Below are 55,818 nucleotides of genomic sequence, written 5' to 3' on the forward strand. Positions count from 1 at the left end.
CACCAGTGCCCACCCGGGTGCCACCCGGTTGTACGACAGACCGGCCCGCCTCGGTGTGCGCTTGAATCGGTCGCCCGACGCCCCACTTGAGGACTACCCCGGCCGTTGCTGCTGTCGTGGTCATGCAGCACGTAGCCGCGAACGGTCCGGACAATTCGACGCTGTTGTCCGTGTCCGTCCTTCCGCCGATGGGGTGCCGGTGGCCACCTGCATCACGGCTGTTTCCGGCAAGCGGTTCACACACCTGGACAGGCGCTCCGGCGAACCGGCTACGGTTAAGGCGATGACGACGACCTACTCAGGCCCTGCCAGACTGTTCCTCGCCGACGGCGCGTGTGTAACCGGCATGGCCTCACTCAGTACCAACCAGCGCGGGGGCCTCAACGGCTGGGGCGGCACGTTCCGCCCGGACGAGGTCACCCCGGACCTCAGCAACGCGGGCGAGGGGTTGCAACTCGAACTGCCCTACGACCGGATGGGCACGGTGGCCGTGACCCGTGTCCGCAAACTGCTCGCCACGCAGTTGTTGATGTCGTTCGTCGGAAGCGGGCCCGCACCGTTCTGACGGTGACGCGACGGGAAATCCCCTCGACAGCAGCCTCGTTGCACCCGTTCTGCTAGCTCGGGGGGCCATCCTGGGAGTCATGGCAGAGAAGGCGCCGCGCCGCGCCGTGACCGCCCGGGTCGCGGCCTGCCTCGGCGCAGGGTGGCTGCTGCTCTATGCCGTTCTGGTGGGCGTGGCGCACGGCTCGCCCGCCCTCGAACGGTTCGTGACCGACGGCCTCTACCTGGTGCCCATCGTCAGCTCCGCCGTGCTGAGCGTGGTGGCGGCTCGGCGCCTGCGGGGCCGCGGGGCGCGGATGTGGGGTCTGCTGGCCGCCTCGTACGCGGCCCAGCTGGTCGGCGAGCTGATCTGGAGCGGCAACTCGTATTTCGGCGACGGTCAGCTTCCCCCGCCGTCCGCCGCCGACGCGTTCTACCTCATCGCGTCCGCGCTGGCCGTACCCGCGATCCTCGTCGGTTTCGGCGGTGCGGGGCTGCTGCGGCAGCTGCGCGGACTGCTGGACGCCCTGCTGATCATGCTGGGTGCCGGCGCGCTGGGCTGGACGTTCCTCATCAGCCCGCGGCTGACCGGCTCCCCGGATGCCGCGGTGCTGGTCAGCGCCGCGTACCCGCTGCTCGATCTGGTCCTGCTGACCTGCCTGGTGGTGGTCGGCTTCGCGGGCCACCGAGGCCTGCCGCGCTCGACGGCCCTCGTCGGTTGGTCCGTCGGCGCGATCGTGCTCAGTGACATCGGGTACAACTACCTGGTCGTCATCCGCGGCTACGAGGTGTACCACTGGCTCACGGTCGGCTGGCAGGCCGGCACCGTCCTGGCGAGCCTTGCCGGGCTGACCGCGATGCGCAGCCGGGAGAGCGACGCCCGTCCGCAGGCGCTGGATCGCAACCTCACCCTGCTCCCGGCGTGGTTCGCAGCGCTGGCCACGTTCACCTGCCTGGTCGTGGACAAGGTTCGCACGGACAGCGTCGGTCTCCCGGCGCTGGTGACGACCGGCGGCATGGTGCTCGCCGTGCTGGTGCGGCAGTACCTGTTCGCCGCCGACCGCACCCGGCTGGCGCGGCAGCTGCAGGCCGCCGTGGCCGAGCAGCAGCGCCTGGCCGTGACCGACGGCCTGACCGGGCTGCACAACCGCCGCCATCTCACCGAGATGCTCACGGTGGAAGCCGACCGCGCCGGCCGCACGGGCAGCCCGCTCAGCGTCGTCGTGATCGACCTGGACCACTTCAAACAGATCAATGACACGTACGGTCACCAGGCCGGGGACGCGGTGCTGGTGGAAGCCGCCTCACGCATCCGCGGCGCGATCCGGGCCACGGACGTTCTCGCGCGCTACGGCGGCGAGGAGTTCGTCGTCCTGCTGCCCGGCACCGGCGGACCCGAGGCGATGGAGATCTCCGAGCGGATCCGTACGGTCCTGGCCGCCGGCCCGATCCCCCTGCCGCGGCACGACAGCATCACCGTGACCGCCTCCCTCGGCGCGGCGGTGTCGCACTGGGGCTCCGGCACCGGTCCCGGCGACGCGCTGGACCTTGTGGCCGAGGCGGACCGGGCGCTGTACAAGGCGAAGTCCGCGGGCCGGAACCTCACCGTGCTCGCCGCCCAGGTGCCGGTAGTGCACTAGGTCACCGGCCCGTCAGCTCATGCCGGGCGCTGCGCGTGCCGATGGTCGGGTTCACCCGCCCCCGGAGATCGGATCCTCGTGCTCGCTCGTGCCCTGCGCCGGCTGCTGGCCGCCGCCCTCAGCGTGCCCATGCTGTGGCAACCGGGCACCGCGCACCCGGCCGGCAACGCCGACGCCTACGCGTTCCTCAGCCGGCGTAGCGGCCACCATCTCATCGCGCGCTGGAACCCCTGCGAGGAGATCAATTACCGGGTCAACCTGGCCCGTGCGCCGCGGGGCTCGCTCGTCCAGGTCGAGACGGCCGTTGCCCGGATCGCCCGCGCCACCGGACTGAGGTTCAGCTACGCCGGCACCACGGGCGTCGTGCCGGGTCGCACCCCCGGTGACTATCCACCCGACACGCAGCTCATCATCGCCTGGGCCGTACCGGGTGAGGGCAACCCGTCGTTGTCCGGGGGCGCTGATGTCGCGGGCGTCGGCGGGGCGACGTACCTTCCCGGCCGCACCGAATCGGGGGAGGACGCCCTGATCATCGACCGGGGCATGGTCCTGCTGGATGCCACGAGCAGCGGGGCAGGCGGCGCCGCCACCGGCCGGCTCCTGCTGCATGAGCTCGGGCACGCCGTCGGCCTGGCCCACCCGCTGATCGACGGCCCCAACGAGATCATGTATCCGCTCCTGACGGCCGGGGCCGCCGACTGGGGCGCAGGCGACCTTGCCGGGTTGCACGCAGTCGGCGCATCCGGCGGGTGCCTCCAGCCCTCCGCTTCGGTGCGCTCGTGACGGCCGGAGGATGACAAAGCGGCGGGCCAACGTGTAAGTTTCGGCTTACATGTTGGGAGGTGGGCGGTGGTCGACCTGGCCGCGGTGCTCGGCGCCCTGGCCGATCCGTCGCGGCGGGTGCTGCTGCAGCGGCTCGCGCACGGGCCGGCCACCTCCGGGCAGCTCGCCGAGCTGCTCAGCGTCAGCCGGCCGGCCACCTCGCAGCACCTGCAGGTGCTGCAGGCCACCGGCCTGGTCCGCGCGACGGCGCTGGGCCGGCACCGGTGGTACGAGCTGGCGCCGGGCCCGCTCTACCTGGTGGAGCAGTGGGTCCGCGGCCTCGCCGACACCTGGGCCGCCGCCCCGTCCTTGGACGATCGTGCCGGGGCGCCGCAACGAACCGCCGCACGCCGCGAGGAGAACAAGCCGTGACCCAGCCCGTTACCTACGTCGAGCTGAACTCACCCGACCTGCCCGCGTCCACCGCGTTCTTCCGCGCGGTGTTCGGCTGGGAGCCCCAACCGTTCGCCGCCCCGGACTACCTGGTGGCCCCGCACGGCGACGGGCCCGGCGTCGACTCCGCCCTGCTGGCCTCCCGCGACGGGCAACCCCGGGCGGTCCCGGTCATCCGGGTCCCGGACCTGGACGCGGCCACCGCCGCGGTCGCCGCGCACGGCGGCACGGTCGTCGTGCCGCCGTTCGAGCTGGCCGGCGTCGGCCGCGGCTGCTACGTCGTCGACCCGGCCGGGCTGCTGCTCGGGCTGCACGCCTACGACCGACGCTGAACCCGCACCCACTCAGGAAGCGCAACACGCGGCATGGCCGTAGTGTGGAATCCATCGATGCTGATTGCTGCGCTGAAGAGTCGCGGGGGACCTCCGGCGACGCGGACGGCCGGAGGAGGCCGCACATGGGTCAGCCGGAATTCCGTCCCGGGCCCCGGCGTACGGCCGGGACTCTCCTCGCGGTGCTGGCCGTGGCCCTGGCGGCGTGCACCGGCCGGGAGGCACCCACCGCGCCGCGGCCGTCGAGCTCGGCCCCCGCCTGGCATCTCGTGTGGAGCGACGACTTCGACGGGGGCGCGGGGAGTCTCCCCTCCGGCAAGAACTGGATCCTGAGTACCGGCGTCGGCTATCCCGGCGGCGCGAGGCAGTGGGGGACCGGCGAGGTCGAGACGATGACCGGCGATGCGGCCAATGTGCATCTCGACGGCTCCGGCCATCTGGCCATCGTTGCGCTGCGGACCGGTGCGGGTGTCGGCCGGTGGACCTCCGGGCGGGTGGAGACGCGGCGGACGGACTTCGCCGCGCCGGCCGGCGGTGCGGTGCGGATCGAGGCCTCGTTGCGCATGCCGGACGTGACCGGTCCGGAGGCGGCGGGGTACTGGGCCGCGTTCTGGGCGCTCGGTGCGCCGGCGCGGCCGGTGGGTGCGACCAACTGGCCGCACATCGGGGAGTGGGACATCATGGAGAACGTCAACGGGCGCGACTCCGTCTGGCACACGCTGCACTGTGGTACGCCCGTCGGCGGCCCGTGCCAGGAGACCACCGGGATCAGCAGCGGCGAGCTGCCGTGTTCCGGGTGCCGGGCCGCTTTCCACACGTACGCAATCGTGCATGACCGCAGTGTCAGCCCCGAGGAGCTGCGCTGGTACGTGGACGACAAGAACACCTTCACCGCCCGGGCGGACCGCGTCGATCAGGCGACCTGGTCGGCGGCCAACGACCACGGGTTCTTCGTGATCCTGAACGTCGCCATGGGCGGGTCCTTCCCCGCGCCTTTCGGGGGTGGGCCCACGCCGGCAACCAGACCGGGCGTGCCGATGCTGGTCGACCGGGTCGCCGTGTTCAGCACCGCGGGTTCCGACTGATCATAGATCGACAGTTACCTATGAACGAACGGGGGAACGCAACCGTATCTGCATGACCGAGGAAGGTGGCGCCGATGGCCATCGATTCTGCGATGCCTCAGGCCCGGACCCCCGACGACATGGACTGGCGGCCGATGCAACGGTCCACCAGGGTCGCCGTGTTCCTGGCCCTGGGCGTGACGCTCTTCTACATGGTCTTCCTGCTCAACCCGGCGTACCGCGGGACCACCTGGGTGTGGATCCTGGTGCTCTTCGCCGAGGGCATCACGATCTTCAACGCGCTGGCGATGTGGTGGACGGTGCTGGTCCACACGCCCCAACCCGACCCGCCCGAGGTGTACGCCTGGCGCCGCCGCCTGCTGTCCGGCGAGTTGAAGCCGGCGATCGACGTGTTCATCACCGTGTACGGCGAACCCCTGGACATCGTGCTGGTGACCATCCGCGCCGCCCGCGACATGGCGGTCGAGCATCGCACCTGGGTGCTCGACGACGGTGACAGCGACGAGGTGCGTGACGCCGCCGCCCGCGAGGGGGTCGGCTACCTGCGTCGCAAGGAGCACCTGCACGCCAAGGCCGGCAACATCAACTCTGCTCTCCGCCGTACCGATGGGGAGTTTGTAGTGATCTTGGACGCCGACCATGTGCCCAGCCCCGACTTCCTGGTGCGGGCGTTGCCCCACATGCAGGACCGGGGTGTCGCCTTCGTGCAGACGCCCCAGGCCTTCCCGAGCGCTCGCGGGCTGGTCGCGGAGGGTTCCGCGGAATCCCAGAAGATCTTCTACGAGCTGGTGCTGCCGGGGCGGAACTACTTCAATGCCGTGTTCTGCGTGGGCACCAACGTCATCTTCCGGCGGGCCGCCCTCGAGCAGATCGGCGGCATGTACGTCGCCAGCAACTCCGAGGACATCTGGACCTCCATCGAGCTGCATCGCCGCGGCTGGCGCTCGTGGTTCATCCCCGAAGTGCTCGCGCGCGGACTCGCCCCGGACAGCCTGCTGTCGTACTTCAAGCAGCAGTTCCGGTGGGCGTACGGTGCCTTCGAGGTCCTCCTGCGCGGCGGGCTGTTCCGCCGCAAGGGCCTGACCGTCGACCAGCGGTTCCAATATCTGCTCGCCGGGGTGAACTACATGCTCTCGCTGGCGGCGCTGATCCTGATGTGCCTGCCGGCCGTCTACCTGCTGTTCGGCCTGAGCCCGATCCGGTCCGACATCAGCACCTGGATCGTCCACTACGCCCCGTTCTACCTGCTCATCATGCTGGTCACGGTGATGCAGCTCGGCGGGTTCAAGCCCGCCGCGATCGTGACCAGCATCGGCGCCGCGCCGGTGCACGTGAAGGCCCTGATCATGGCCATCTTCAAGCGCAAGGTGCGCTGGAGCGTCACCAACGCCGGTCCCACCGGCCTGCCGGGCGTCGAGCTCGTCCTGCCGCACGTCGCGTTGCTGCTGCTCAACGCGGTGGCGGTCGCCGTCGGCCTCAGCATGCTGCCGCTGCGCGGTACCGATGTCGCGGCCGTGGGCCTGTCCATCGGCTGGGCCGTGATCTACGTGGTGGTGCTGGGCCGGGTCGTCGCCGAAGCGGTCATCGCCCCGCACGTCATCCGGCAACGGCTCGAGCGCCGCAAGGCGGGGGCGAAGCTGGCCCGCGCCCTGCCGTGGCCCGCCCGGTCGGACGCCAACGACGAGATCGTCAACGCGGCCGTGGAGTCCACCACGCCGGCCCCGCCGTCCCGATCCGCCTGAAGGGAGTCGTCATGGTGCAACCGACGGGAACCAGTTCACAGGACAGCGCCGACCCCATCGAGGCGCCCCGCGTGCCTGCCCCGCCGGCGACCCGGCCGGCTCGCGGCGGGCTGCGCAAATGGCGCGCGCGCCTCATCGTGCTCGTGCTGCTCGCCGCCGCCGTCACGCTCTTCCTGCGGCTCAGTACGGCCCGTGCCACCGACGCGGCGCACATCGACCTCGGGACGGTGACGCTCACCGCGCAGCCGATCCCCGTGGAGGTGTCCCAGACCGGTCAGGTGACCGCGGTGTCGGTCACGGCGCAGCAGCGGGTGTCGGCCAAGCAGAAGCTGGGCACGATCGCGGTGATCACCACGGACTCGGACGGCGACCCGAAAACGACCTCGGTGGACGTGACGGCTCCCCGCGCCGGGATGGTCGTCGATCTGCCGGTCACGGTCGGCAGCTCGATCGGACCCGGCCAGCCGTTCGTGCAGCTCTACGACCCGGCGCAGCTGCGATTCGAGACCAAGGTGCCGCTCGAGGACCTGCCCGAGATCGCCCCGGGCATGCGGGCCACGCTCGAGACCGACGGCATCAACCGCAAGGTGCACGCCGTCATCCAGCGGGTCGTCCCCCGCATCGGCACTCCCGGGACGACGACGAACGACAACCCGCGCGCGATGACCGTGGTGCTGGTGCCCGCCACCGACGAGGACGTCCGGGGGCTGGTGCCGGGGCTCCGCTTCACCGGCTACGTCGACACCCGTACCGGGGTTCCGGGAACCGCGCGACTGGTGTCTCTGGGGAGATGAGGACCATGGACTTCGACGTCACGGTGGAGATTCCCCGGGGGACCCGCAACAAGTACGAGGTGGACGTGCGTACGCACCGGATCTACCTGGACCGTACGCTGTTCACCGCCACCCAGTACCCGGCCGACTACGGCTTCATCGAGGACACCCTCGGCGGCGACGGCACCCCGCTGGATGCCATGGTGCTCGTCCAGGAGCCCACGTTCCCCGGCTGCCTCGTCCTGAGCCGGGCAATCGGCATGTTCCTGATGCACGACGAGCAGGGCCCGACGCCCAAGGTGCTGTGTGTGCCGGCCGCCGACCATCGGCTTGCCCACCTGCGGGACATCATGGACCTGGACCGTTTCCTGCGGCTCGAGATCGCCCACTTCTTCGAGGTGTACAAGGCGGTGGAGCCCGGCAAGAGCGTGCACATCGACGACGAGCCGTGGGCCGGGCGGGAGGAGGCGGAGGCGGAGATCGTCCGCTCCTTCGAACGGGCGCGGGCCGGGTCCGCCACCGCGGTGGTCGACGCCGCCGGGGTGGTCGATCTCGACCCGGCGTGGGGCGAAACGCCATGACTCTTGACGACTTTCCGCCAGGCGTTGTTCACTGGCCCTAACAATCGACGCGCGCTGATGACGAGCCTCACGGCCGGCTCGTCCACAGCATGGGTGATCAGCGTTGACGACAACGCGAGCGATCTCGATCACCGGTGCCGCCGGAACAGCATTCTCGTTGCGGCTGCACGATCATGCGTACTCCCGATCTGGAATTCTCTCCCACGCTTGCTGGGAAGGGGCCGAACATGTTTCTTGCGGCGGACGGTGGCGGCGCGCTGAGTCTGGATCTGAGCCCGGTCGATCTGGTGCTGATGGTGATCTATTTCTCCTTCGTGCTGGGCATCGGTTTCGCGCTCAAACGCGCGGTCAAGTCGTCGCTGGACTTCTTCCTGTCCGGCCGGTCGCTGCCCGCGTGGGTCACCGGGATCGGCTTCATCTCGGCCAACATCGGGGCGGTCGAGCTCCTCGGGCAGTCGGCCAGCGGTGCCCAGTACGGCGCGGCGATGGTGCATTACTTCTGGATCGGCGCCATTCCCGCCATGGTGTTCCTGGGCATCGTCATGATGCCCTTCTACTACGGCTCCAAGGTGCGCAGCGTCCCCGAGTACCTGCGGTTGCGGTTCGACCCGAAGGCGCACCTGATCAACGCGATCACCTTCGTCGTGGGGAGCATGCTGATCGCCGGCGTGAACCTCTACGCGCTGTCGATCGTGCTGGAGGCGCTGCTCGGCATCCCGCTCATCTTCGCCATCATCCTGTCCGCCACGTTCGTGCTCTCCTACATCCTGCTGGGCGGCCTGACCAGCGCGATCTACAACGAGGTGATGCAGTTCTTCGTCGTGCTCATCGGCATGATCCCGCTGACGATCATCGCGATCAAGGAGACCGGCGGCCTCAGCCAGCTGTTCGACAAGCTGAGCTCGGAGCACGGGAAGGCGTTCGTGGAGCCGTGGACGGGCACGGGCGTCGGCGGGGCCAACCCCGTGGGCGATTGGATCGGCATCATCCTCGGCCTGGCCTTCTGCCTGTCGTTCGGATACTGGACGACCAACTTCGCCGAGGTCCAGCGCGCGATGGCCGCCAAGGACGGTAACTCGGCCCGGCTCACCCCGATCATCGGTGCCTATCCCAAGTCGTTCGTACCCCTGATCACCATTCTCCCGGGCATGGCGGCTCTCGTCCTGCTGCCCGGGATCGGCACCGCCGGCAGTGGCCTCGAATACAACGACGCGATCCCGGCGCTGATGGACAAATATCTGCCGCCGGGCGTCCTCGGGGTCGCGGTGACGGGCCTGCTGGCCGCGTTCATGGCCGGCATGGCCGCGAACGTGTCGAGCTTCAACGCGGTGTTCACCTACGACCTGTGGCAGGACTACATCCGGCCCGGCCGCCCCGACCATTACTACCTCGTGGTGGGCCGTTGGGTGACCGTCGGCGGGGTCGCGGTGGCCGTTCTCACCGCGCTCATCGCCTCCGGCTTCAGCAATATCTCCAACTATCTGCAGACGCTGTTCTCGTTCTTCAACGTCCCGTTGTTCTGTGCGTTCATCATCGGCATGTTCTGGCGCCGGGCGACCAGGAGCGCCGGCTTCTGGGGCATTCTGGCCGGAACGGTGACGGCCGTCTTCGTGTACGCGCTCTACAAGTTCGACGTGCTGCACTTCCGCAGCGACCTGCACGAGACGATGTGGGGCTCGATCGCGGCGTTCGCCGCCGGTGCCCTGGCGATGGTGCTCGCCTCGCTGCGAGAGGCACGCAAGACCGACGAGGAATTGCACGGCCTGGTGTACGGGATGGAGATCCGCGACGCCTCCGACACCGCCGCCCGCCCGTGGTATCGATCGCCGATCGTTCTCGGGCTCGGGGTGCTCGTCGTCAACGCGGGGCTCTACGCCGCCGTCTACGCGTTCTGACCTGAGGAGGTTCCCGCCATGACGTCACCGGAGGAAAAAGCAGGCGAGCAAGGCACCGACTTCTTGGCGAAGCTCTTCGACATCCGTTCCTTCACCGGGGCGCTGTTCCTGATCTTCGGAGTGATCGTCACCATCGTCGGGCTGACCGCCAGCGACGCCGACATCGCCAAGTCCGCCGGATTGAACCTCGCGCTGTTCCTCGGGCTGATCATGCTCGCCATGGGTGCGGTCTTCATCATCTGGCTGCTGCTCAGGCCGCCGGAGCTGTTGCACAGTCACGAGGTCACCGAGGAGGACCTGCCCGAGCAACTCCGTCACCAGGGCCTCGAAGCCGTTCCCGAACACCCCGGCGAACCCGGCACCGAGCCGCCGCCTCCGCCCCGCCGGCGCCGGCCGGGTGGGCACTGACCGGGAGGAGGGGACATGAGGTACGGCACGATCATCGTCGGCACGGACGGTTCGGAGTCCGCGCTCAAGGCGGTCGAACAGGCCGCCGAGATCGCCGGAGCCCGCTCCGCGCGGCTTCTCGTGGTGTGCGCCTATCACCCGTTGACGGCGAAGGAGCAGAGCATCCTCGCCGCGGTGGTCGGCCCCACCAGCATGTACCAGGTGGCCGGGACCGACGCCGCCAAGCAGGCACTGGAGGCCGCCAAGGAGCGTGCGGTCGCGTCCGGCGCCTCCGACGTGACCGCGACGCTGGTGAAGGGCGACCCCGGTCAGGCCCTGCTGACTACGGCGAAGGAGCAGGCCGCGGACCTCATCGTCGTGGGCAGCCGCGGCATCAACACCCTGTCCGGGCGGCTTCTCGGCTCGGTGCCGTCGGACGTGTCCCAGCGGGCATCGTGCGACGTCCTCATCGTGCACACGACGGAGGGCGGGTCCCGCAACCAGGGGAGCGGCGATGAGACCGGCGGTTGACGAACAGCGCACCACGGCGCGGGGAGGACCGGCACGGCGGCATCGATTGCTTGCCCGGATCCGGGTGTTCGAGCGGCCCGCGCCGGAGGCCCGGCCGTGGCAGGGCCGGCCCGAAGAGGCGTACCGCGTGCTGGAGGATGCCCGCGCGGTGATCGCGCAGGGTTGGGTCCAGGAACGGTGGTTCGTCCGCCGGCCCACCCCTGCCGCCTGTCTGGTCGGCGCCGTGGTCCACGCGGCCCGGCAGGGCGGATCGGGCGACCCGGTGGTCTCGGCGGGGCCGGCGCTGGACTACCTCTGGGATGCCTGGCAGGAGTCCCGCGGCCTGGGCGGCTCCGGCATCGCCGCCTGGGCGGCTCCCCGGGAGCTTCGCCTGGCCCGGGTACGCGACCTGACGCGCTGGAACGACCAACCCGGCCGCACCCGCGACGAGGTGCTGGGTCTCGTCGACTTGGCGGCCAGCCGCGCGGTCATGGCGGCGGTGAGCGGACCGAGGCTCTCATGACGACTGATGGGCGTACCGGTGGCAGCCGCAAGGTGGCCGTGCTGGGCCCGATCCCCCGCGACCAGATCGTGACGCACGCCGGCGAACGGTTCGAGAAGTACGGCTGCGCGTTGTACACGGCGGTGGCGCTCTCGGCGCTGCTCGATCCCGGCGACACGATCGTGCCGATCACCCATGTCCGGCGGCGGGACGAGGACGCGATCAAGAAGATTCTGAGCGCCTACCGGAACATCGACACCTCGGGGATCACGTCGGCGCACGACCAGGGTGACGTCGTCGAGCTGCGCTACATCGAGCACAACCGCCGGGCCGAGCGGCAGACGAGTTTCATGAATCCGATCCTGCCTGGTGACCTCGACGGGGTACTCGACGCCGACGCGTTCGTCTGCGTCCCGATCACCGACTACGAGGTGAGCCAGCCGACGCTGCGCCACATCAAGGAGCACAACAGCGACGCGATCATCGTCCTGGACGGCCACGGTCCCACGACCACCCTCACCCGCAGCGGCGAACGCCACCCGAGGGTGTGGGCGGACCGGGACGTGTGGCTGCCGTACATCGACATCCTCAAGATGAACCTCGAGGAGGCGAGCTCGACGTGGCTGGGCGAATCGCCGGAGCTGATGGCGGACCCACCGAGCCTCAGCCACGAGGAGCTGCGTGATCTGGCGGAGCACTGCCTCGACCGGGGCGTCGGCGCGGTCTGCGTGACCCTGGACGAACGCGGCTGCGTGGTCTTCCATCGCCGGAGCTCGGGCGAGATCGCCTCGGAGGTCGTCGATCGCATCGAGGTCGGCCGCGTCGTCGACGCGACGGGCGCCGGTGACTCGTTCGCGGCCGGGCTGGGCTTCGGCTACCTCGAATTCCGCGACTACGTCGTCGCCTGCCAGTACGGCAACGCCATGGGTGCGCAGCGCTGCACCGGTGCGGAGCTGAACGTCTATCTGCCCCGTGAAGAGACGCAACGGCAGGTCCTCGCGGCGTACGGCCCTCGACCATGAACGCCGACTCCCGCTGGCAGATCGTCGAGGACGGCTTCGATCCCGCGCGGGCGAACACGTACGAGACGCTGTTCACCACCGGCAACGGGTATCTCGGCACGCGCGGCTCGCTCGAGGAGGGTCACGAGGGCGCCCTGCCCGGGACCTTCCTGCGCGGGGTCTTCGACCACCACGACTCCGCGGTCATCGACCTGGTGAAGGCGCCCGACTGGGTGGCGCTCGATATCGTGGTCGACGGCGTCCGGCTCGACGTCACCTCCGCCTCGATCGTCCGCCATCGCCGGGTCCTGGACATGCGGGACGGCAGCCTGTCGCGCGAGACCGTGTTCGAGGACTCCGAGGGCCGGCGGACCCGCATCGAGTCGGTCCGGTTCGCCAGCAGCGCCGACGAGCACCTGTGCTGCCTGCAGGCTCACATCACGCCCGAGAACCACGCTGCCTCGGTCGTCGTCCGCAGCGGTATCGACGCCACCCGGCACAACCTGGACCGGCGGCCGTTCTACGCGGATCCGCCGCCGGCCGATCCGCAGATGAAGTGGCACAAGTGGGCCAGGTCCCGGCACCTCGACGAGGCCGGCCGCGCGGCGTCCGACGACGGCGTCTATCTCGAGACCCGAACCATCGACACCACCATCACCATCGGGTACGCGGCGAGCACGACGGTATCGGTCTCCGAGGAGCCGGAGGTCGCAGAGCGCTACAAGCACATCGAACAGGTGTCGCGCGCTCAGGTCGCCGCCGGCGAGACGATCAGCGTGGAGAAGCTGGTCACGATCTACACCTCCCGCGACGTCGCGGCGGGCGACGTGCGCCGGGCGGCCCAGGACGAGCTCCGCCGCCACCGGGACGCGGGATTCACGGCGTGCCGGGTCCGCAACCGGGAGGCTTGGGCGGCCAAGTGGGCGGACTCCGACGTCACGATCGACGGCGACGACGAGGCCACGCGGGCCGTACGGTTCAGCATCCACGAACTGCTGATCGCGGCGAACGAATCGGACCCGCGCGTCAACATCGGGGCGAACGCGCTCACCGGCGAGCGTTATCGGGGGCACGCCTTCTGGGACACCGAGGTGTTCATGCTCCCGTTCTACATCTACACCCAGCCTGAGACGGCCCGGGGGCTGCTTCTGTACCGCTACCACACCCTGGACGGCGCCCGGCGCAACGCCCGCGAGACAGGCTTCCGCGGCGCCCGCTACGCGTGGGAGTCCGCCGACACCGGCGTCGAGGAGACCCCGAAGTGGACGATCGACGGCGCGCACCGGATCTGGATGGGCGAGGAGGAGATCCACATCACCTCGGCCGTCGCGTACGGTCTCGTCGCGTACGTCGCCGCCACCGGCGACCACGACCTGATGACCCGGTACGGCGCGGAGATCCTCTTCGAGACCAGCCGCTTCTGGGCCGATCGGCTGGAGGCGACGCCGGAGGGGCGTTACGTGCTGAGCAGGGTCGTCGGCCCGGACGAGTTCCACGAGCACGTCGACAACAGCGCGTACACCAATCACCTGGTGCGGTGGCACCTGCAACAAGCCGCCCGCGTCTACGCCGAGCTCTCCGACAGCAGTGCGGACGAGCTGGCGGCACTGTCGAAGCGCATGGGGCTCACGCGTGAGGAGGTGGAGGACTGGCTCGACAAGGCCGAGCAGATCCACCTGCCGAGCGTGACCGATGCCGGGGTGATCGAGCAGTTCGACGGATACTTCGAGCTGGCCACCCTGCCGGTCGAGCACGACGACAACGACATGCCGATGTATCCACCGGGCTACCACCACTACAACCTGGCCGGCACGAGACTGCTCAAGCAGGCGGACGTGGTGATGCTGACCTACGTGCTGCCGGACGAGTTCTCGGACGAGGTCAAGCTCGCCAATTACGAGTTCTACGAGCCGCTGACGCTGCACAAGTCGTCCCTGAGCCCGGCGACCCACTCGATCATGAGCATCGAGGTCGGCGACCCGGGCCGGGCCGTGCAGTACTTCCGCCGGGCGGCGTCCGTCGACCTCGTGGACAACCAGGGCAACACCGAGGAGGGCGTCCACATAGCCTCCGCCGGCGGCACCTGGCAGATGATCGTGAACGGGTTCGGCGGATTCCGGGTGCGCAACGGCCGGATGACCTTCAAGCCGTGGCTGCCCCCGGACTGGGAGGCCGTCGCCTTCCGGCTCAAGTGGCACGGCAATGCGCTGTCGGTGTCCGCGAACCACGCCACGGCGACGTTCGTGCTGTCCGCTCCCGAGGGCTGTCGCGAGACGGTTCTCGTTCATGGACGCGAGGTGGTCCTGCCCGCCGGCACGGAAGTCGTGGTGGGCCTGACCAGGGATGACCCGGCGTAGCCGCCCGCGATCAGGCCGGACCCCGGCCGAGGTAGCGGTCGGCGACCACGGCGGGCTGCTCGACGACGCGGCCGGCCGCCAGGTCCCGGGCCAGCCGCAGGTATTGGGCGTGCGTCCAGGCCAGCGGCGTCGCCGAGAAGGTGGGCGTGCCGGGCGCGAAGCGGCCCCGCCCGGCCGGGGGCGTACGGTCCCAGACCTGCTCCGGAAGCATGCCGCCCGGGCCGGTGGCACGCGCCATCGCCGCGAGCCGTGAGGAGGCCGTGCGCAGGTCGCCGGCGGCGATCTCGTACTCGCCGCGTTCGCCGCTGAGCAGGGGCCACGCCCGGCCGCGGGAGACGAGCGAGCCGTCGGGCTCGTTGTACTCCCACTGGCTGCCGTCGAGCTGCTCGCCGAACCCGTCGAACGAGGCCCGGTGCCAGAAGAACCCGCGGGAAGTGGCCACGCCGAGCTGGGCGTCGACCACGGCCAGAGTGGTGACCACGTCCGCGTCGGAGGGTGGCAGCACGCCGAGGCGTACCAGGTCGAGGAAGCTGGGGTCGACCACCGTCCGCTGGTCCACTCCGGCCGGTCCGCTGTCCCCGATGGTGTAGGTGGTGCCGGCGTTCGGGTTGCCGTCCTTGGTCAGGCGCAGGAAGTAGGGCCTGGTCGAGTACGGGCCGTTGGTCGTGACCGTCCAGGACTTGAGCCGGGCGCGCCACGAGTCGGCCGTCGCGAGATACCGCCGGGCCGAGGACTGATCACCGTGGCCGCGCGCGATCGACGCGGCGCAGACCAGCCCGGCGATCGTGGTGGCGATGGTGTTGGGGGAGTAGCCGGACTGGTTCTCCCAGCGCTCCTGCGGCGTGAACGGGGCCTGCGGGTACGAGACCAGGAAGTCGGCCGCCCGCCTGACCTGCGGCCAAGTGTCCGTACGCCCCAGCTGGTACGCCAGCACGATGGGCAGCGCCACCTCGTCGAGTTGCAGGCCACCCCACACGGGTGTGCCGTCCACCTGGGAGTTCTGGGGGAACGAGCCGTCCGTCTTCTGCTGCACGCCGAACAGGAAGTCGAGGGCTCGGTGGGCGCCGGCGCGGTCACCGGCGGCGATCAGGCCGGTGGCGATCTGGTACAGGTCGCGGGCCCACACCAGGTGGTAGGGGCCCGACGGGTCGTCCGTACCGAATGCCCAGGGTGAGGCCGGCGCCGCGACGTACGCCCCAGGGTGGATCTTGTCCTCCGAGGCCGCGAGGATCATCGCCGAGGTGCGGTAGAGCTGCCGCTGCGCGGCGGTGCGCAGGACCCGGGGTGGGACGGCCAGACCGGCCAGATAGCTTTTCCAGCCGTACGCGTAATGGCGCGAAACGGTCCGGAAGCCGTCCCGGAGCGACTGCCGGGCGGTGGTCAGCGCGTCGGCGGCCGAGCCGGCGAACGCGAGCGCGAGGGTGGTGTGCGGCCCGCGCAACGCCGCCGTCTGCACCAGGTTGCCCGCCGTGGCCGAGGAGTAGCGCCAGTCCATCCGCCCGTCGCGCAGGTCGGTGAGCCCGTCGCTGGTCCCGGCGAACCCGCTGGACGTGGCGGTGAAAGACCCGGCCAGCGCGCTCGACACCCCGCCGTCCGTGGCGAGAAGCGCCCCGCCGGAGGTCCGTCCCGAGTCGCCACCACGGGAGTTGCCCAGCGCCGGGTCGTAGATCGCGAACAAGCCGTAGCCGCGCGGCGCCGCGAAGGTGAGGTCGACCAGGACCGCCGACCGGGCCGGGTCGGTGGCGTAGTCGGCGGTGAGGTGCCAGCCGGCCCCGTCGAAGGTCTGCCGGAAACGCAGACCGTCGAGCTGCTCGGTGCGTACGACCGCCGTGGCGAGGCCGTCGCGGGAGGTCACCGCGAAGGTGAGGGACCGGGCGCTCGGCCCGCCGATGGTCGGATAGAAGATCTCGCCCAGCCCGCCCTCGCGCTGCACGGTCGCCCAGACCCGGCTTTCCCGCGTCCGCGACGTGAGCAGCCCCGACTTGTCGGCCGGCAGATACTGTTGATCAACTCCGGGTGCGCCCGGCGCGGCCCCGGTGGCCGGCGCGGCGGGCGTGAGTCCGAGCGCGACCACCAGGAGCGCGGGCAGAGCCGGCAGGACGGGCGTCATATCGACCTCCTCGGCGTGACCCTCCCGGTCTACACCGGTGGAATCGTGATCGCACCCGCTGCCACTTCGGTGTCCGGTGCAGGACACGATGGAGCGATGATCGGGCCGGTCCTGCTCGACGGTCTCCTCGTCCACCTGGACGTCGCCGGTCCGGATCTGACGTGCCGATAATGGAGGCTCCGTCCGGCGGCACTCAGGAGGATCGATGGCAGAGCTCGAACCGGCGCTGGCCCGTACGGCTTGGCGGACCGCCGAGCCCATCCACGGCATGATCTATTTCGTACCGGAGGCCCACCAGCGGTATGCCGCGCTCGGCTTGCGCGACCGGATGGGCTACTTCGCCTCCCGGGCCGCCGCGTTCGGGCCCGTCGGCGCGGAGGCGGTCATCGCGACGTTCTTCAACTTCAACCCCGCTTTGGTACGGGCGGCCATCCCGGAAGCGTGGCGCATCGCCGCACCGGAGGACATCCTGCGGACCCGTCTGGAGGCGGCCGATGCCGCGCTCCGGAGGGCCTGCGGCCCGGACCTGCTCGCCTCGCCCGAGATGGCCGAGGCGGCGGGTCTGGCCCGGCGGGCGGCCGAGTCGGCGAGCGAGCACCCCGAGGGCCGGCCCCTGTTCGCGGCGACCTCGGCACTGCCGTGGCCCGACGAGCCGCATCTGGTGCTCTGGCATGCGCAGACGCTGCTCCGCGAGTACCGGGGTGACGGCCACGTGGCCGCCCTGCTCCTCGCGGGATTTTCCGGGATCGAGGCCCTCGTCCTGCACGCGGCGACGGGTGTCGTCGGGGCGGAGGTCCTGCGGCGGACCCGGGGCTGGAGCCAGGCCGAGTGGGACGCCGCTGCTGATCGTCTGCGGACAGGCGGACTGCTCGAGACCGGCGACGAGCCGGGGCTGACCGGGACCGGCCGGGCGCAGCGACAGTGGGTCGAGGAGCGGACCGACCTGTCGGCCGTCCCGGCGTACGAGGTGCTCGGCAGTGCCGGCTGCGCGCGGCTGGTGGAACTGGCGGGGCGGATCAGCCGCGCGGTGGTCGAGGCCGGGTTGATCAACGTCCCGAAGGCGGCCTGATCGGCAGCACTGTGCGTGATCATGCGATCGGTCCACGCAACAGTGTCCGTCGGGGTCTGGACATTCGGACCCGGACAACACAACCTTGCTACTGGCAAGTAACAATATGTTGGCAGCATTGAACCGAGCGCTCGTGCCCCACGTTTCCATGGTCAAGGTCAACAGGGGAGTCAAGGATGATCATCGGTGTACCGCGTGACCCCCATCCGGGCGAGCGGCGCGTCGCGGCGACACCCGCCACCGTGGTGGAGCTGGTCAAGCTCGGGTACGACGTGGTGGTGGAGGCCGGTGCCGGTGCGGCCTCCTCGTTCTCCGACGAGGCCTACGCCACCGCCGGGGCGAGCATCGGCGACCCCCTCGCGGCCGACGTCCTCTTCGCGATCAACCCGCCGTCCGCGGAGCAGCTCGACAAGCTCGGCGCGGGCGCCACGCTGATCGGGATGCTGAACCCGCGCCTGGACCAGGACCTCGTGGCGGACCTGGCGCGCCGCCCGATCACGGCGCTGTCGATGGACGCGGTCCCGCGGATCTCCCGGGCCCAGTCCCTCGACGTGTTGTCGTCGATGGCCAACATCGCCGGCTACCGCGCGGTCGTCGAGGCCGCGCACGCCTTCGGCCGGTTCTTCACCGGCCAGGTGACCGCCGCCGGCAAGGTGCCGCCGGCCAGGGTGCTGGTCGCGGGCGCGGGCGTCGCCGGTCTGGCGGCGGTCGGCGCCGCGGGCCGCCTGGGCGCGATCGTCCGGGCGACCGACCCCCGCCCGGAGGTGGCCGACCAGGTCAGATCCCTCGGCGGGGAGTACCTGCCGGTCGAGGCCGCCGACGTCGAGGTCTCGTCGACCGGCTATGCCAAGGAGATGTCCGACGACTACAACGAGCGCGCCGCCCGGCTCTACGCCGCGCAGGCCGGCGAGGTCGACATCATCATCACCACCGCGCTGATCCCCGGCAGGCCGGCGCCGCGGCTGATCACCGGGGCGATGGTGGCGAGCATGAAGCCGGGCAGCGTGATCGTCGACATGGCCGCGGCCAACGGCGGCAACGTCGAGGGCGCCGTCGCGGGCGAGGTGGTGGTCACCGCGAACGGCGTGACCATCATCGGCTACACCGACCTGCCCGGCCGGCTGCCCGCGCAGGCCTCCCAGCTGTACGGCACCAACCTGGTGAACCTCATGAAGCTGCTGACCCCGGAGAAGGACGGGGAACTCGTGCTCGACTTCGAGGACGTCGTCCAGCGCTCGATGACCGTCGTCCGCGACGGCGAACTGACCTGGCCGCCGCCCCCGGTCTCGGTCTCCGCCGCGCCCACCGCCGCTCCGGTCGCCGCCGCGCCCGCGGCACCCGCCCCCGCGCAGCGGCGACCGGGACGACAGCTGGCGATGGTCGGGGCCGGAGCCGCCGCGCTGTTCCTGCTCACGTCCCTGGCGCCGACCGCGTTGCGCGGGCACCTGACCGTTTTCGCCCTGGCGATCGTCATCGGCTATTACGTCATCGGGCACGTGCACCACGCCCTGCACACGCCGCTGATGTCGGTGACCAACGCGATCTCCGGGATCATCGTCGTCGGCGCCCTGCTCCAGCTCGGGCACGGCGGCAGCGTGGTGACCGGACTGGCGTTCGTCGCGATCCTGCTGGCCAGCATCAACGTCGTCGGTGGCTTTGCGGTGACGCGCCGCATGCTCGCCATGTTCTCCAGGAGCTGATCTGATGACCGTCGAGACCGCGGCTCAGGCGGCGTACATCGTCGCCGCCCTGCTCTTCATCCTCGCGCTGGCCGGCCTGTCGAAGCACGAGACCGCCAAGGCCGGCAACACCTTCGGCATCGCCGGGATGGCCGTCGCGCTGGCCGCCACCATCGCCCTCGCGATCGCCCGCGACCTCAGCACCACCGGCCTGATCCTGCTCGTGGTGGCCACCCTCATCGGCGCAGCGATCGGCCTGCACCGCGCCGGCCGGGTCGAGATGACCGGAATGCCGGAACTGATCGCCCTGCTGCACAGCTTCGTCGGTCTCGCCGCGGTGCTGGTCGGCTGGAATGGATACCTGCACGTCGAGGCCCACCCGCACGGCGCCGAGGCCATCCAGTTGAGCGGTCAGCACATGCTCGGCATCCACAGCGCGGAGGTGGTCATCGGTGTCTTCATCGGCGCCGTGACCTTCACCGGCTCGATCGTGGCGTTCCTCAAGCTTTCCGCCCGGATCAAGTCCAGCCCGCTCACCCTGCCCGGCAAGAACGTCATCAACCTCGGCGCCCTGGTCGCCTTCGCGGCGCTCACCGCCGGATTCGTGGTGTCGTCCCAGCTCTGGATGCTGATCGTCGCGACCGTCATCGCTCTGCTGCTGGGCTGGCACCTGGTCGCTTCCATCGGCGGCGGCGACATGCCGGTGGTGGTGTCGATGCTCAACAGCTACTCCGGCTGGGCCGCCGCGGCCGCCGGATTCCTGCTCGAGAACGACCTGCTCATCGTCACCGGCGCGCTCGTCGGCTCGTCCGGCGCCTACCTGTCGTACATCATGTGCAAGGCGATGAACCGGTCCTTCCTGTCCGTGATCGCCGGTGGCTTCGGCATCGAGGCCGGCCCGGCCGGGGACAAGGACTACGGCGACCACCGGGAGATCACCCCCGACGGCGTCGCCGAACTGCTCACCAACGCCGACTCGGTGATCATCACCCCCGGGTACGGGATGGCCGTCGCCCAGGCGCAGCACGGCGTCGCCGAGCTCACCCGGGTGCTGCGCGAGCGCGGCGTGGACGTCCGCTTCGGCATCCACCCGGTGGCGGGCCGCCTGCCCGGCCACATGAACGTGCTGCTCGCCGAGGCGCGGGTGCCGTACGACATCGTGTGCGAGATGGACGAGATCAACGACGACTTCGCGGGCACCTCGGTGGTGCTGGTGATCGGCGCCAACGACACGGTGAACCCGGCGGCGACCGAGGATCCGACCAGCCCCATCGCCGGCATGCCGGTGCTAACCGTGTGGGAGGCGGACGACGTCGTCGTCTTCAAACGGTCGATGGCCTCCGGGTACGCCGGCGTGCAGAACCCGCTGTTCTTCCGGGACAACTGCGCGATGCTCTTCGGCGACGCGAAGGAGCGGGTGGACGACATCCTCAGTGCTGTCACGGCCGCGGCCGTGGCAGGGGCTCGCCGCTGACCCAGCGCGCCGCCGGTCCACGCCGGGCCAAAAATCTATGGTGATCAATGCTTTGATCGGTAGACTCCGTCAATGCGAGTCGTGGTCCTGGTCAAACACGTGCCGTGCACGCTGCGCGGCATGACGTTCGGCGCCGATCACACCCTGGACCGCGCCGCCCGGCCCGGTCAGCTCAACGAGGTCGACGAGTACGCGGTCGACCAGGCTCTGCGGATCGCCCGGCGGCGGCGCGACGTGCACATCACCGCCGTGACGATGGGCCCCCCGGCGGCCGCCGGGGCGCTGCGCAAGGCGTTGATCCTCGGCGCTGACGACGCGGTCCACGTCCTCGACGACCGGCTGCACGGCAGCCACGCCCTCGCCACCGCGAGGGTGCTCGCCGCCGTCGCGGGACGGCTCGAGTTCGACCTCGTGCTCTCCGGCTCGGCGTCGTCGGACGCGGGCATGTCCGCGGTGCCGGCCATGGTCGCAGAGCTGCTCGGGGTCCCGATGCTCGGCTTCGCCGACATCCTGCGGGTCCGGGAACACAAGGTCGAGATCGGGCGGGACGACGGCGCGGGCCTGCAGACGTACGCCGCGGCGCTGCCCGCCGTGGTCTCGGTGACCGAACGCTGCGCCGAGCCCCTGCTGCCCACGCTGACGGCGACCCTCGACGCCCGCCACAAGCTGATCCACACCTGGTCGCTGGCCGACCTCGGCATCGCGGGCAGCGACGCCGCCTCCACGGTCGTCCGCGCCGTCAGGGCGCAGCCGGCCGGCAGGACCCACGTCATGTTCGCCGACGACCCCACGGTCGCGGCCATCCGGCTGGCGGACTTCCTGGCGCTCCACCTGTCCCTGTAGAAGTCGCGTAACCCGTGAAGAGGGGTCATGAGACATGTGCTGGTGCTCGTGGACCGCAACCCGGCCGACGGGAGCGTGTGCCGCTCCACGTGCGCGCTGCTGACCCTCGCCCGCCGGCTCGGTTCGCCGACGGCGGTCCTGTGCGGCCCGCCCGGCGCGGCCGGCGTCGCGCTGCTGGGCCGGTTCGGCGCCGCCACGATCGCGACCATCACCCGGAGCGAACTCGAGGAGCATCCCGCCGCGGCCCGGGTCGAGCTGCTGTCCCACCTCGTCCGCCGGACGGCGCCCGTCGCCGTCCTCGTGGCCTCCCACCGCCTCGGCCAGGAGGTCGCCGCCCGGCTGGCCGCGCGGCTGGGCTCCGGCCTCATCAGTGACGCCGTCGACGTGCGCACGGACGCCGACGGGCCGGTCGGGGTCCAGGCCGCGCTGCTGGGTGCGTACCTTGTGGAGTCCAGCGTGACGCGCGGCGTGCCGGTGTTCACCGTGCGAACCGATGCCGTCGCACCGGAGGCGTCGCCCGTGGAGCCGGCCGTCGAGCGGGTGGACATCAGCTTCCCGCCCACGGTCCGCGCCGTACGCCGGATCGCCCGCCGGCCGGCCGGTGCCGAGCTCCGGCCGGTCCTGGCCACGGCGGCCGTCGTCGTCGCCGGCGGCCGGGGGCTGGGCTCGCGGCAGTCGTTCGGACTGGTCGGCGCGCTCGCCGAGGCCCTGCGCGGCACCGCCGGGGGGTCGCACACTGCGACCGAGCTCGGCTGGTGCCCGCGTCGCGACCAGATCGACCAGGTGGGCACGATCGTCCATCCCCGCCTCTACCTGGCGCTCGGCATCTCCGGCTCGGTCCGCCACCGGGCCGCCATGCAACACGCGGAGACGATCGTGGCGATCGACCGGAATCCGGCCGCGCCCATCTTCGACCTGGCCGACCTCGGCGTGGTCGGCGACGTCCACCGGGTGGTGCCCGAGTTGCTCGCCGAGATCAGCAGACGCAAGGCCACCCGGTGATCAGCCACAGCGAGGAGACGACGTGACGATACGACTGGTGCTCGGGCTTCTGCTGACCGCGGCCGCGTTCGCGCTGGCCGGGCGGCGGATCCTTACCCTGGTCCGGCTGGCCCGCACCGGGCAGCCGGCGGAGCCCGAGCGCACCGGGGACCTCGGCACCCGCCTGGGGGCGATCGTGACCGAGGTGCTCGGCCAGCGGAAGCTGCTGAAGTGGAGCGTGCCCGGCCTCGCGCACTTCGCGGTCTTCTGGGGGTTCGTCATCCTCGGCGCGACCATCGTGGAGGGCTACGGCGCGCTGTTCGACCCGGACTTCCACATCCCGCTCATCGGCACGCAGGCGTGGCTGGGCTTCCTCGAAGACTTCTTCACCGTGGCCGTCCTCGTCTCGCTCGTCGTGTTCGCCGCGATCCGGCTGCGCCACAGCCCGCAGCGCGACGGGCGCCGGTCCCGGTTCTTCGGGTCCCACACGGGCGCCGCCTGGCTGGTGCTCTTCATGATCTTCAACGTGATGTGGACGCTGCTGCTCTACCGCGGCGCCCAGGTCAACACCGGCAACTTCCCCTTCGAGCACGGCGCGTTCGCGTCGGAGGCGGTCGGGCGGCTGCTGCAGCCGGCCGGGGACGCCGCCAACGAGGTCCTGGAGACGGTCGGCATCCTCGCCTCGCTCGGCGCAGTGCTGACCTTCCTCGTCATCGTCGTGCACTCCAAGCATCTGCACATCGGACTCGCGCCGCTCAACGTGCTGTTCTCCCGCCGCCCGCGGGCGCTGGGCCCGCTGCTGCCGGTGCACTCGGGCGGCGTACCGGTGAACTTCGAGGACCCGGACGAGGACGACAAGATCGGCCGGGGCGTGATCGAGGACTTCACCTGGAAGGGCATGCTGGACTTCGGTTCCTGTACGGAGTGCGGCCGGTGCCAGTCGCAGTGCCCGGCCTGGCACACCGACAAGCCCCTCAACCCCAAGCTGGTCATCATGAGCCTTCGCGACCACGCGCTGGCGAAGGCGCCGTACCTGCTCGCCACCTCCGACGCCGAGCGCGCCGCTCTGCCCAAGGACGTGCTCGCGGAGGCGGCGCGGCCCCTCGTCGCGCCGGAGGCGGACGGCGGTGTGATCGACCCCGACGTGCTGTGGTCCTGCGTGACCTGCGGCGCGTGCGTCGAGCAGTGCCCCGTCGACATCGAGCACGTCGACCACATCGTCGACATGCGGCGCTACCAGGTGCTCATCGAGTCCCAGTTCCCGAAGGAAGCCAACGTCATGCTGCGCAACCTCGAGCGGGCCGGAGACCCGTGGGGCCGCGGCGCGAAGGCGCGGCTGGAGTGGACGGCAGGGCTGCCGTTCGAGGTCCGCGTCTTCGGCACCGGCGGCGAGGAACGGCTGCCCGAGGATGTCGAATACCTCTTCTGGGTCGGCTGCGCCGGCGCGCTCGACGAGAACGCCAAGCGCACCACCCGAGCGGTCGCGCAGCTGTTGCACGAGGCCGGCGTCGAGTTCGTCGTGCTCGGCGGCGGCGAGACGTGCACGGGCGACGCCGCCCGCCGCCTCGGCCAGGAGATGCTGTTCCAGGAGCTGGCCACGCAGAACGTGGAGACCCTGAATGCGGCCGGGGCCCGCAAGATCGTGGTGACCTGCGCGCACTGCTTCAACACGATCGGCAACGAGTACCGTCAGCTCGGCGGCGATTTCGAGGTGGTCCACCACACCCAGCTGCTCTCCCGGCTCGTGGCCGACGGCCGCCTGCGCCCGGCGCATCCCGTCGACACCGCGGTCACCTACCACGACCCCTGCTACCTCGGGCGGCACAACCGCGTCTTTGAGCCGCCCCGGGAACTGCTGGGCAGCGTGCCCGGACTGCAGTTCACCGAGATGTCCCGCAGCCGGGAGACGTCGTTCTGCTGCGGGGCGGGCGGCGCCCGGATGTGGATGGAGGAGCCGCTCGGCACCCGCATCAACGAGGCCCGCACCGACCAGGCACTGGAGACCGGGGCGAGCGTGGTCGCCGCGGCGTGCCCGTTCTGCATCAGCATGCTCACCGACGGCGTCGCCACCCGCAAGCAGCAGGGCAAGGCGGCGGAGGACGTACGGGTCACCGACGTGTCCGAACTGCTGCTGCGATCGGTACGCGGCACGGGCACGACGCCCGGGACGCCGCAGTAACGTCCCGCCTGTCAGGTGTCGCTGACCTCGATGACGTCCTCGGCCCGCCGGCGCGGTGCCGGGGGCACGGGTTCGGCGCTGTCGCCGTAGCCCAGACGCACGACGACATACGGCACGCCGACGCCCGCAAGGAGGTCGGTGAGCAGCTGACGCGGCCAGTCGACCTCGATGGTGTCGCTCAGCGGCGCGGTCGCCAGGCCGCTCGTCCGGTGCGTAGTCGCGCACCGGCACGCGGCGCGGCCCCTGCCGTACCGCGGTGGAGACCGGAACCCCGTCGCCGCCGTCCCGCGGGCGGTGGGTCCACTGCCGGAGCTCTTCCCGGTACGCGGGGTCGCGGAGCTCGGCATCCGCGGCCCGGGCGGTGGAAGTGGCCGGCATCGGCATCTGGTCACGCCGCACGACGTGCAGGTACGCACCCTCGGCCTCGACCGCCCGGCGCAGGCCGTTGAGGGTCTGCTCGGCGACTCCGCGTTCCGAGAAGGCGCGGCGGTCGGTGCGCCGCAGGAGGATCGCCGAAGCGAGGCGCTCGGCGTCGCGACTGGGCGGCTGCTGACCGGTCGCGGTCACCAGCGCCAGCAGGTCCGGGTCGGCCCCCTCGGGCAGGCGCACCACGTGCGCGGTCCGGCCGGCCGCGGCCAGCGCTGTCCGGGCGTGGTGCAGCGCGGCGCCGCAGCTGAGCATGAGCAGCCGGCCCTGCGGGTCGGTCGCGGCCAGCGAGCGGGTGCGGTCGGCGTAGAGGGCGAGGGTCTCGCCGTGCAGGCGCCACCGCCACGGCTGGGTGTTGAACACCGACGGGGCGTGCAGGGAGACCCGGGCCGCGGCCTCGAGCGCCTCGTGGGGTGCGGTCATGGTGGAACCTCCCCTCCCCACGGTGCCGAGGGCCGGGGCGGCCCGTCAGGGCCGAAGGTCCCGCAAGGACAGGCACATCGCCGCAGCCTTCCGATCGTGGACGATACGGCGGAGCATGGCGGGGAGGCGCCCAGAAACCATTCAGAAGGGAGACACATGATGTCCGGAACATTGAGCCCCTGGCCGCTGATCCATCAGGGTGCCAAGGAGCATCCCGTTCCCACCCTGCAGTACCTGCTGCGGGCCCGCGGGCACACCGTCGTGGTCGACGGTCTCTTCGGACCCAGGACCGACGCCGCCGTCCGGGCGTTCCAGTCGGAGAAGGGGCTGGCGGTCGACGGCATCGTCGGTCCGCACACCTGGGGTGCGCTGATCATCGAGGTACGCCGGGGGTCCGAGGGCGACGCCGTCCGTGGTGTGCAGGAGGAGTTCCAGTTCCGGAACCTCTCCGGCGACCCGGCGCAGGGCCTCGCGGTCGATGGTCTCTTCGGACCGGAGACCGAAGCGGCGGTCCGCGACTTCCAGCGCGCACTGCACGCCGACATCCCGTCCGTGGCGGTCGACGGCATCGTCGGCCCGATGACCTGGCAGGCCCTGGTCAGCGGAATGCTGTCCTTCTGAACAGGGGCGACGATGCTGGTGGTCCTGCTGTTCATGGTCATGGCGGCGCTGATCGTGGCATCCTCCTGGCTGGCCATCCAGGATTGGACGCGTGCCGCCTCCCGGACGGAGACGAAGGACGGCGCGGACACCCCCACGTGGGCGGCGCTGCCGGAGTCGCTCGAGGGAGTTCTCGCCCGGCAGCTGGTCGATCACGAGATCACCCCGCGGCAGTACGGCAAGGCCATGCACCTGCTCGCTGAACGCGACGCCGACCGGCACCCGCTGCCCGACCTTCCGGGCGACGCCCCGGCGGGCTGAGCCGCCGGGGCCGGGTGCGAGGCAGTTACAGACGGCGGTGACGGACGTTGCGCCTGCGGTATCGCGGTCGTCCTCTGATCATGATGAGTGCGGTGGCCATCCCGCCGAGGACCAGGGTGAGGATCAGCACCGCGGTGAGGGTGGAGGTGCTGTCGCCCGTCACGGCCGCCAGCAGGCGGTTGTCCGGCGCGGGCTTGGCCGGGGTCGTCGGCGGCGGCGCGGTGGGGAGGGCTGCGTAGTCGACGATCCCGCTGCTCTCGAGCAGCGTCATGTGCGTCATGACGAACTGGTTGGCCTGCTGGGCCAGCTTCCGTACGGTGTCGTTGCGGGTGCTCGACCGGATCGTGGCGATCGCCGGGAAGATCTTGCCGTGCGCGGCCCGGAGCCTGGCGATGTAGAGCGTGTCGAAGTTGCTGCCGTCCGCGGCCGCCATCTCGGCGAGCCAACCCCGCTGGTCGTCGTTGGGCTCGTCGGGCAGCTCGACGCCCAGCTTGCTGGCCGCGTCGCGGTCGAACTTGTCGAGGAAGCGGTGCTGTCGCGCGATCTCGCGGCCGATCGCCCGGATCCGGCTGTCGTCCGACTTCCGCTGCGCCATGTCGCCCGCCGGGATCTCCCAGAGTCCCGCGAGGCGGACCTTGACCACGAAATCGCGGTCCGCGTCCGAGACCGCACCCACGTTGCGGTCCGACAGCAGCCCGTTCGGCGGGAGCGGCACCTCGGGGTCGGCCCGCGCCGCCCGGGGCTCGATCAGAATCGTCAGCAGCGCGGCGGTCGCGGTGGCCCACAGGCGGAGGCGCCACCGCAAGGTCGGCTGGGATGGGAACATCGCCACTCCTTTGACGCCGCTGTGTCGCGTCCCGCGCACAGTCCAGGAAGTGGTACGCAATCTTGGCGCCTGCGGATCATTGCCGCCCGGATTAATCGATCTCACGGACCGGTGTTGGCCTGCGAAGAGTCTCCGCCGTAGTGGGCGAGGACCCGGTGGTCCATCACTCGCCGCCACAGGGGCGGGATCAGGGCCAGCAGGAGCATCGTGGCGTAGCCTGCCGGCAGTTGCGGGGAGACGTCGAAGCTGCGCAGGGCCTGATAGCGCCGCAGCGGGTTCGCATGGTGGTCGCTGTGCCGCTGCAGCTGGAAGAGGAAGACGTTGGTGGTCAGCCGGTCGCTGTTCCAGCTGTGCCGGGCGTCGACCTTCTCGTACCGGCCGGCGGCATTGCGGTGCCGCGCCAGGCCGTAGTGCTCGAGGTAGTTGACCGCCTCGAGGACCGAGAAACCGACGACGGCCTGGAGCACCAGGAAGGGCAGCACCCGGGGCCCGAAGGCGAGGGTCAGGACCGCGAACAGCGCGGCCGTCATGGCCCAGGCATGGAGGATCTCATTGTGTACGCCCCAGGGCGTACGCCCGCGCAGCCGGTGCCGCGAGGTCTCCAGCCGCCACGCCGACCGGAGGCTGCCGATCACGGTACGCGGCCAGAACCGGTAGTACGACTCCCCGAGCCGTGAGCTGGCCGGGTCCTCGGGCGTGGCGACCCGTACGTGATGACCGCGATTGTGCTCGACGAAGAAGTGGCCGTAACCGGTCGGCGCGAGGGCGATCTTGGACAGCCACCGCTCCACGCTCTCGCGCTTGTGGCCCAGCTCGTGCGCGGTGTTGATGGCGATGCCGTTGACCAGGCCGGCGGTGAGGACCAGCCCCAGGCCGCCGACAAGGCCGGGCCCGCGGCTCCAGACCGCGCAGGCCATGACCAGCGCGGCGAATTGCGCGGGCAGGAACAGGTAGGTGATCCACCGGTAGTACGGAGACGCCTGGAGGGCGGGGACCACCTCCTCGGGCGGATTCTCGCGGTCGTCGCCGACGAGCAGATCGATGACCGGGATGACGCCCAGGACGAAGACCGGCGTCAGCCACCAGGCCCAGCCCGAGCCGGTGGCGACGGCCAGCCCGAGGGCGGCGAACGGCAGGGCCGGCACCACGAGGGCGAGCGGCCAGAGCGGGCGTTTGGTGTCCCGCCATACGGATGCAGCGACGTCCATGCGGCTATGGTTTACACGAACGCCTCTGGTGTCAAGAGAGGGCTACCTGAGCAGGGGTGATTCGGCTACTCCAGGAGCCGGGCGAACACGTCGGCCAGCATGTCCGCGGACTCCGGGGGCGAGGACCGCGGCAGCATGATGTGGCTGACGGCGAGCCTGACGATCGAGTCCGAGGCGATGTCGAGCGCCGCGGCGTCGGCGTCGTGCCCATGGGCGCCGGCCCACTCGCGGATCACCTCGCCGGCGGCCTGCAGCACGACGTCGGAACGGGTCGTCAGGTAGGGGAGCAGCTCGTCGGCGCCCCCGCGTGCGCTGGTCAGGATCGCCCGGACCAGCGGATTGCGCTCGGCTTCCTCGAGGGCGTAGAGAATGGCGGCTCGCGCGGCCGCGCGAACGTCGGCGCCGTGGGCGAACAGCTGCTCCCGTACGCCGGTCACGAACAGGTGGATCTCGCGGACGGCGACGCCTTCGGCCAGGCCGGCGCGGCTGTCGTACTCGTTGTAGAGGGTCTGGCGGCTGACCCCGGCCTGGCGTGCGACGTCGGCCATGCGCACGTTGTTCCAGCCGTGCGCCACCGTCAACTCGCGGGCGGCGACGATGAGGGACTCCCGCAGCCGGGCACGGCTGGTCTCGCGAAACGACGGCGCAGCAGACATGGTCAGTGCATCGTATGGGCGCGCCCGTCAGTCGATGAGCGCGGAGTACACCAGTTGGCGCAGCTGGGGGCGTACCGGGTGGGTGCCGGAGGGCAGCAGCTGAGTGAACAGCATCGCCGTCAGCTCCTCGGCCGGGTCGACCCAGAAGGCGGTGCTGGCCGCGCCGCCCCAGAAGAACTCGCCCCGGCTGCCGTGCGTCCGGCCGGGGACGGGGTTCTCCACGACGCCGAAGCCCAGCCCGAAACCGACGCCGTCGAGCGTCGTCTCGGCGAACCCGCCGGTCGCCAGGCTCGCCAGATCCCGGCCTCCGGGCAGCTGGTTGGTGGTCATCAACCGCACCGTGCGGCTGCCGAGGATGCGGGCACCGTCCCCTTCGCCGCCGTTCAGCAGCATCTGGGTGAACCGGTGGTAGTCCGCGGCCGTCGAGATCAGGCCGCCGCCACCGGACAGCAGGGCGGGCGGCCTCCGGGCGGCGGCGCCGGCCCGGTCGTCGCGCACGGCCCGGCCGGTCGACGGGTCCGGCACGTAGAGCGCGGCGAGGCGGTCGGCGTCGGCTTCGTCCACCCACCACCGGGTGTCCGTCATTCCGAGGGGCGCCAGGATCCGCTCGCTGACGAACTCGTCGAGGCGCCGGCCGGACACCACCTCCACGAGCCGGCCCAGCACGTCGGTGGCGACCGAGTAGCCCCACCGGGTGCCGGGCTCGTAGAGCAGGGGCAGCCGTGCCCACTGGTCGCAGGCCTGTGCCAGGTCGGTGCCGGGCGGGGCGCCCCATTCGTGGCCGGCGGCCCGGTACAGCGCGTCGACCACGGAGGTGTGCATGAAGCCGTACGTCAGCCCTGCGGTGTGGGTGAGCAGGTGCCACACGCGGACGGGTTCGCTCGCCGGGACGGTGAACGGCTGCCGGGCGCTGCCCCTGTCGTAGACGCGTACGTCGGCGAACGCCGGAATCCAGCGGCTCACCTCGTCGGTCAGCTGGAACGCGCCTTCCTCCCACAGTGCCATCGCCGCGACCGAGGTCACCGGCTTGGTCATCGAGTAGATGCGCCAGAGCGTGTCGGGCTCCACCGGCAGGCCGGCTTCCCGGTCGCGGTCGCCGTACGCCGACGCGTGGGCGATCTCGCCGCGGCGGGTCACGACGATCTGCCAGCCGGCGAGCAGCCCACTGTCGACGTACCGTCCGAATCGCTGGTCGATGCGGTTCAGCCGGGCCGGATCGAAGCCGACCTCCGCCGGGTCCACGGTTCGTTTCATGAGCCATTAGAACAACGTTCTAGAATCCTGTCCAGAGTGCCGGAGGGCACGGGAAGGGGCGGACGATGCCACTGAATCACGATGTCGTCGGAGCGGAATCCGGGCCGTACGAGCGGTCCTGGACCTCCACGGACACGCTGCTCTACGCGGTCGGGGTCGGCGCGGGCCTGGACGACCCGCTGAGCGAGCTGCCGTTCACCACCGAGAACTCGCACGGTGTGAGACAAGGTGTGCTGCCGACCTTCGCGGTCCTGGCCGCGCAGGCGCCGGCCGGCGGGAACCTCGGCGACTTCGACCCCGCGATGCTCGTGCACGCCGAGCAGGCGTTCGAGCTGCACCGGCCGCTGCCCGCCGAGGGGCGGGTCAGCGTGACGTCGAAGGTCACCGGTCTCTACGACAAGGGCTCCGGCGCGCTGCTGACCAGCGAGGCGGTCGCCGTCGATCCCGGCACCGGCGAGCCGATGGTCACCTCGCGGACCTCGGTCTTCGTCCGCGGGGAGGGCGGTTTCGGCGGCGAGCGCGGCCCGCGCGACGAATGGCCGGAGCCGGATCGGGAGCCCGATCACCGCCTGACGTACGCGACGCGGCCGGAGCAGGCGCTGCTCTACCGCCTCAGCGGGGACCGCAATCCACTGCACTCGGATCCGGCCTTCGCCGCGCGGGCCGGCTTTCCCCGTCCGATCCTGCACGGCCTGTGTACGTACGGGGTGACCGGCCGGGCGCTGCTGCACACCCTCGCCGGTTCGGATCCCGCGAGGTTCGCCGCCATGTCGGGCCGGTTCAGCGCGCCGGTCTTCCCCGGGGATGCGCTGACCGTCTCGATGTGGGTCGACGGCGACCGGGCGCGGTTCCGCACCGCCAAGGACGACGGCACGGTGGTCATCGACCGGGGGAGCGTGGTGATCCGGCCGGCGTGAGGCCGGTCAGGTACGCCGGAATCCGTTGTTGGGGTTGGCGAGGGCCGTGACCGTGCAGTAGCCGATGGGCCCGATGGTGTCGTACATCGTGCATTGGCCCACGGCGGTGCCGTCCTGGCCGAGGTGCCCGGCGGATTCCAGCCCGATGGCGTCGCCCAGCGGCTCGCGGCTCAGCGCCAATGTGTAGTCGGCGTTGATGTATTGCAACCCGGCGGTGCCGGCATGGGCCAGCGGGCTGGCGAAGTCGGCGGCCAGCGCGGCGCGTACCAGAGGGGTCAGGGGTTCGCCCGCGACAAGCTCGTGGGTCTCGCGCAGCCAGGCCCGCCGGGGGTGGCCGGAGTTCCAGCCCGAGGCCGGCCTGCCGTCGGCGTCGAGCAGCCAGGTGTCCCAGGGGACCCGGCGGGCGGTCCCCGGCCGCTGCGGTGCGGGGCCCAGCCGGTCCGGATCGGGGACGTCCCACGGCGGGGTGGCCGGTACGGCGCCCGCCGGCTGGTCGCCGCGGCGCAGCAGGACGGCGCTCGCCCGGGCCGCCGGGCCGTCCGCGGTGAGCACGGTCGCGTCGACGACCCGGATCCGGCGGCCGTCGCGGACCCGGCTGGTGACCACCTGCACCGGCACCATCGGGGTGCTGCGGAACAGGTCCACGGTCAGGCGGGCGACGTGCAGCCAGGGTTCCCCGTGCTCCCGCTCGACGGCCCGGGCGAGCAGCCCGCCGAGCAGCCTGCCGTGCAGCATGTCGGGGCCCCAGGGGCTCCGGGCATGCGGCGCGGGCACGAGCCCGTCCCCCGAAGGGCTCAGGAAGGCCTCCCGCAGGCCGGTCGTCGGGGTCATGGCGATCCTCTCGTCCTACTCGGCGTCGTCGGCGCGCAGCGGGTCGAGCCGCCGGATCAGCCGGATCGCGGCCTCGGTGATCTGGTTGGCCTTGCGCTTGGTGGCGCAGGTGGCGATCTCCCGCCCGGCCTCGCCGATGACGGTGGTGAGCACGGCGACGGTGAGCCGGTCCACCGGGTCGTTGCCCGCGCCGAGCAGGACCGCGTTCTGGCGTACCCACTCCCGGCCCCGGCTGCGGCGGACGAGTTCGAAGCCGGGCGGGCCGTCGCCGTCCATGAACAGCCGCGCCAGGTCCCGGCGCTGCCACGAGCCTTCCAGGAACGCCCGGGCGCCGACGATGAAGAGGTTCAGCGGGTCCTGCTCGCCACCGGCGCGCGCCTTGGCCACCGCGTTCGCGGCGGCCTGCTCGTGCGCGCTCTGGTGGTCCTCCCACAGCGCCAGGAAGAGCTCGGTCTTGCCGCCGAAGTGGTGGTACAGGCTGCCCGTGCTGGACCCGGCGCGCTCCACCACCGCGGCCACGCCGGCCTCGGCGAAGCCCTTCTCCGCGAACACTTCCCGGGCGGCCTGGAGCAGGACCCGGCGGGTCTCGGCGGTGCGGCTCCACTGCCAGGCGTTCCCGTTTCCTTTATGAACCATTTTCATCTCACCTTGACAGGGCCCCACCCCGGGGCCACGCTGAGTCGAATCCTAGAGCATCGTTCTAGAAAAGGACGGCCCATGGTCGACTTCTCGCTCAGCGACGAGGAACGCCAGATCCGCGACACCGTGCGCACGTTCATCACCCGCGAGGTGATGCCCCTCGAGCAGGAGGTCCTGCGCAACGAGCGCGCCGGCGCCCCCGCCATCGACCCGTCCGTGCTCCGCGAGGTGCGCGACAAGGCCCGCCGCGCCGGGTTCTGGGGAATCAACACCCCCGAGGAGTACGGCGGGATGAACCTCGGCGCCGTCATGACCGCGATCCTCGTGATGGAGACCGGTCGCAGCTTCGTGCCGTTCAGCTTCGGCGGCAGCGCCGACAACATCCTCTACGGCTGCGACGACGAGCAGAAGAAGCGGTACCTCATCCCCACCCTCGAGGGCGAACGCCGCTCCTGCTTCGCCATCACCGAGCCGGGCGCCGGTTCCGACGCGCGCAACATCCGCACCCGGGCCGTCCGCGACGGCGGCGACTGGGTCATCAACGGTGAGAAGACCTTCATCACCGGGGGCGCCGAGGCGGACTTCGTCATGGTCTTCGCCGTCACCGACCCCGGCCGCGGTGCCGACGGCGGAGTGACCTGCTTCCTCGTCGACCGGGACATGGGCTGGAAGTCCGAGCCGATCCCGACGATGGGTCAGTGGGGTCCCGCCTCGCTGGTCTTCGACGACGTCCGGGTGCCGGCCGCCAATGTGCTCGGCGAGGTGGACCAGGGCTTCCCCCTGGCCATGCGCTGGATCGGCCAGGGCCGCTACATCATCCCGGCGCATGCCATCGGCGCCGCCGAGCGGATGCTCCAGATGGCCGTCGACTACGCGAAGATCCGCCACTCCATGGGCCACCCGATCGCCGACTACCAGGCGATCCAATGGCAGATCGCGGACTCGCAGGTGGAGATCGAGTCCGCCAAGTGGCTCACGCTGTACGCCGCCTGGCGGGTGCAGCAGGGCCGGGACGCGCGGCACGCCTCGTCGATCGCCAAACTCCAGGGGGCGGTGATGGCCAACCAGGTGGCCGACCGCGTCCTGCAGATCCACGGCGGGCTCGGGTACACCAAGGAGCTGCCGATCGAACGGTGGTACCGCGAACTACGCCTGCTGCGCATCTTCGAGGGCACCGACGAGATCCAGCGCAGGACCATCGCCCGCAATCTGCTCAAGGGCCACGCCCGGCTCGGCGGGATCGGCGAATGAGCACCCCGCGCCGGGCGGTGCGGGAGCTGTTCAATCCCGGGTCCGTCGCCCTGGTCGGCGCCACCGACAAGTCCGGCTGGTCGGTGAGCACGTACGAGAACCTGCGCGCGGGTGGCTTCGCCGGCACCGTCTACCTGGTCAACCCGCGTACCGGGGTGGTGCACGGCGAGCGGGCGTATCCGAGCCTGTCCGCCCTTCCCGGCCCCGTCGACCTCGCCTACGTCATGGTGCCCACCTCGGCCGTGCTGTCCGTCCTGCAGGAAGGGGCCGCGCTGGGTATCCGCAGCTACGTGGTGCTCACGGCCGGCTTCGGCGAGACCGGGGAGGAGGGACGCCGGCGCGAGGACGACCTCGCGGCCTTCGCGCGGTGCCACGGACTGACGGTGCTGGGCCCGAACGGCAACGGGTATCTCAACACCGCGGCCCACGTCATGCCGTACGGGCTGCCCCTCCCGGCGCCGCTGCCGGCCGGCCCGGTCGGCGTCGTGCTGCAGAGCGGGGCCCTCGCCAATTCCATCCTCGCCTTCGCTCAGGCCCGCACCATCGGCATCAGCCTGCTCACCTCCATGGGCAACGAGACCCTGGTGTCCGTGCCCGACGTCGTCGACTACCTCGCCGACGACCCGGCGACCAGGGTCATCGCGCTGTTCCTCGAATCGGTGCGGCATCCGGCCGAGTTCGCCCGCGCGGTGCGGCGGGCCGCGGCGGCCGGCAAGCCCGTCGTCGCGATGAAGATCGGATCCAGCGCGCTCGCCTCGAGCACGGCGCAAGCGCACACCGGCGCGCTCGTCGGCGACGACGACATCGTCGACGCCGCCTTCCGGCAGCTCGGCGTGATACGCGTACGGGCCCTGGAAGACCTCATGATCACCGCGGGCCTGCTCGGGGAGATCGGTCCCCTGCCCGGCCCGCGGCTCGGCGTGGTCACCCCGTCCGGCGGCGCATCCGAGATCATCGCCGACCGCGCCGAGGCCGAGGGGCTCACCCTGCCGCCGTTCGCCGCCTCGACGACCGCGAAGCTCAAGGCGATCCTGCCCGACTTCGCCACCGTGCAGAATCCGCTGGACGTCACCGGATACGTGGTCGTCGACCGCACCCTGCTCGGCCGCGCGCTGGACATCGTCGTCCACGACCCCGGCATCGACGCGGTCCTGCTGTTGTCCGAACTGCCGCGTGTGCCACCGGCCGGCGACCCGGGACCGATGATGGCCCTCTACGAGGCCACCGCCGAGCGCATCCGGACCTCGCCGCGGCCGGTGGTCGTGGTCGGCACCATGCTCACCGACGTCACCGACTACGGCCGTACGGTCCGGCAGCGGACGGCCTTCCCGCCGGTCCTCGGCGGCATCGAGCACGGCATGGCGGCGATCGGCGCGGCCGCCCGATGGAACCGGACGACTCCCGCGTGCCGCCCCGAGGTGCGGCGCCGCGATTCCGCTCCGGCCCTTTCCGGTACGCCCACCGGCATCTGGACCGAGCATCAGGCCGCCCGGCTGCTCGCCGACAACGGCGTACCCGTCGTACCGTCATGTTTCGCATCCGATGAGGACGGCGCGGCCGCCGCGGCCGAGAGGTTCGGCTATCCGGTCGTGGTCAAGGCGGTCGCCGAGGGGTTGGGGCACAAGAGCGATGCCGGCGCCGTCCGGCTGGGCCTGACCAGCGCCGACGAGGTCCGCCGGGCGCACCGGGAGGTCCGGGCGGCCGTCCGCGCCCGGGACGCCGTCGCGACCGGCACACTGATCCAGCCGCATCGCACCGGCGGGATCGAACTGTTGGTCGGGGTGGTGCGGGACCCCGCCTGGGGGCTCGCGCTGGCGACCGGCCTCGGCGGCATCTGGGTGGAGGCGTTGCGCGACTCCGCCCTGCGCCTGCTGCCGGTCGATGCCGCCGAGGTCCGCCGGGCGCTCGGCGAACTGCGGGGCGCCGACGTGCTCCGCGGCGCCCGCGGGACCGAACCCGCCGACCTGGACGTCCTGGCCGGTGTCATCGCCGCGGTGGCCCGGCTGGCGGAAGGGCTCGGCGACCGGCTGGAGGCGCTGGAGATCAACCCCCTGCTGGTGCACGGGGCGCGCGTCGAGGCGTTGGATGCGCTGGTCACCTGGCGGTCCTAGAGTGTGTCGGCGGGGCGGTGTCGCCGTCGACCAGCTCGGTCATGCGGTGCAGCGTGGGGTCGCCCTCGTCGGCGATGTAGTCGTCGGCCCGGGTGAGATCGGGGCCGGTCGGCACGCCGCGGCGTCGCAGCAGCAGGGTGCCGGCGATCGCGACGACGAGGTTGACGCCAAGTGCCAGCAAACCGACGTACACGCTGGCCCCGGTCGACAGGCCCAGGTGCGACAGCGGCCAGGAGGAGCCGCCGAAATGGGCGCGCACCACGGTGCGGTCGTCGGCACCGATCTGCGGGATCTGGTACAGCAGCAGGATGCCGGTGACGAGGCCGGCGACGAGCCCGGCGAGCAGCGCGCGACGGTGGAACCAGGCGGTGAACAGCCCCAGGCCGACGGCCGGCACGGTCTGCAGGACGATGACGCCGCCGATGAGCTGCAGGTCCACCGCGAACTGCGGGTCGAGGACGAGGATGCAGGCGACGGCACCCAGCTTGACGGCCAGCGACGCGTAGCGGCTCACCCGGGCCTCCTGCGCGGGGGTGGCGTGCGGCCGGACGTACTCGCGGTAGATGCTGCGGGTGTAGAGGTTGCCGGCGGCGATCGACATGACCGAGGCGGGCACCAGGGCACCGACCCCGATCGCCGCCAGGGCGACGCCGGCGAACCAGTCGGGGAAGACCGTACGGAACAGCATGGGCACGACGGTGTTCACGTCGCCGTCGACGGGCACCACGCCCTTCGACAACGCGACGTAGCCGAGCAGCGCGATGAGGCCCAGTGCGATGGTGTAGACGGGGAGCGCCGAGAGGTTGCGCTGCACGGTGGCCCGGTTGCGAGCGGCGAGGACACCGGTGAGCACGTGCGGATAGGCGAACATCGCCAGTGCCGAGCCGAGGGCGAGGGTGGCGTAGCCGAGGTGGCCGGAGGACCCCAGCAGCAGGCCGTCGCGGACGGTCGGGGTCTGGTCGAAGTGGTCCGCCGCCGACCGGAACGCGTTCGCCAGGCCGCGGGGGGTCATCGCGACGACCAGCATCGCGGCCAGCACGGTCCAGAGGAGCAGGACGTCCTTGACGATCGACATCAGCGCCGGGGCGCGCAGCCCCGACCGGAAGGTGCAGGCCGCCAGCAGCGTGAACGCCGCGACGAGGGGCCAGTCGCCGGTGATGCCCATCGTGGTGAACACGACGCTGAGGCCGACCAGCTGCAGGGCCACGTACGGCATGGTGGCGACCAGGCCGGTCACCGCCACCGTCCCGGCGAGGCCGCGCGAGCCGAACCGGGCCCGGACGAACTCGGCCGGGGTGACGAAGCCGTGCACGTGCGCGACCGACCAGGCGCGGGTGACCATCAGGTACACCAGCGGCGTGGCGATGACCGCGAACGGCACGGCGAAGAACCCCACGGCGCCGACGCCGTAGACCAGCGCGGGCACCGCGACCAGGGTGTACGCCGTGTAGATGTCCCCGCCCATCAGGAACCACGTGACCCAGTTGCCGAAGGCGCGTCCGCCCAGCCCCCATTCCTCGAGGTTGTGCATGTCCCGTGGGCGGCGCCAGCGAGCTGCCCAGAAACCGAGCACGACGACGAAGCCCAGCACAGTGGCGAAGGCGGAGAACTCGGTGATGCTGAGATCGGGTACGGGCATGTCAGCCCCGCACCCGGGTGAGCTGGTACACCAGCGTGGTGACCGCCATGGCAAGCCCGATGCAGGCGATCTGCGCCCAGTAGAAGAACGGGATGCCCCACAGCTGCGGCTCGGCCCGGTCGAACAGCGGCGTGAGCAGCGGCAGCGTCACCGGCATCGCCAGCAGCCAGTGCCACCGGCTGCGTTCCCGCTCGGCGCGCTGCCGCTTCCTGGCCTCGGCCTCCGCCATCCGGGCGCTGCCGTACGGCCGCTGCGGTGGGACGTGGCCGCCGCCGGCCGAGGGCCAGCGACCGCCCGGGGGAATGCGATCACCGGGTCGCGGCGGGACGGGGTCCGGCGTGGCGTTGATGGGCCCGAAGGAAGCGGGCATGGTCGTACTCCTTGCTCGTCGTGACGGCCGGGCCGTCAGCTCGGCAGGGCCCGCAGCTCGCGCCGCAGGATCTTGCCGGAAGGGCTCTTGGGAATCCGGTCGACCAGGGTCACCAGCCGGACCTTCTTGTACGGCGCCACCCGCTGCGCCACATGGGCGATGACATCGTCGGGGGTCAGCGACCCCTCGGCGGCCACGACGAAGGCATGCGGGATCTCCTCGCCGTCCTGGTCGTAGCCCCCCACCACGGCCGCGTCGGCGATGCCGGGGTGGGTCAGCAGGACCGCCTCCAGCTCCGCCGGGGGCACCTGGTAGCCCTTGTACTTGATGAGTTCCTTGACGCGGTCGACGACGTACCAGTCGCCCGCCTCGTCGACGCGCACCAGGTCGCCGGTGTGCAGCCAGCCGTCGGAGTCGACTGTGGCGTCGGTCGCCTCGGGCCGGCCGAGGTAGCCGCGCATCACCTGCGGGCCGCGGACCAGGAGTTCACCGGTGGCGCCGGGACCGACGTCGCCGCCGGTCGCCACGTCCACCACGCGGGCCTGCGTGTTCGGCGCCAGCTTGCCGATCGTTCCGGGCGGCGAATCCGGTTCGTGGAACGGTACGGCGTGCGACACCGGCGACATCTCCGTCATGCCGTACCCCTGGTGGACCGGGCAGCCCAGCCGCCGCGCGCACGCCTCGGCGAGCTCGGGGTCGAGCGGGGCCGCGCCGCTGAACACCACCCGCAGCGCGGACAGGTCATGGTCGGCGACGGCCGGGTGCTTGGCGAGGGCCAGCACGACCGGCGGGGCGACGAACGCGCGGGTGATCCGCTCCTCGGCCAGGACCCGGAGGAACTCCGTGAGCTCGAACCGGGGCAGTACGACGAGGGTGGCGCCGGCGGCGAGGCCCAGGTTCATCAGGACCGTCAGACCGTAGATGTGGAACAGGGGCAGCACCGCCACGACGCGGTCGTCGGGGCGAAGGTCCAGCATCGCCTGCACCTGCGTCACGTTGGCGACCAGGCTGCGGTGGGTGAGCATGACGCCCTTGGCCACCCCGGTGGTGCCGCTGGAATAGGGGAGCGCGGCCAGGTCCGCCTCCGGGTCGATCTCCACGTGGGGCGCCGGATCGGTGCAGTCCATCAGCTGCTGCACCGAGCGGTACCCCGGCGCGGAATCGAGGAGGAAGACCTCGCGCACCCCGGTCCCGGACCCGGCCTCGGCGACCCGGCCGACCTGTGCCGGGGTCGTCACGAGCCAGGTGGCTCCGCTGTCCCGCAGCTGGCCGGCGAGGTCCTTGCCGGTGGCCAGCGCGTTCACCGGGGTGACGGTCGCGCCCGCGGTCAGCGCCGCGTGGAAGACGACCGGGTAGAGAACGCTGTTGGGGCCGTAGAGGGCGAGGACGTCGCCCTTGCGCACCCCGGCCGCGGCGAACCCGGCGGCCAGGCGGTCGACCATGTGGGCCAGGGTCGCGTAGCTGATCACCGCGCCGGTACGCCCGTCGACCAGGGCCGGGTGGTCCCCCCGCGCGGCGGCGCCGTCGAGGATCACCCGGTGCAGCGGCAGGGCGGGCACCGCGACGTCGGGCAGGGGACTGGTGAACGGCATGGCCTCTCCGGAGGGTGTGCGGCGGAGCTGTGGCAGACAGCATCGGACCACCTCCGGGGCTCGGCAATGTCCACGCTGCACAACTCCGGCGCCGCTCGGCTGGGCGCCGTGCACTCTGCGTACCGGACTCGTTGCCGCTGGAAATGGGCGCCGCTCAGCAGGCGGACGCGAGCCCCGGCGCCGGCGTAGCGAGGGACGGGTCCCCCGGCAGGAGGCGTACGGCCGTCAGGGCCAGGTAGCAGCAGAGGACGTGCCGGTCGTCGTCGAGCGAGCCACCGGTCAGCGTCTCGATCCGGCGCAGCCGGTTGGCTACCGTGTTGCGGTGGCAGTGCAGGGCCACGGCGGCCGCGGCCACCGAGCGCCCGCCCCGCAGCCACACCTCCAGCGTGTCGATGAGAAGCCGGCGCTCGGCCGCGGGCTGCTCCAGCAGCCGGCCGAGGACGCGGTCGGTGAGCCGGTGCGCGAGATCGGGCCGGGAGACCACCAGGGCCTCCGGCAGCCGGTCGTCGATCCGGTAGACGCGGGCCGGCCGGGCGGGTGCGGTGGACAGCGCCGTCTCCGCGGCCCGCCGCGCCTCGGCCAGGGAGTCGAGGCCGGGCACCGACCAGGACAGTCCGGCGGGGCGCGGGAGCAGCGACTCCAGCAGGGTCGCGACGGCGGCCAGCGACTGCCCGCCCAGGGCGAGCACCCCGAACTCCCTGTCGCCCTTGGTGCGCCAGGCCGACCGGACACCGCGTACGGCGAGGGCGTCCCGCGGCACCGTCAGCGGACGGTCGAGGGCGGCGTCGTACCGCAGCGCCACCACCGCGAACCGGTCGTGCGGCGGCAGCTCGAGCGCCGTGGCGGCGGCGGCCGCGGTGCCGGGGTCCAGGGCGGCGTCGGTCAGCAGGGCGTCCATCAGGGCGCCGCGGCGGTCGGCGTCGCGGATGCCGAGTTCGGCCTCGGTGGCGCGGTAGGCGTCGGCGACCACGAGGGAATACCTGTTCACGACCTCCAGGACGCTGCTCGTGGCCTCGGTCACCACGTCGACGCAGCCCGCCGGACCGCCGCGCGCCTGGGCGAGCAGCGCCTGCCAGATCGTGGCGGTGCCCAGCCTGTACGCGTGCAGCACCGCCTCGAGCGGGATGCCCTGGACCGCGCGCCGCCGGCCGCTGGCACGCGGCGCGTCGAGCGGATCGGCGCCGGCCGGCAAGGCGTCGGCGAGCACCTGGAGGATGCGTTCGAGGTTGTCGCGGCAGGATTCGAGCAGGTCGGCCCGGGAAACCCGCTCGCGGTAGCCGTGCGCCTGGTTCTCGTCCTCGATCCGGCGGGCGAGGTCCAGCGTCAGCTCGGGCAGGCGGGAGAGCAACGCCGAGATCAGTCGCCGGAGCGTGGCGGAGTCGGTTTCCGCGGACGTCTGCACCATCTGCCCACCCCATCTCTGACCGGCCTCACGCTACTTGACACTGGTGTCAGTTTCAATGACGCTATGTCAAATCGGTACTCGGGGAGGAGCGCCATGTCGGCAGGGGACGTGCAGGTCGCGGTGGTGGTCGGCGCGGATCCGGTGGCGCCGGCGCTGGCGCGGCGACTACGGGCCGACGGGTTCCGGGTCTGCCTGGTCGGCGCGGATCCGGCCGAAGGAGCGCGGAGCGCGGACTGGACGCTCGCCGGCGAGCCCACCGATGTCGATCTGCAGAGCCGCGTCGTGCGGGCGGTCGTCGATCGTTGGGGCCGGCTGGACCTGCTCGTCGTCCACACGCCGGAGCCGGACCCCGGGTCGCTCCTCGAGATCGATCCGATCGCCTTCCGGGCGCTGGTGCGCGGCTGGGTGGCCGCGCCGCTCGGCTGGGCCCAGCGGGCCTACTGGCTGGCCATGGCGGACGGTGGCGGCCGCGTCCTGCACCTGGCCACGACCGCTCAGGCGGGACGCGTGGCACTCGGTGCCGCGATGCTGCGCGGGCTGACCGGGCTGATCGCCGCCGAGGTCGCCCCGGCGGTGCGGGTCAACGGGCTGACGGCGCCGCGGGGGACCGACCCCGAGCTGTTCGCCGACCTCGCCTACCTGCTGTCCCGCAGCGCGGTCGCGAGCGGCGAGGTCGTCGAGGCCGGCACCGCCGCCGATCAGCTCCAGCAGGTGGCCTGATGGCCGCCGCGGCGCCCGGGGGCAGCGCCACCTCCGCCGGCCGGACGCGGCGCCGGCGGGGCATCGTCGAGCAGGAGATCTACGAGCACGCGGCACGGCTCTTCGCCGAACGGGGCTTCGCCGCGACCAGCCTGCAGGACATCGCCGTGTCGATGGGGTTGACCCGCACCGCGATCTACCACTACGTCGACAGCAAGGATGCGCTGCTCGAGCAGATCGTCACCGAGGTGACCCTGGAGGGCGTGGCGCTCCTGCGCGGGATCCGCGGCCGAACCGACCTCGACCCGCTCGGCCGGCTCCGCCTCGCGGCGTACGAGACGGCCAGCCGCAACGCCGAGAACCCGGCACGGTTCCGGCTCTGGCACATCGGGCAGATGGAGCTGAGCGAGCCGCTCGCCAGCCGCAACGAGCGGGCGAAGCGGGAGGTCCTGGCGGAGCTGCGCGGCCTCATCGACGACGGCGTGCGGGCCGGGGTCCTGCGCCCGGTCGACTCCCGCACCGCCGCCCTCGGCATCCTGGGCATGTGCAACTGGATCGCCTGGTGGTTCCGGCCCTCGCCGGAGCACCCGGTGGAGCCGGTGGCGGAGGCGTTCGCCGAGATGGCGGTGCAGGGGCTCGTCGCGGCGCCCGCCGGGACGTCCGGGCCGGCCGGGCCGTCGCCGCAGGCGGCATCGGCGCTGGCCGCCGTGCGGGAGCAGCTCGACCGGCTGGACGCCGCCCTCCAGCACCCGCCGCACGCCTGACTCGGCCGCGTTCGTGTATCACGTTCTTGTTAAAGATTCCATTTGACACCAGTGTTTTTCTTGTAAATAGTAGAACGCGTTGCAGTCAGTCTGAGCCCACCGAGGTCGCGATGAACGCATCCCTCAGCCGGCGTCAGGTTCTCGCGGGCGCCGCCGCCGTCGGTACCGGTATGGCCGTCGGTCCGGCCGTCCTCGGGCGGGCCGCGCGGGCCGCTCCGCAGTACGACGCGGTGGTCGTCGGCTGCGGCGCCGCCGGGATGACCGCGGCGCTTCGGCTGGCCCAGCGCGGCCTCAGCGTGGTCGTGGTGGAGAAGGCGCCGACCTTCGGCGGCTCCGCGGCCCGCTCGGGTGCCGGCATCTGGATCCCGAACAACGAGGTCATCCTCGCCGCCGGGGTTCCCGACTCGCCGGCCAAGGCGGCCACCTACCTCGCCGCGGTGGTGGACGGCGACGTGCCGACCGCCAAGCAGCAGGCGTTCCTGGACAACGGGCCGTCGATGATCTCCTTCGTGATGGCGAACAGCCCGCTGCGGTTCCGGTTCATGGAGGGCTACCCCGACTACTATCCCGAGTTGCCCGGCGGCATGCCGCAGGGCCGGTCGATCGAGCCGGACCTGTTCGACGGCAAGCTGCTCGGCGCCGAGCTGGAGCACCTCAACCCTGCCTACATGGCGACGCCCCCGGGCGCGTCCGTCTTCAGTGCCGACTACAAGTGGCTCGTCCTGGCCCTGGTCAACGCCCGGGGCTTCGCCGTCGCCGCCGAATGCGCCGCCCGGTACGCCACCGCCGTCCTGCACGGACAGACTCCACTCACGATGGGGCAGGCGCTGGCGGCCGGGTTGCGGGCCGGGCTCGCGGCTGCGGGCGTACCCGTGCGGTTGAACACGCCGTTCGAGGACTTCCAGTTCGACGCCGGCGGCCGGGTGACCGGCGTCGTCGTCACCCAGGACGGGTCCTCGACGGTGATCGGCGCGAACCGCGGCGTCCTCGTGGCCGCCGGAGGGTTCGAGCACAACCTCGCCATGCGGCTGGCGTACCAGCGGGCGCCGATCGGCACCTCGTGGACCGTCGGCGCCAAGGAGAACACCGGCGACGGCATCGAGGCCGGACTGCGGGCGGGCGCCGCCACGGACTTCCTCGAGGACTCGTGGTGGGGGCCGGCCATCCCGTTGCCCGAGGAGCCGTACTTCTGCCTGGCCGAGCGGACCCTGCCCGGCAGCCTCATGGTCAACAGCGCCGGGGTGCGGTTCGTCAACGAGGCGGCGCCCTACAGCGACGTCGTGCACGTCATGTACGACGAGAACGGCATCACGCCGGACATCCCGGCCTGGCTGATCTTCGACCAGAACTATCGCAACCGGTATCTCTTCAGCGACATCCCGCCGGCCTTCCCGTTCCCCGACTCCTGGTACGACGCCGGCGCCGTCTACCGCGCCCCCACCCTCGGCGCCCTGGCCGACAAGATCGGGATTCCCTCGAGCGCCCTGTCCGCCACGGTCTCCCGTTTCAACGGCTTCGCGCGGACCGGCCGGGACACCGAGTTCCACCGCGGCGACAGCGCCTACGACCACTACTACACGGATCCCGCGGTCCGTCCGAACTCCTGCCTGGCGCCGCTCTGGCTACCGCCGTACTACGCCTGCAAGATCGTCCCTGGTGACCTCGGGACCAAGGGCGGATTGCGGACCGACGCCCGCGCCCGGGTGCTGCACGCCGGCGGCCCGATCATCCCCGGGCTCTACGCGGCCGGCAACTCCAGCGCCGCGGTCATGGGGCACAGCTACGCCGGTGCGGGTTCCACCATCGGCCCGGCGATGACCTTCGGGTACATCGCCGCCAACGACATCGCCGGCGGCACCTGACCCCACTCCGCCGGCGACGTGGGAAGGAACCACGATGTACCACCATCCCGCGCCCCGGTCCCGGCCGGTCTCGCGTCGCGGCCTGCTCAAGGGCGGCGTGGCGGCGGCTGTGCTCGGCACGTCCGGGGGCAGACCCCTTGCCCGCGCCGCGGCGGCCGGTGCCACCCTCGCCGACGGCGATCACGTACCCGCCCTCGTCATCGGCAGCGGTTACGGCGGCGCGGTCGCCGCGCTGCGCCTGACCCAGGCCGGCATCGCCACCAGCGTCGTCGAGATGGGCATGGCCTGGAACAGCCCCGGGCCGGACGGCAAGATCTTCTGCAACATGCTCCACCCCGACCAGCGGTCATATTGGCTGCGGACCTCCACCGACCAGCCGCTCGGCTACTTCCTCGGCATCCCGGCCAACAAGCCGATCGACAGGTTCACCGGCGTGCTCGACTCCGAGCGCTTCGCCGGCATCCGCGTCTACCAGGGCCGGGGCCTCGGCGGCGGGTCGCTCGTCAACGGCGGCATGGCGGTGCAGCCCCGGCGCAGCTACTTCGAGGAGGTGCTGCCGTCGGTCGACGCCGACGCCATGTACAACACCTACTTCCCGCGCGCCAACGCCGCGCTCGGCGTCAACTACATCGACCCGGCGTGGTTCGAGGCCGCGGAGTGCTACCGGTACGCGCGGCTCAGCCGCAACCAGGCCAACGCGTCCGGATACCGCACCGCGTTCGTCCCCAACGTGTACGACTTCACGTACATGGCCCGGGAGCAGGCCGACACCGTGCCGCGCTCGGCCCTGGCCAGCGAGGTGATCTACGGCAACAACTACGGCAAACGCTCGCTGGACAAGACCTATCTGGCGGCCGCGGCGGCGACCGGCCGGCTGTCCGTCACGACCCAGCACGTCGTCACGGCCGTGGCACCCGCCTCCGCGGGCGGATACGCCGTCACGATGACGCAGATCAGCACCGGCGGGGATCCGGTGGCCGCCAAGACCGTCCGCGCCGACCGGGTGTTCTTCGCCGCCGGCAGCATCGGCACCAGCAAGCTCCTGGTCGCGATGAGGGCCGTCGGGGCCCTGCCCGGCCTGCCCGAAGCGGTGGGGCAGGGCTGGGGCAACAACGGCAACGTCATGGTCGGCCGGGCCAACCACGTCTGGGACACGACGGGCGCCCTGCAGTCCGGCATGCCGGCCATGGGCATCGACAACTGGTCCGATGCCGCGGGGCCGGTCTTCGCGGAGATCGCGCCCTTCCCGGCCGGCGTCGAGTTGTGGATCAGTCTGTACCTCGCCATCACCCGCAACCCCCAGCGCGCCCGGTTCGTCTTCGACACCGGCACCGGAGCTGTCGGCCTGACCTGGCAGACGGCCCAGAACCAGCCCGCCATCGATGCGGCGAAGCGCGTCTTCGACACCATCAACGCGAAACAGTTCACCGTCTACCGCCGTGACCTGTTCGGCGTCGGCAAGATTTGGGGGGACGACTTCACCTATCACCCGCTCGGCGGCTGCATCCTCAACCAGGCGACCGACAACTACGGCCGTTTGCCCGGTTTCCCCGGCCTCTACGTGATGGACGGCTCGCTGATCCCGGGCACCATCGGCGTCAACCCGTTCGTCACCATCACCGCCCTCGCCGAACGCAACATCGAGAAGATCATCACGACCGACCTCTAGGGGTACGGCGTGATGTACATCGCGGCCGCAACGTCTCAACGACGGCCCCTCGTGGTCGATCGTCTCTGCCAAGGACAGCTCCGACAGGCGGCGTGGTCTTGACCTGCGAGGTGCGCGGTGCCACGAGACAAGAAACAGCTCACCGTGGGGACCGTCATCAACCCTGAGCTCCAGGGCATCGAGTGGGAGTCCCGCGTCGAGGAACTGGAAGACGATCTGCTGCTGATGCCGATGCCGCTACCGGAGCTGGAGATCGACGTTCCGGCGGCAGACGCCGAGGTCTGCATCTACTGGAATCGCCCGCCGAGTCGCTACCGGGTGAATGCGAAGGTGCTCGGTTCCGCGGGAGGGCGATGGCGTCTGCGCATCCTGGGTGATCCGGAGCTGGTCACCCGGCGGACCTTCTACCGTGGCGGCGGCGGTGAAGCGGCGTTCCTCCGCCACGAGGAGGAGACGGAGTGGCAGGCGGCGACCGTCGAGGACATCAGCGAGGCCGCACTTCGCTGCTATGTCGCTGAACTGAACTTCGTCGAGGGTGAACCGGTCTGCGCGCGAATCACTCTGGGCGATGCCGCGATCGACATCTCCGGCACGGTGCTCCTCACCCGGGAACCGGACAAGGACTCCGATGACCACGCCGAGGTGATCGTCGTCTACACGCTGCCGGAGTCTCAGGCCCAGCAGGTGCGCCGCTATCTGCTCGAATGGCAACTGGCCCAGCGGCGCCGTGCCACGGCGGACGAGTAGGCCGGAACCGCGCGGGAGCGTCAGCCGGCGCGGGAGCCGGACCCCCACACCGCTGCGAACAGGCGACGGGCCTGGTCGGCGCTGAGCGCGACGAACGTGCCGGTCGCGGCGACCAGTACGGTGTCCGGCTCCGCGGCGGTGGCGATGGTCCCGGAGGCGGTCACGCGCCGCCCCTCGATCGCGGTCGCCTCGGCGGTCAGGCGCAGGGGGGTCTGCAGCGGGACCGGCGCCCGGTACGAGGTCTCGAGGCGCACCGTCATGCCCGGGTGCCCGGAGGCGCTCACGGCGTATCCGAGCATCTGGTCGAGCAGGAGGGCGCTCACGCCGCCGTGGGCGTAGCTGGGCGGGCCTTCGAAGGCGAGGCCGAGGGTGCAGGCGCCGACGGTGACATCACCGGACTGCTCGATGCGCAGTGGCGGGGCGAGGGCGCTGCCGGTGCCCGTGACCGGGTTGTACATCCGGACTCCGTCGAGCAGGTCGTCGGTGCTCGGCGGGGTGGACCGGTCGCGCAGGCGCCCGCCGAGCAGATCCGCGGCCTCGCGTACGACCTCGGTGGCCCGGTCGAGGTCCTCGACCGGGGCCTCGGTGGCCGTGGCCAGCTCGACCAGGGTCCGCAGGGCGTCGCCGAGCTCGCTGACGGCTCGCCGCCGGCGGTGCAGGGGGACCGGGCCGGCCGGGTCCGTACGGCCGTTCACGGCGCGCAGATTACGGGTGGAGCGGGGAGCTATCGCGTCCTGGTGCCAGGCGGCGGAGGGGGAGCACTCCCGTCCACCGGCATCGTTCTCGGTCACCGCATGCCTCCACCGCTTGACGACCAGGACTTGGTTCTACTCCGCCGGGGCGGGCGATTCATGAATGAAACTAGTGAAGCTCATCACATTGCTATAACCTGTTCTAGTTCTCTGGGATCACCCGCAAGGAGGAATGCGATGCCCAAGGTGAGTGTCTCGGCCGGCGCCGCGGCCGAACCGCAGAAAGTCTGGCAGCTGGTGGTGGACCTTCCGCGGGTCGCCGAGTGGAACACGATGCACGAGGGCTTCACCGGTGAGATCCCGTCGACGCTCGACACCGGCACGACGTACCGGCAGAAGGTCAAGCTGATGGGCATGCCCGCGGAGATGGCGTGGCGGGTGACGGACGCGGAGGCGGCGGAGCGGCTCGAGCAGTCCGGTGACGGCCCGATGGGCGTCAAGGCGAAGAGCCGCATGACGATCGAGCCGTCGGGGTCCGGGTCGCAGATCACCTACGAGATGGAGTTCGTCGGACCGGCGCTGGCCGGACCGATGGCGGGCATGTTGGAGAAGCAGGCCGGCACCGCGGCGCAGCAGTCGCTCGCGAAGCTCACCGCCCTCCTCGGCTGACACTCCGCCTGCTCCTGCTCCTGTCAGCGCAGGAGCAGGCGGGTGGCCAGCTCGAGGTGGTTGACCACGTCGTTGGCCGAGGCCCGGCGGGTCACCCAGGCCACCAGGTTGGACAGCCACACGTCGCCGATCACGCGGGCCTTCGCCCGGTCGTCCGGGGTCGGCTCGCCGTCGTGCATGGCCCTGGTGAACATGTCCTCCATGAGCCGCGCGACGGCGTTGACCTCGGCGCTCGCCGACGGGTCGGCGAACATGAACGCGCGCGTCATCGCCTCGGTGATCAATGGCTCGCGCTGCATCACGCGAGTCATCTGGCTGAGCACGTACAGGGTCCGCTCGTGCGGCGTGTCGCCCGGGATGGGCTTGCGGTCCAGCTTCTCCTGGATCCGCTCGAACTCCAGCACCAGGGCGGACACCAGGAGATGGATCTTGGAGGGGAAGTAGCGGTACAGCGTGCCGAGCGCCACCTCCGCCCGCTCGGCGACGGTGCGCATCTGAACGGCGTCGTAGCCGCCCTTCGAGGCCAGTGCCAGGGTGGCCTCCAGGATCCGGCGGCGCCGATCCCGCTGGGCGGCGGAGCCCTGCTGCGCGTCCGCGCCGGCCAGTGTGCTGCGGCCGGCGCCGTTACTGGTATTCGTTCTCGACGCTGCCATGCTTGCCTTCCGCGCGTTCCGGAGCACGGCCGAGGGCCGTCTCGTAAGGTCCTACCAGCGTACCAACGGGTGCGAAGTCATCGCTCGCCGAGGCGCTGGCGTGTCAATACTGAAACGTGTTCTAATCTCGGCATGGGCCCGGACTTCGAACTGGACGAGGCACAGGACGCGATCGTCCGCCTGGCCGGCGAGGTGCTGGACGACGACGCGGGAACCCCGGGCCTCACGAAGGCGCTCGGGCAGGCGGGCCTGCTGACCCTCGCCGTGCCGGCGCGGCTCGGCGGTGCGGGGCTGGGTGTCCTGGAGACCGCCCTGGTGGTCGCCGAGCTCGCGCGCCGCGCCATCGCTGTCCCGGCGGTGTCCACACTCGCCCTGGGCGTGCTGCCGGTGGCCCGGTGGGCGGGCCCGCACCAGATACGCGACCTGCTGGCCGGGGTGGGGGACGGCCGGATCCTCACGGCGGCCCTGGCCGAGCCGGGCGATCCGCTGCCGGGCACGCCGCGCGTCACGGCCGCGGCGGACTGGACGGTCACCGGCACGAAGACCGGCGTGAGCGACGCCGACCAGGCCCACCGCATTCTCGTGCCGGTGAGCCGGGACTCCGGCGGCCTCGCGGTCGCGGTGGTCGATCCGGCCGCGCCCGGCGTCACGCTCCGGCAGACGGCCACGTCGGCCGGCACCCCGGAGTTCACGGTACGGATGGACGCGGCGCCCGCGGAGCCGCTGGGTTCCGGCGCCGACGGACGATGCGTCGCCGACCTGTACCGGTGTGCCGTCGCCACCACGTGCGCGGCCGGGGACGGCGCCCTGGCCGGGGCGTTGCGGCTGACCGCCGACCACGTGCGCGGCCGCCACCAGTTCGGCCGGCCGCTCGCCACGTTCCAGGCCGTCGCCCAGCAGATCGCCGACGTCTACGTCACCTCGCGCACGCTGCACCTGGCCGTCCTGGCCGCGTGCTGGGGGCTGGACGCGGGCCGGGGCCCGGACGACCCGCAGACCGGCGATGACCTGGGGGTCGCCGCGTACTGGCTGACCGGCGAGGCCCTTCCGGCCTTGCGCACCTGCCACCACCTGCACGGCGGCCTGGGGCTCGCGGCCGACTACCCGCTGCACCGCCACGGCGCCCTGCTGCGCGACCTGGCCCGCCGGCTCGGCGGCGCCGACTTCTGCCTGGAACGGCTGGGAGGGCGCGTTGTTCATCGACCTGACTGAGGACCAGCACGCGCTGCGCGCCCGGCTCCGCGCGTACATGGAAGGTCTGCTCTCGCCGGAGCAGCGCGCCACCCTGCGGTACGAACGGCACGGACCGGTCCATCGGGAGGTCGTCGCGCGGCTGGGCCGCGACGGCTGGCTCGGCCTGGGCTTCCCCACCCGCTACGGCGGTGGCGGGCACGGCCCGGTGGAGCAGCAGATCCTGGTGAACGAGGCGGCCCGCGCCGACGTCCCGCTGCCGGCGGTCACCCTGCAGACCGTGGCGCCGACCCTGCTGGCGTTCGGGACCCCGGAGCAGAAGGACTTCTTCCTGCCCCGCATCCTCGCGGGCGAACTCCACTTCGCGATCGGCTACACCGAGCCGGAGGCGGGCACCGACCTCGCCGCACTGCGGACCCGGGCGGTGCGCGACGGCGACGGGTACGTGGTCAACGGCCACAAGACGTTCACCACGGGAGCGCACGACGCCGACTGCCTGTGGCTCGCCTGCCGCACCGACCCGGACGCGCCGCGGCACCGGGGGCTGTCCGTCCTCATCGTCGACACCCGCGACCCCGGGTACGCCTGGACGCCGATCATCACCTGCGACGGGGCGCACCACGTGAACGCGGTCTACCTGAGCGACGTACGCGTACCGGCCTCGATGCTCGTCGGCACCGAGAACGACGGCTGGCGGCTGCTGACGACCCAGCTCAATCACGAGCGCGTGATGCTGGGCCCGGCCGGGCGGATGGGTGCGCTCTACGCCCGCGTGCAGGCGTGGGCCCGGTCGAACCCGGCCGTACGCGACGAGCCCGGTGTGCGCCGGTCGCTCGCCCGTGCGTACGCCGGCCTGCGCGTCAACGAGCTGCTCAACTGGCAGGTCGCCGGCGCCGAACCGGCCGGGACGGCGGACGCCTCGGCCACCAAGGTCTTCTCCTCCGAGCGGGTGCTGCGGATCGGCCAGGAGCTCGAGGAGCTCGTGGGCCGCCACGGCGACCCGGACGACCCCGCCACCGCCGAGCTGATGTCCTGGCTGGACCTGCAGGCCAAGCGCAACCTGGTGCTGACCTTCGGCGGCGGGGTCAACGAGATCCAGCGGGAACTGATCGCGTCCGCGGGCCTCGGGTTGCCCCGGGTGCCGAGATAGGTGAGGTACGCATGGACGACGCGATCAGGACCGCCGCCCGCCGGATCACCGAGGCGGGCGAGTCGGCACCGCGGCCGGCCCGGGACCCGGTGAACCTCCCGGCGATCCGGGACTGGCTGGGGGCGATGGGTGACACCAACCCGGCGTACGAGCGCGACGGCCTGGCCCCGCCCGCGATGGTGCAGGTGTGGACGATGCCCGGGCTGCGGCCGGCCGGATCGGACCCGTCGGACCCGCTGGGAGCCATGTCGGCGGTGCTGGACGAGGCCGGCTTCACCTCGGTGGTGGCGACCAACTGCGAGCAGACCTACGACCGCTACCTGCGCCACGGCGAGCAGGTGACCGTACGCAGCCGCCTCACCGGCGTGACCGGCCCGAAGCGCACCGCGCTCGGCGAGGGCTGGTTCGTCACCACCGAGAGCACCTGGTTCGTGGCCGCCGAGCCGGTGGCGAGCATGCGGTTCCGGGTGCTGAAGTTCCGGCCGGGCGACCCGCCGCCCGTCGCGGACCCGGGTGTCGCGATGCGACCGGTGATCAGCCCCGATACGGCGTTCTTCTGGGCCGGAACCGCCGCGGGTGAGCTGAGGGTGCAGCGCTGTGGCGAGTGCGGCGCCCTGCGCCATCCGCCCGGGCCCGCCTGCCCGCAGTGCGGTGCCACCAAGCCCGAGTACGCGGTCGCCTCGGGCGCCGGCCGCATCCACAGCTTCGTGGTGCACCGGCACCCGCGGCTGCCGGGGCGGCGGGTACCCGTGGTGGTCGCCCTGGTGGACCTGGCGGAGGGCGTACGCATGGTGGGTGAGCTGCTTGGCGCGGACCCGGACGAAGTTCGCATCGGAGCGTCGGTGCGGGTCGCATTCGACCACCTCGACGAGGAGGTGACGCTGCCGGCGTGGCGCCTCGACGGGCCGGCGGAGGTCCCGTTGCCTCCCTGGGAGCTGGCGGTGACCCCGACCGTCGTGATCAGTACGGCCCTGGCCACCCGCGACTTCCAGGACGTCCACCACGACCGGGACGCGGCCGTGCGGCGCGGCGGCAAGGACATCTTCCTCAACATCCTGACCACCACCGGCCTGGTGCAGCGCTACGTCACCGACTGGGCCGGACCAGGCGCCACCCTGCGCGGCCTGGCGATCCGGCTCGGCACGCCGTGCCATGCCTACGACACCCTCACCTTCACCGGGCGGGCCCGCGACGCCGGGGAAGGCGAGCGGGTGGTCACGGTGAGCGGCCGTACGGCGGCGGGCGAGCACGTCGCCGCGACGGTCCGGGTGGCGTCGTGATCGCCCGGACCGCCGCCATCGCCGGGATCGGCGCCACCGAGTTCTCCAAGGACTCCGGCCGCAGCGAGCTGCGGCTGGCCGTCGAGGCGGTCCGCGCGGCCCTCGACGACGCCGGCCTGCGGCCCGGCGACGTGCAGGGCATGGTGACGTTCACCATGGACGGCAACGCCGAGGTCGCCGTCGCGCGCGAGCTGGGCGTCGGCGAGCTCACCTTCCTCTCCCGGATCGCGTACGGCGGGGGAGCGGCGTGCGCGGTCGTGCAGCAGGCGGTGCTCGCCGTGGCGGCCGGCCTCGCCGAGGTCGTGGTCTGCTACCGGGCGCTCAACGAACGCTCCGGCCGCCGGTTCGGCCGGGCGCATGCGCAGGCGGGAACCACCTCGGCCGACGTCGACGCGGGCTGGCACTACCCGATGGGGCTGGCCACCCCGGCGGCGATGGTCGCCATGGTGGCCCGGCGCTACCTGCACGACTACGGCGCCACCACGGACGACTTCGGCCGGGTCGCGGTGGCGGCCCGTCGGCACGCCGCGACGAATCCGCACGCCTGGTTCCACGGCCACCCGATCACGCTGGAGGACCACCGGGCCTCGCGGTGGATCGCCGACCCGCTGCGGCTGCTGGACTGCTGCCAGGAGAGCGACGGCGCGGTCGCGCTGGTCGTCACCTCCGCGCGGCGTGCTCGCGATCTGCGGCAACCGCCCGCGGTGGTGTGCGCGGCGGCCCAGGGCAGCGGCCCCGATCAGTACGTGATGACGAGCTACTACCGCGCCGAGGTCGCCGCGCTGCCCGAGATGGGCGTCGTGGCCCGCCAGTTGTGGCGCCAGTCGGGGTACGTGCCGCCGGACGTGCGTACCGCCGTGATCTACGACCACTTCACCCCGTACGTGCTCATGCAGCTGGAGGAGCTGGGGTTCTGCGGCCGGGGGGAGGCCCGGCACCTGGTCGCCGGCGGCGGCATCGAGCTGGGCGGGCGGCTACCGGTCAACCCGCACGGCGGGCAGCTCGGTGAGGCGTACATCCATGGCATGAACGGCATCGCCGAGGCCGTGCGCCAGGTCCGCGGCACCGCGGCCAACCAGGTGCCGGGGGACGGCCCGGTGCTGGTCACAGCCGGCACGGGAGTGCCCACCAGCGGCCTGATCCTCGCGGGCTAGCTGTACAGCTAGCCCGCGTCTTCGGGGGCGGTGAGCAACCGGATCACCTGGTCGACGTACTGCCGGCGGTCCGCCTCCGTCCGGGGCAGGGTGCCCGGCGCGACGTGGGCGACCTGGGCGTGGCCCACGTAGGCGGTGACCGCCAGGAGGCCGCGGCGCCGGGCCTGCTCCGGTGGCCAGCCGAGGGCGCTGAACAGCCCGGCGGTGTACGCCACCCGGCGCTCGGTGACCCGGGTCAGCACCGGGGCGACGTACGGGTGGGCGGCGGTGGCGAGCATGGCCAGCTCGATGTTGCCCTCCGGCTGTTGGGTCGTCGACCCCAGGACGGCCCCGATCAACAGGCGGAGCCGGGCGAGCGGGTCCGGCTCGGCGTCGACGAACGTGATGACGGCGTCGGTGTGCTCGCGCTCCCAGCGCAGCACGGCCGCCTCGATCAGGGCGTCCCGGTCGGCGAAGTGCCAGTAGAAGCTGCCCTTGGTCGCGCCGAGCCGAGCCGCCAGCGGCTCGACCGCGACCGCTGCCAGCCCGCCGCCGGCCATCGCTTCCAGGGCTGCGGCGGTCCAGTCGTCGGCGGTCAGCCGCCTCTGCTTGTCGGGTCGTTCCGGCATGACTGTACGGTAGCGTACGGAAGAACATACGCAACCGTATGGAGGCGACGATGGCTGCTCCGGTGCACAACGTCCACGAACGCGCACTGCCGGTTCCCGCCGCGGAGGTGGGCCGGTTGCTGGACCGGATCGGCGCGGCGGACGACCCGCTCTGGCCCAGCCCCGCCTGGGTGCCGATGCGATTCGACCGTCCGCTCGGCGTCGGCGCCGACGGCGGTCACGGCCCCGTGCGGTATCACGTCACCGGCTATCGGCCGGGCCGGCAGGTGGAGTTCACCTTCCACCCGCGTACCGGTCTGCACGGCACGCACACTCTCGAGGTCGTAGACGACGGCCCGCACGCCTGCCTCCTGCGGCACCGGTTGACCGCCCGTCCGTCCGGCGCCATGCGGCTGCTCTGGCCGGCCATGGTCGAGACCTGCCACGACACCGTGATCGAGCACGCCTTCGACAACGCCGAGCGGGCCGTCACCGGCACCGTCGCCCGGCCCGTTCGCTACCCGTGGCGGTCCCGGCTCGCCGTGAGCCTGGAGAGCAGCCGGGTCGGTGCCGTACCCATTCCCGTCTCCGCCACCCTGCTTCACGACTCGGTCGCCCGGCCCGACCTCGCCGACGCGTTCGCCCTGCGCGTGCCTCCCGGCACCACCACCGACCCGCAGGCCTGGGCGGACGCCGTCTTCCGCAACCCGCCCCGGCCGGTGGTGGCGCTGCTGCGGCTACGCAACCGGTTGGTGGGCCTGCTCGGTATCGCCCGCGGCGACGCATCCGCCTTCGACACCATCGCCCGCACCGACCGCGAAGTGCTCCTGGGAGTGGACGCCGGCCACCTCGACTTCCGGGCCGGTGTCCTGGTGGAACCGGACGACGACGGCACGACCGTCACGGTGTCCACCCTGGCTGCGACCCGGTCCCGCGCCGGCCGGTTCTATCTCGCCGTGGTGCGGCTGGTGCACCCTCTCGTGGTCCGGGCGATGCTGCGCCATGCCGGCCGCACGACCGTCGCCCCCTGGCGCGCGGCCCGCGCCGGCGGTTAGGCCGCACATCGGTGCACCGACGATCACCAAGATCGCAAAGCAGTCGACTGCTGGCTGACGGGTGTTGCAGGGCGCGACGTGGTGGTCCTAGCGATCGCCACCACCTGACTCGCCAGGCCAGAAGGCCGGTTATCGTTTGGCCCGGTACGCCGCCCACTGGCCGGTCCAATCGGCGAGGTCGCGAATCCACTCGTCGGCGCTTCCGTGGGCCTTGGCCAACCACTTCGAGGCGCTTCGCGACGCGAGATCGTCGATGGCTTCCGGATCGGTTGTGCCCCA

At 71.7% G+C, this 55,818-nt stretch carries 53 protein-coding genes and 1 pseudogene (1 of these 54 only partly in view); 38 read left to right on the plus strand and 16 right to left on the minus strand.

Annotation, left to right across the window (positions count from 1 at the left end):
* Positions 1-283 precede the first annotated feature (283 nt).
* The 15 genes from AB0368_RS36750 to AB0368_RS36820 all read left to right on the plus strand — a co-directional run bounded on the left by AB0368_RS36750 (position 284) and on the right by AB0368_RS36820 (position 14,563).
* Positions 284-565, plus strand: coding sequence for a hypothetical protein (locus tag AB0368_RS36750; RefSeq protein ID WP_366158667.1), 282 nt, complete (start codon positions 284-286; stop codon positions 563-565).
* Positions 566-644: 79 nt separating this feature from the next.
* Complete coding sequence (locus tag AB0368_RS36755) at positions 645-2,183, plus strand: GGDEF domain-containing protein (RefSeq protein WP_366158668.1); 1,539 nt, start codon at positions 645-647, stop codon at positions 2,181-2,183.
* 78 nt (positions 2,184-2,261) lie between these two features.
* Positions 2,262-2,966 carry a hypothetical protein gene (locus AB0368_RS36760; protein WP_366158669.1) on the plus strand — a complete coding sequence of 235 codons (705 nt, stop codon included), beginning with the start codon at positions 2,262-2,264 and terminating at the stop codon, positions 2,964-2,966.
* A gap of 66 nt (positions 2,967-3,032) precedes the next feature.
* Positions 3,033-3,377: a metalloregulator ArsR/SmtB family transcription factor gene (locus AB0368_RS36765; RefSeq protein WP_366158670.1), complete on the plus strand. Its 345-nt coding sequence runs from the start codon at positions 3,033-3,035 to the stop codon at positions 3,375-3,377.
* A complete protein-coding gene (locus AB0368_RS36770) occupies positions 3,374-3,730 on the plus strand; it encodes a VOC family protein (RefSeq protein ID WP_366158671.1) in 357 nt (118 codons plus the stop codon). The genes AB0368_RS36765 and AB0368_RS36770 overlap by 4 nt, the downstream gene beginning before the upstream one ends.
* A gap of 125 nt (positions 3,731-3,855) precedes the next feature.
* Positions 3,856-4,815, plus strand: coding sequence for a glycoside hydrolase family 16 protein (locus AB0368_RS36775; protein WP_366158672.1), 960 nt, complete (start codon positions 3,856-3,858; stop codon positions 4,813-4,815).
* A gap of 74 nt (positions 4,816-4,889) precedes the next feature.
* Positions 4,890-6,557 (plus strand): glycosyltransferase family 2 protein, encoded by a 1,668-nt coding sequence (locus AB0368_RS36780; protein WP_366158673.1) that lies wholly within the window; start codon positions 4,890-4,892, stop codon positions 6,555-6,557.
* A gap of 11 nt (positions 6,558-6,568) precedes the next feature.
* Positions 6,569-7,351 (plus strand): HlyD family secretion protein, encoded by a 783-nt coding sequence (locus AB0368_RS36785; protein WP_366158674.1) that lies wholly within the window; start codon positions 6,569-6,571, stop codon positions 7,349-7,351.
* Positions 7,352-7,356: 5 nt separating this feature from the next.
* Positions 7,357-7,911, plus strand: a complete 555-nt coding sequence (locus tag AB0368_RS36790; protein ID WP_366158675.1) for an inorganic diphosphatase — start codon at positions 7,357-7,359, stop codon at positions 7,909-7,911.
* 227 nt (positions 7,912-8,138) lie between these two features.
* Complete coding sequence (locus AB0368_RS36795; protein WP_366158676.1) at positions 8,139-9,806, plus strand: sodium:solute symporter family protein; 1,668 nt, start codon at positions 8,139-8,141, stop codon at positions 9,804-9,806.
* Between the two features lie 18 nt (positions 9,807-9,824).
* Positions 9,825-10,214 carry a hypothetical protein gene (locus AB0368_RS36800; protein WP_366158677.1) on the plus strand — a complete coding sequence of 130 codons (390 nt, stop codon included), beginning with the start codon at positions 9,825-9,827 and terminating at the stop codon, positions 10,212-10,214.
* 15 nt (positions 10,215-10,229) lie between these two features.
* On the plus strand, positions 10,230-10,724 hold the full coding sequence (locus AB0368_RS36805) for a universal stress protein (protein ID WP_366158678.1): 495 nt from the start codon (positions 10,230-10,232) through the stop codon (positions 10,722-10,724).
* A complete protein-coding gene (locus AB0368_RS36810; RefSeq protein ID WP_366158679.1) occupies positions 10,708-11,226 on the plus strand; it encodes a hypothetical protein in 519 nt (172 codons plus the stop codon). Before AB0368_RS36805 ends, AB0368_RS36810 begins: the two co-directional genes overlap by 17 nt.
* Positions 11,223-12,227 carry a carbohydrate kinase family protein gene (locus AB0368_RS36815; RefSeq protein ID WP_366158680.1) on the plus strand — a complete coding sequence of 335 codons (1,005 nt, stop codon included), beginning with the start codon at positions 11,223-11,225 and terminating at the stop codon, positions 12,225-12,227. Before AB0368_RS36810 ends, AB0368_RS36815 begins: the two co-directional genes overlap by 4 nt.
* Entirely contained in the window at positions 12,224-14,563 is a 2,340-nt protein-coding gene (locus tag AB0368_RS36820) for a glycosyl hydrolase family 65 protein (protein ID WP_366158681.1), read from the plus strand. The genes AB0368_RS36815 and AB0368_RS36820 overlap by 4 nt, the downstream gene beginning before the upstream one ends.
* A gap of 10 nt (positions 14,564-14,573) precedes the next feature.
* On the opposite strand, the gene AB0368_RS36825 is transcribed toward AB0368_RS36820, so the two are convergent.
* Positions 14,574-16,673, minus strand: a complete 2,100-nt coding sequence (locus AB0368_RS36825) for a glycoside hydrolase family 15 protein (RefSeq protein ID WP_366158682.1) — start codon at positions 16,671-16,673, stop codon at positions 14,574-14,576.
* A 205-nt stretch (positions 16,674-16,878) separates the two neighbouring features.
* Here AB0368_RS36825 and AB0368_RS36830 point away from each other — a divergent pair, with 205 nt between their 5' ends.
* The 6 genes from AB0368_RS36830 to AB0368_RS36855 all read left to right on the plus strand — a co-directional run bounded on the left by AB0368_RS36830 (position 16,879) and on the right by AB0368_RS36855 (position 24,898).
* A complete protein-coding gene (locus AB0368_RS36830) occupies positions 16,879-17,742 on the plus strand; it encodes a hypothetical protein (protein ID WP_366158683.1) in 864 nt (287 codons plus the stop codon).
* Positions 17,743-17,918: 176 nt separating this feature from the next.
* A complete protein-coding gene (locus AB0368_RS36835; RefSeq protein WP_366158684.1) occupies positions 17,919-19,442 on the plus strand; it encodes a Re/Si-specific NAD(P)(+) transhydrogenase subunit alpha in 1,524 nt (507 codons plus the stop codon).
* Between the two features lie 4 nt (positions 19,443-19,446).
* Positions 19,447-20,895 carry a Re/Si-specific NAD(P)(+) transhydrogenase subunit beta gene (gene pntB / locus AB0368_RS36840; protein ID WP_366158685.1) on the plus strand — a complete coding sequence of 483 codons (1,449 nt, stop codon included), beginning with the start codon at positions 19,447-19,449 and terminating at the stop codon, positions 20,893-20,895.
* Between the two features lie 72 nt (positions 20,896-20,967).
* Positions 20,968-21,738: an electron transfer flavoprotein subunit beta/FixA family protein gene (locus AB0368_RS36845; protein ID WP_366158686.1), complete on the plus strand. Its 771-nt coding sequence runs from the start codon at positions 20,968-20,970 to the stop codon at positions 21,736-21,738.
* Between the two features lie 27 nt (positions 21,739-21,765).
* Positions 21,766-22,740 carry an electron transfer flavoprotein subunit alpha/FixB family protein gene (locus tag AB0368_RS36850; RefSeq protein WP_366158687.1) on the plus strand — a complete coding sequence of 325 codons (975 nt, stop codon included), beginning with the start codon at positions 21,766-21,768 and terminating at the stop codon, positions 22,738-22,740.
* Positions 22,741-22,762: 22 nt separating this feature from the next.
* Positions 22,763-24,898, plus strand: coding sequence for a (Fe-S)-binding protein (locus tag AB0368_RS36855; RefSeq protein ID WP_366158688.1), 2,136 nt, complete (start codon positions 22,763-22,765; stop codon positions 24,896-24,898).
* An 11-nt stretch (positions 24,899-24,909) separates the two neighbouring features.
* On the opposite strand, the gene AB0368_RS36860 is transcribed toward AB0368_RS36855, so the two are convergent.
* Positions 24,910-25,245 carry a hypothetical protein gene (locus AB0368_RS36860; protein ID WP_366158689.1) on the minus strand — a complete coding sequence of 112 codons (336 nt, stop codon included), beginning with the start codon at positions 25,243-25,245 and terminating at the stop codon, positions 24,910-24,912.
* Positions 25,246-25,906: 661 nt separating this feature from the next.
* Between AB0368_RS36860 and AB0368_RS36865 the strand changes: the two genes are divergently transcribed.
* On the plus strand, positions 25,907-26,368 hold the full coding sequence (locus AB0368_RS36865; RefSeq protein ID WP_366158690.1) for a peptidoglycan-binding protein: 462 nt from the start codon (positions 25,907-25,909) through the stop codon (positions 26,366-26,368).
* Between the two features lie 12 nt (positions 26,369-26,380).
* Positions 26,381-26,668: a hypothetical protein gene (locus AB0368_RS36870; RefSeq protein ID WP_366158691.1), complete on the plus strand. Its 288-nt coding sequence runs from the start codon at positions 26,381-26,383 to the stop codon at positions 26,666-26,668.
* Between the two features lie 25 nt (positions 26,669-26,693).
* Here the strand turns inward: AB0368_RS36870 and AB0368_RS36875 are convergent, their stop codons facing one another.
* The 4 genes from AB0368_RS36875 to AB0368_RS36890 all read right to left on the minus strand — a co-directional run bounded on the left by AB0368_RS36875 (position 26,694) and on the right by AB0368_RS36890 (position 30,612).
* Positions 26,694-27,494 (minus strand): DUF4142 domain-containing protein, encoded by an 801-nt coding sequence (locus tag AB0368_RS36875; protein ID WP_366158692.1) that lies wholly within the window; start codon positions 27,492-27,494, stop codon positions 26,694-26,696.
* A 101-nt stretch (positions 27,495-27,595) separates the two neighbouring features.
* The gene (locus AB0368_RS36880; protein WP_366158693.1) at positions 27,596-28,702 is read right to left on the minus strand and encodes an alkane 1-monooxygenase; all 1,107 of its coding nucleotides are present in this window, start codon (positions 28,700-28,702) and stop codon (positions 27,596-27,598) included.
* A 65-nt stretch (positions 28,703-28,767) separates the two neighbouring features.
* Positions 28,768-29,358 carry a TetR family transcriptional regulator gene (locus AB0368_RS36885; RefSeq protein ID WP_366158694.1) on the minus strand — a complete coding sequence of 197 codons (591 nt, stop codon included), beginning with the start codon at positions 29,356-29,358 and terminating at the stop codon, positions 28,768-28,770.
* A gap of 27 nt (positions 29,359-29,385) precedes the next feature.
* The gene (locus AB0368_RS36890) at positions 29,386-30,612 is read right to left on the minus strand and encodes a serine hydrolase domain-containing protein (RefSeq protein ID WP_366158695.1); all 1,227 of its coding nucleotides are present in this window, start codon (positions 30,610-30,612) and stop codon (positions 29,386-29,388) included.
* Positions 30,613-30,677: 65 nt separating this feature from the next.
* Between AB0368_RS36890 and AB0368_RS36895 the strand changes: the two genes are divergently transcribed.
* Positions 30,678-31,529, plus strand: coding sequence for a MaoC/PaaZ C-terminal domain-containing protein (locus tag AB0368_RS36895; protein WP_366158696.1), 852 nt, complete (start codon positions 30,678-30,680; stop codon positions 31,527-31,529).
* A gap of 6 nt (positions 31,530-31,535) precedes the next feature.
* On the opposite strand, the gene AB0368_RS36900 is transcribed toward AB0368_RS36895, so the two are convergent.
* Positions 31,536-32,360, minus strand: a complete 825-nt coding sequence (locus AB0368_RS36900) for an acyl-CoA thioesterase domain-containing protein (protein ID WP_366158697.1) — start codon at positions 32,358-32,360, stop codon at positions 31,536-31,538.
* Between the two features lie 15 nt (positions 32,361-32,375).
* Positions 32,376-32,996, minus strand: a complete 621-nt coding sequence (locus tag AB0368_RS36905) for a helix-turn-helix domain-containing protein (RefSeq protein WP_366158698.1) — start codon at positions 32,994-32,996, stop codon at positions 32,376-32,378.
* 81 nt (positions 32,997-33,077) lie between these two features.
* Here AB0368_RS36905 and AB0368_RS36910 point away from each other — a divergent pair, with 81 nt between their 5' ends.
* Positions 33,078-34,250: an acyl-CoA dehydrogenase family protein gene (locus AB0368_RS36910; RefSeq protein ID WP_366158699.1), complete on the plus strand. Its 1,173-nt coding sequence runs from the start codon at positions 33,078-33,080 to the stop codon at positions 34,248-34,250.
* The gene (locus tag AB0368_RS36915; protein ID WP_366158700.1) at positions 34,247-36,361 is read left to right on the plus strand and encodes an acetate--CoA ligase family protein; all 2,115 of its coding nucleotides are present in this window, start codon (positions 34,247-34,249) and stop codon (positions 36,359-36,361) included. The genes AB0368_RS36910 and AB0368_RS36915 overlap by 4 nt, the downstream gene beginning before the upstream one ends.
* On the opposite strand, the gene AB0368_RS36920 is transcribed toward AB0368_RS36915, so the two are convergent.
* From AB0368_RS36920 to AB0368_RS36935, 4 genes are all read right to left on the minus strand, one after another.
* Positions 36,345-38,000, minus strand: a complete 1,656-nt coding sequence (locus tag AB0368_RS36920) for a sodium:solute symporter (protein ID WP_366158701.1) — start codon at positions 37,998-38,000, stop codon at positions 36,345-36,347. The genes AB0368_RS36915 and AB0368_RS36920 overlap by 17 nt on opposite strands.
* A gap of 1 nt (position 38,001) precedes the next feature.
* The gene (locus tag AB0368_RS36925) at positions 38,002-38,370 is read right to left on the minus strand and encodes a DUF3311 domain-containing protein (RefSeq protein ID WP_366158702.1); all 369 of its coding nucleotides are present in this window, start codon (positions 38,368-38,370) and stop codon (positions 38,002-38,004) included.
* Positions 38,371-38,405: 35 nt separating this feature from the next.
* Positions 38,406-39,962 carry an AMP-binding protein gene (locus AB0368_RS36930; RefSeq protein ID WP_366158703.1) on the minus strand — a complete coding sequence of 519 codons (1,557 nt, stop codon included), beginning with the start codon at positions 39,960-39,962 and terminating at the stop codon, positions 38,406-38,408.
* Between the two features lie 154 nt (positions 39,963-40,116).
* Complete coding sequence (locus AB0368_RS36935) at positions 40,117-41,367, minus strand: helix-turn-helix domain-containing protein (RefSeq protein ID WP_366158704.1); 1,251 nt, start codon at positions 41,365-41,367, stop codon at positions 40,117-40,119.
* 93 nt (positions 41,368-41,460) lie between these two features.
* On the opposite strand from AB0368_RS36935, the gene AB0368_RS36940 reads away from it, so the two are divergent.
* From AB0368_RS36940 to AB0368_RS36960, 5 genes are all read left to right on the plus strand, one after another.
* On the plus strand, positions 41,461-42,087 hold the full coding sequence (locus AB0368_RS36940; protein WP_366158705.1) for a hypothetical protein: 627 nt from the start codon (positions 41,461-41,463) through the stop codon (positions 42,085-42,087).
* On the plus strand, positions 42,087-42,830 hold the full coding sequence (locus AB0368_RS36945) for a TetR/AcrR family transcriptional regulator (protein WP_366158706.1): 744 nt from the start codon (positions 42,087-42,089) through the stop codon (positions 42,828-42,830). Before AB0368_RS36940 ends, AB0368_RS36945 begins: the two co-directional genes overlap by 1 nt.
* Before the next feature lie 170 nt (positions 42,831-43,000).
* Complete coding sequence (kstD, locus tag AB0368_RS36950) at positions 43,001-44,692, plus strand: 3-oxosteroid 1-dehydrogenase (protein WP_366158720.1); 1,692 nt, start codon at positions 43,001-43,003, stop codon at positions 44,690-44,692.
* Positions 44,693-44,726: 34 nt separating this feature from the next.
* Positions 44,727-46,361: a GMC oxidoreductase gene (locus AB0368_RS36955; RefSeq protein ID WP_366158707.1), complete on the plus strand. Its 1,635-nt coding sequence runs from the start codon at positions 44,727-44,729 to the stop codon at positions 46,359-46,361.
* 117 nt (positions 46,362-46,478) lie between these two features.
* Positions 46,479-47,108 (plus strand): hypothetical protein, encoded by a 630-nt coding sequence (locus AB0368_RS36960; RefSeq protein ID WP_366158708.1) that lies wholly within the window; start codon positions 46,479-46,481, stop codon positions 47,106-47,108.
* A gap of 20 nt (positions 47,109-47,128) precedes the next feature.
* Here AB0368_RS36960 and AB0368_RS36965 read toward each other — a convergent pair whose 3' ends face one another.
* Positions 47,129-47,812 (minus strand): PaaI family thioesterase, encoded by a 684-nt coding sequence (locus AB0368_RS36965; RefSeq protein WP_366158721.1) that lies wholly within the window; start codon positions 47,810-47,812, stop codon positions 47,129-47,131.
* 225 nt (positions 47,813-48,037) lie between these two features.
* Here AB0368_RS36965 and AB0368_RS36970 point away from each other — a divergent pair, with 225 nt between their 5' ends.
* Positions 48,038-48,469, plus strand: a complete 432-nt coding sequence (locus AB0368_RS36970; protein WP_366158709.1) for an SRPBCC family protein — start codon at positions 48,038-48,040, stop codon at positions 48,467-48,469.
* Between the two features lie 23 nt (positions 48,470-48,492).
* Here the strand turns inward: AB0368_RS36970 and kstR are convergent, their stop codons facing one another.
* On the minus strand, positions 48,493-49,122 hold the full coding sequence (gene kstR / locus AB0368_RS36975; protein WP_366158710.1) for a cholesterol catabolism transcriptional regulator KstR: 630 nt from the start codon (positions 49,120-49,122) through the stop codon (positions 48,493-48,495).
* Between the two features lie 132 nt (positions 49,123-49,254).
* Between kstR and AB0368_RS36980 the strand changes: the two genes are divergently transcribed.
* From AB0368_RS36980 to AB0368_RS37000, 5 genes and pseudogenes are all read left to right on the plus strand, one after another.
* The gene (locus AB0368_RS36980; RefSeq protein ID WP_366158711.1) at positions 49,255-50,334 is read left to right on the plus strand and encodes an acyl-CoA dehydrogenase family protein; all 1,080 of its coding nucleotides are present in this window, start codon (positions 49,255-49,257) and stop codon (positions 50,332-50,334) included.
* Complete coding sequence (locus AB0368_RS36985; RefSeq protein ID WP_366158712.1) at positions 50,315-51,463, plus strand: acyl-CoA dehydrogenase family protein; 1,149 nt, start codon at positions 50,315-50,317, stop codon at positions 51,461-51,463. Before AB0368_RS36980 ends, AB0368_RS36985 begins: the two co-directional genes overlap by 20 nt.
* 11 nt (positions 51,464-51,474) lie before the next feature.
* Positions 51,475-52,362: pseudogene (locus tag AB0368_RS36990) on the plus strand (bifunctional MaoC family dehydratase N-terminal/OB-fold nucleic acid binding domain-containing protein); the annotation flags it as partial.
* A gap of 21 nt (positions 52,363-52,383) precedes the next feature.
* Positions 52,384-52,743 carry an acyl dehydratase gene (locus tag AB0368_RS36995; protein WP_366158722.1) on the plus strand — a complete coding sequence of 120 codons (360 nt, stop codon included), beginning with the start codon at positions 52,384-52,386 and terminating at the stop codon, positions 52,741-52,743.
* Positions 52,740-53,897, plus strand: coding sequence for a lipid-transfer protein (locus tag AB0368_RS37000; RefSeq protein ID WP_366158713.1), 1,158 nt, complete (start codon positions 52,740-52,742; stop codon positions 53,895-53,897). Before AB0368_RS36995 ends, AB0368_RS37000 begins: the two co-directional genes overlap by 4 nt.
* Before the next feature lie 8 nt (positions 53,898-53,905).
* On the opposite strand, the gene AB0368_RS37005 is transcribed toward AB0368_RS37000, so the two are convergent.
* Positions 53,906-54,505 (minus strand): TetR/AcrR family transcriptional regulator, encoded by a 600-nt coding sequence (locus tag AB0368_RS37005; protein ID WP_366158714.1) that lies wholly within the window; start codon positions 54,503-54,505, stop codon positions 53,906-53,908.
* Positions 54,506-54,555: 50 nt separating this feature from the next.
* On the opposite strand from AB0368_RS37005, the gene AB0368_RS37010 reads away from it, so the two are divergent.
* Positions 54,556-55,539 (plus strand): DUF2867 domain-containing protein, encoded by a 984-nt coding sequence (locus AB0368_RS37010; protein ID WP_366158715.1) that lies wholly within the window; start codon positions 54,556-54,558, stop codon positions 55,537-55,539.
* Between the two features lie 129 nt (positions 55,540-55,668).
* Here the strand turns inward: AB0368_RS37010 and AB0368_RS37015 are convergent, their stop codons facing one another.
* Positions 55,669-55,818, minus strand: partial view of a phosphotransferase gene (locus AB0368_RS37015; protein WP_366158716.1) — the 3' portion only. Its footprint extends 627 nt past the window's final position; the window shows 150 of its 777 coding nt (coding positions 628-777); its start codon lies off the right edge, out of view — the gene reads right to left on this strand; its stop codon occupies positions 55,669-55,671.

This window comes from Actinoplanes sp. NPDC051475 (genome assembly GCF_040689425.1).
GTDB lineage: Bacteria > Actinomycetota > Actinomycetes > Mycobacteriales > Micromonosporaceae > Actinoplanes.

Coding starts and splice junctions, on each gene's coding strand:
- AB0368_RS36750 (WP_366158667.1), top strand. CDS start 284: ATGACGACGACCTACTCAGGCCCTGCCAGACTGTTCCTCGCCGACGGC.
- AB0368_RS36755 (WP_366158668.1), top strand. CDS start 645: ATGGCAGAGAAGGCGCCGCGCCGCGCCGTGACCGCCCGGGTCGCGGCC.
- AB0368_RS36775 (WP_366158672.1), top strand. CDS start 3,856: ATGGGTCAGCCGGAATTCCGTCCCGGGCCCCGGCGTACGGCCGGGACT.
- AB0368_RS36780 (WP_366158673.1), top strand. CDS start 4,890: ATGGCCATCGATTCTGCGATGCCTCAGGCCCGGACCCCCGACGACATG.
- AB0368_RS36785 (WP_366158674.1), top strand. CDS start 6,569: ATGGTGCAACCGACGGGAACCAGTTCACAGGACAGCGCCGACCCCATC.
- AB0368_RS36790 (WP_366158675.1), top strand. CDS start 7,357: ATGGACTTCGACGTCACGGTGGAGATTCCCCGGGGGACCCGCAACAAG.
- AB0368_RS36795 (WP_366158676.1), top strand. CDS start 8,139: ATGTTTCTTGCGGCGGACGGTGGCGGCGCGCTGAGTCTGGATCTGAGC.
- AB0368_RS36800 (WP_366158677.1), top strand. CDS start 9,825: ATGACGTCACCGGAGGAAAAAGCAGGCGAGCAAGGCACCGACTTCTTG.
- AB0368_RS36805 (WP_366158678.1), top strand. CDS start 10,230: ATGAGGTACGGCACGATCATCGTCGGCACGGACGGTTCGGAGTCCGCG.
- AB0368_RS36810 (WP_366158679.1), top strand. CDS start 10,708: ATGAGACCGGCGGTTGACGAACAGCGCACCACGGCGCGGGGAGGACCG.
- AB0368_RS36815 (WP_366158680.1), top strand. CDS start 11,223: ATGACGACTGATGGGCGTACCGGTGGCAGCCGCAAGGTGGCCGTGCTG.
- AB0368_RS36820 (WP_366158681.1), top strand. CDS start 12,224: ATGAACGCCGACTCCCGCTGGCAGATCGTCGAGGACGGCTTCGATCCC.
- AB0368_RS36825 (WP_366158682.1), bottom strand. CDS start 16,673: ATGACGCCCGTCCTGCCGGCTCTGCCCGCGCTCCTGGTGGTCGCGCTC.
- AB0368_RS36830 (WP_366158683.1), top strand. CDS start 16,879: ATGGCAGAGCTCGAACCGGCGCTGGCCCGTACGGCTTGGCGGACCGCC.
- AB0368_RS36835 (WP_366158684.1), top strand. CDS start 17,919: ATGATCATCGGTGTACCGCGTGACCCCCATCCGGGCGAGCGGCGCGTC.
- pntB (WP_366158685.1), top strand. CDS start 19,447: ATGACCGTCGAGACCGCGGCTCAGGCGGCGTACATCGTCGCCGCCCTG.
- AB0368_RS36845 (WP_366158686.1), top strand. CDS start 20,968: ATGCGAGTCGTGGTCCTGGTCAAACACGTGCCGTGCACGCTGCGCGGC.
- AB0368_RS36850 (WP_366158687.1), top strand. CDS start 21,766: ATGAGACATGTGCTGGTGCTCGTGGACCGCAACCCGGCCGACGGGAGC.
- AB0368_RS36860 (WP_366158689.1), bottom strand. CDS start 25,245: ATGCCGAGCTCCGCGACCCCGCGTACCGGGAAGAGCTCCGGCAGTGGA.
- AB0368_RS36865 (WP_366158690.1), top strand. CDS start 25,907: ATGTCCGGAACATTGAGCCCCTGGCCGCTGATCCATCAGGGTGCCAAG.
- AB0368_RS36870 (WP_366158691.1), top strand. CDS start 26,381: ATGCTGGTGGTCCTGCTGTTCATGGTCATGGCGGCGCTGATCGTGGCA.
- AB0368_RS36875 (WP_366158692.1), bottom strand. CDS start 27,494: ATGTTCCCATCCCAGCCGACCTTGCGGTGGCGCCTCCGCCTGTGGGCC.
- AB0368_RS36880 (WP_366158693.1), bottom strand. CDS start 28,702: ATGGACGTCGCTGCATCCGTATGGCGGGACACCAAACGCCCGCTCTGG.
- AB0368_RS36885 (WP_366158694.1), bottom strand. CDS start 29,358: ATGTCTGCTGCGCCGTCGTTTCGCGAGACCAGCCGTGCCCGGCTGCGG.
- AB0368_RS36890 (WP_366158695.1), bottom strand. CDS start 30,612: ATGAAACGAACCGTGGACCCGGCGGAGGTCGGCTTCGATCCGGCCCGG.
- AB0368_RS36895 (WP_366158696.1), top strand. CDS start 30,678: ATGCCACTGAATCACGATGTCGTCGGAGCGGAATCCGGGCCGTACGAG.
- AB0368_RS36900 (WP_366158697.1), bottom strand. CDS start 32,360: ATGACCCCGACGACCGGCCTGCGGGAGGCCTTCCTGAGCCCTTCGGGG.
- AB0368_RS36905 (WP_366158698.1), bottom strand. CDS start 32,996: ATGGTTCATAAAGGAAACGGGAACGCCTGGCAGTGGAGCCGCACCGCC.
- AB0368_RS36910 (WP_366158699.1), top strand. CDS start 33,078: ATGGTCGACTTCTCGCTCAGCGACGAGGAACGCCAGATCCGCGACACC.
- AB0368_RS36915 (WP_366158700.1), top strand. CDS start 34,247: ATGAGCACCCCGCGCCGGGCGGTGCGGGAGCTGTTCAATCCCGGGTCC.
- AB0368_RS36920 (WP_366158701.1), bottom strand. CDS start 38,000: ATGCCCGTACCCGATCTCAGCATCACCGAGTTCTCCGCCTTCGCCACT.
- AB0368_RS36925 (WP_366158702.1), bottom strand. CDS start 38,370: ATGCCCGCTTCCTTCGGGCCCATCAACGCCACGCCGGACCCCGTCCCG.
- AB0368_RS36930 (WP_366158703.1), bottom strand. CDS start 39,962: ATGCCGTTCACCAGTCCCCTGCCCGACGTCGCGGTGCCCGCCCTGCCG.
- AB0368_RS36935 (WP_366158704.1), bottom strand. CDS start 41,367: ATGGTGCAGACGTCCGCGGAAACCGACTCCGCCACGCTCCGGCGACTG.
- AB0368_RS36940 (WP_366158705.1), top strand. CDS start 41,461: ATGTCGGCAGGGGACGTGCAGGTCGCGGTGGTGGTCGGCGCGGATCCG.
- AB0368_RS36945 (WP_366158706.1), top strand. CDS start 42,087: ATGGCCGCCGCGGCGCCCGGGGGCAGCGCCACCTCCGCCGGCCGGACG.
- kstD (WP_366158720.1), top strand. CDS start 43,001: ATGGCCGTCGGTCCGGCCGTCCTCGGGCGGGCCGCGCGGGCCGCTCCG.
- AB0368_RS36955 (WP_366158707.1), top strand. CDS start 44,727: ATGTACCACCATCCCGCGCCCCGGTCCCGGCCGGTCTCGCGTCGCGGC.
- AB0368_RS36970 (WP_366158709.1), top strand. CDS start 48,038: ATGCCCAAGGTGAGTGTCTCGGCCGGCGCCGCGGCCGAACCGCAGAAA.
- kstR (WP_366158710.1), bottom strand. CDS start 49,122: ATGGCAGCGTCGAGAACGAATACCAGTAACGGCGCCGGCCGCAGCACA.
- AB0368_RS36980 (WP_366158711.1), top strand. CDS start 49,255: ATGGGCCCGGACTTCGAACTGGACGAGGCACAGGACGCGATCGTCCGC.
- AB0368_RS37005 (WP_366158714.1), bottom strand. CDS start 54,505: ATGCCGGAACGACCCGACAAGCAGAGGCGGCTGACCGCCGACGACTGG.
- AB0368_RS37010 (WP_366158715.1), top strand. CDS start 54,556: ATGGCTGCTCCGGTGCACAACGTCCACGAACGCGCACTGCCGGTTCCC.